Below are 55,587 nucleotides of genomic sequence, written 5' to 3' on the forward strand. Positions count from 1 at the left end.
AACCGCAGCCCGCCGACGGGGTGAGCCTCGCGCCGAAGCTGACCGTCGAGGACGCCCGGGTGCGCTGGGGCGACCCCGCCTTCGCGGTGGACCGACGGATCCGCGCGTGCACGCCCGCCCCCGGGCCGTGGACGACCTTCCGGGGCGATCGGGTGAAGCTCGGCCCGGTCACCCCGGCGCCCGACGCGCAGCCGCTGAAACCCGGTGAGCTGATGGTGTCCAAGGACCGGGTGCTGGCCGGCACGGCCACCGTGCCGGTCCGCCTCGGCGAGGTACGCGCGGCCGGCAAGCGGGCCATGGCGGCGACCGACTGGGCACGTGGTGCCCGGGTCGGTGCCGGCGAGGAGTTCGTGTGAGAGAGACCACCGCCCGTGGCGGCGCGGAGCGACGCGGATCCCGCCCCGGGCGACCGGTGGTCGACCGGGCCCGTTACGCGGCGTACGAGGCCGTCGCGGCGGTGCACCGCGACGACGCGTACGCCAACCTGGTGCTGCCGTCGATCCTGAGTGACTCGGGGCTGACCGGGCGGGACGCCGCCTTCGCCACCGAACTGACCTACGGCACCCTGCGCCACCTGGGCACGCTCGACGCCATCCTCACCGCCGCGGCCGGGCGGGACGTGCAGCGGATCGACCCACCGGTCCGCGACGCGTTGCGCATCGGCGCGTACCAACTGCTGCACACCCGGGTGCCGGCGCACGCGGCGGTCTCCTCCACCGTCGACCTGGTCCGCGCGGTGGGCCAGGGTGCCACCGGGTTCGCCAACGCGGTGCTGCGCGAGGTCGCCACCCGCGACGTCGACGGGTGGGTGTCCCGGCTCGCGCCACCGATCGAACAGGACCCGGTCGGGCACCTCGCACTGACCTACAGCCATCCGGAGTGGATCGTGCGGGCGTTCAACGAGGCGCTCGGCGGTGACCTGGGCGAGACCACCCGCCTGCTGATCGAGGACAACGAGCGTCCTCCGGTGCACCTGTGCGCCCGCCCCGGTCTGGTCGACCCGGTCGACCTCGCCGACGAGGTGGGCGGCGCGCCCGGCGCCTTCTCGCCGTACGCGGTATACCTGGCCGGCGGTGCGCCCGGTGACCTGGCGGCGGTGGCGGACGGGCGAGCCCACGTCCAGGACGAGGGTTCCCAACTGGTGGCGAACGCGCTCGCGTCGGCACCGGTGGACGGCCCCGACGGCCGGTGGCTCGACCTGTGCGCCGGGCCGGGCGGCAAGTCGGGTCTGCTCGGGGCGCTGGCCGCGCAACGGGACGCACGGCTGACCGCCGTGGAGATCGCCGAGCACCGGGCCCGGCTGGTCGCGAACGCCACCCGAGGGCTGCCGGTGACCGTGCTGAACACCGACGGCCGGCTGGTCGGCACCGAGGCGAAGCTGCCGGAGCAGCACTTCGACCGGGTGCTGGTCGACGCGCCCTGCACCGGGCTCGGTTCGCTGCGCCGTCGGCCGGAGTCGCGCTGGCGCCGACAGCCGTCGGACCTGTCGGCGCTGACCCGGTTGCAGCGTGAGCTGCTCGTCGCCGGGCTGCGGGCGGCCCGCCCGGGCGGGCTGGTGGCCTACGTGACCTGCTCGCCGCACACCGTGGAGACCCACGTGACGGTGACCGAGGCGGCCCGTCGCAGCGGAGTCCCGGTCGACTTCGTCGACGCGCGTACGGTGTTGCCGGCCGGGATGCCCGGCCTGGGCGACGGCCCGACGGTGCAGTTGTGGCCGCACCGGCACGGCACCGACGCCATGTTCCTGGCCCTGCTGCGCCGCACCTGACCCCGGCGCCGGTCGGGTCAGTTGATCGGTAGTGCCCGGGTACCGGCGCCCTTCACCGACCGGGTGAGGGTGCGGTTGCTGATCCAGAGGAAACACTGGACCGACCGGTTGCCGCTGCGCCACTCGCCTTCCGAGGGGTGGTAGAAGATCGTGCCGACCCGGTACTGGAGATTGCCGTCGTCGGGCACCTTGGCGTAGCGGGCGATGGTGCTGCGGCAGCCACGGTGGACCCGCTCCGGCTTCGCGAGGAGTTCCGACCAGCTGCTCTTCGGCGCCTGCCAGAGGCCCACGAACTCGGCCCGGTGCCGCTTGGTGCACCCGACGGCGACCATCTCGATCACCTCGTCGCCCTCGGTGCGGGCGTTGAAGCAGCCGTGCCGCAACGCCGACGAGCCGTCGAGTTCACCGGCCAGGCTGGCGGTACGGCGTACCGGCACCGGGGTGTCGAGGGCGCGCAACTCGTGCACATCGCAGCGGAACCAGCGGGCGCCGCCGGTCCACGCTCGCGGTGAGGGCAGGACGACGGTGAGGCCGATGCGGGCGGCACGCCAGTCGCCGCCCAGCGTGGTGCGGGCCTGCCGGTCGCATTCGCTGTACGCGGTGCGCATCGCCTTGCTGCCGACCGTCGGTGGTCGGGCCCCGGCGGTCTCGGTGAAGGCTCCGACGTGCAGCGTCTCGGCCCGGTGCGGTTCGGCGCAGTCGACCGGGGCGTACGCGCTGAGGTAGCCGACCTCCTGCGGCTGCCCGTGGCAGACGCCGTCGTCGGGGGTGAACACCGTGGGCACCGCCATCGACGCCCAGTCGTCGACCAGATCGCCGTCGATGCCGGCCGGCCTGGTGCAGCCGGTCGCCGCCAGCGCCGTCACGACGCCCAGCGCGACCCCGGTCACCCATCGCCGCATCACAGTCGACCTCCCGCTCCCGATTTCGAAGCGGGAGCATACGGCACCGGGCTCCGGCGCTGCCCGGGACGTTTGGCTCACCGCGCTCAGGTGACGGGCAGTCCCTTCGGGCCCACGCCACGCATCGACCCGGTCAGTTTGCGGTCGTCGCTCCACAGGATGCACCGCACGCCCCGGTCGCCCTCCTCCCACTCCCGCTGCGACGGCGGGTAGAAGATGGAACCGGCCCGGTAGGGCAGGTCGGCGTTGTTGGGTACGTCGGCGAAGGCGGCGATCAGCTCCATGCAGCGCTTGTGGGCCTGTCCGGCGGAGGCGCTGAACTGCTCCCAGCTCATGTCCCGCTCGACGTAGACGCCGACGAACTCGGCGCCGTGCGGCTCGGTGCAGAGCACCGGGGCCATGTAGTTCAGGCTGTCGCCGATGAGCTTCGGGTCGAAGCAGCGGTGCACCAGCGGTGAGTCACCGATCAGGGCGCCGCGCAGGCTGCCGGTGCGGTTGACCGGCCGGGTGTTGTCGATGCTGTCGGTCTCGCTCAGGTCGCACCGGAACCACCGGGCGCCGCTGTTCCAGGCGGGCACCGACGGCAGGGCGATGTTGAGGGTCAACCGGGCGGTGTGCCAGTCACCGCCGAGCACCAGCCGGGCCCGCTGGTCGCACTCGGCCCGGGCGGTACGCAACGCCGCCGACCCCGGTTCGGGGCGGTTGCCCTCGGCGGCGGCGTCGGTGAACGTGCCGACGTGGACCGTCTCGGCGAGGTGGCTGCGGGCGCAGTCCACCGTCTCGTACGTGCTGGCCTGGACGACCGAGGTGATCCGGGGCAGGCAGGCGTCGGTGGCCGGCACGAACATGGTCGGTGCCCGCATCGTCTGCCAGTCGTCGGTGAGATCGCCGTCTGTCCCGCCCGGCCGTACGCAACCGCTGAGCATCATCGCAGCGGTACTGGCCAGCCCCAGTGCCGCGAGCCACCGTCGCATCGTCCGCCCTTTCCGGGAGCCGCCGCCCGGCTGCCGGCTCCCGCGCCCACCGGCCTGCACGATACCGTCACCGTCCCCGATGGAGTGTTGCCGCGAATCGGTCGTCTGGCCAGCCGAAGTTGAGCTTCGTTCCGTTTCACCGGTCCGAAGGGGGTCATTCTGCACCATTGGTCACCTCCGGGTCACGGGGTGTCCCGGTTGCTGGCACGACGCCATGGCCGCTGGCCGCGTTCGTACACTGGCCCTGTGACCGTACCGCCGCCAATCGTCGCGCCCAGCATCCTCGCCGCCGATTTCTCCCGTCTCGCCGAGGAGGTCCGCGCCGTCGAGGGCGCCGCGGACTGGTTGCACGTCGACGTGATGGACAACCACTTCGTGCCGAACCTGACCATCGGGCTGCCCGTGGTGCAGAGCCTGCGGGCCGCCACCAAGCTGCCGTTCGACGTCCACCTGATGATCACCGACCCGCACCGTTGGGCGCCCGGCTACGCCGACGCGGGGGCGTACAACGTCACCTTCCACGCGGAGGCCTGCGACGACCCGGTGGCGTTGGCCAGGGACCTGCGGGCGGCCGGCGCCCGGGCGGGACTGGCGATCGACCGGGACACCCCGATCGAGCCGTACCTCGACCTGCTGCCGAGCTTCGACACGCTGCTGGTCATGACCATCAAGGCCGGGTTCGGCGGGCAGCGGTTCCTGCCGCACCTGCTGGACAAGGTCCGCACCGCGCGTCGCCACGTCGACGCCGGCCATCTGGAGCTGCGCATCGAGGTCGACGGCGGGATCGCCGCCGACACCATCGAGCAGGCGGCCGCGGCCGGCGCCGACGCCTTCGTGGCCGGTACCGCCGTCTACGGCGCCGACGACCCAGCCGAGGCGGTACGCCGACTGCGGGGGCTGGCCGCAGGCGCGGCTGCCGGGGGCTGACATGGAGACCTCCGACGATCGCAAGGACGTGATCCTCGTCGTCGACGACGACGAGGACATCGCCCGCTTCGTCGAGTTCAACCTGCGGTTGCAGGGCTTCGAGGTGATCCTCGCCGCGGACGGCCAGGAGGCGCTGGAGCTGATCGAGCGGCAGCGGCCGGACCTGGCCGTGGTCGACCTGATGATGCCGCGCGTCGACGGGCTGGAACTGACCCGACGGCTGCGCGCCGACCCGATGACCGCGGCGTTGCCGGTGATCATGTTGACGGCCAAGGGGATGACCCAGGACAAGGTCAACGGGCTCAACGCCGGCGCCGACGACTACCTGGTCAAGCCCTTCGACAACGCCGAGCTGGTCGCCCGGGTCAGCTCCACGCTGCGGCGCAACAAGGAGTTCCGGGAGGTTTCCCCGCTGACCGGGCTGCCGGGCAACAGCCGGATCCGTCGGGAGATCGCCGACCGGGTCCGCGCCGGCACCGACTACGCTGTCGGCTACATCGACATCGACCGGTTCAAGAGCGTCAACGACCGGTACGGGTTCGTCCGGGGGGACGGCTTCATCTCCGCGCTGGCCCGCAGCCTGCACCGGGCGGTGGTCGCGGTCGCCCTGCCACCGGCCTTCCTCGGCCACGTCGGCGGTGACGACTTCGTCTTCGTGTGCACACCCGAGCAGGTGCGGCCGCTCACCCTGCGCGTGTCGGTGGACTTCGAGAAGGCCGCCGACGCCCTCTACGATCCCACCGACCGGGAACGCGGTTACGTGGAGCTGAAGGACCGGCGGGGCAACATCCGCCGGGCCGCGCTGGTCACCCTCTCCATCGGTGTCGCGATCTCCGACTCCGACAAGCGCATCACCGACCCGTTGGAGGCGATGACCGTCGCCTCCGAGATGAAGACCGTGGCGAAGAGTCAACCCGGCTCGTACGTGGCGGTGGATCGCCGTCGCGGCGTGTCCGATCCCGGTCGCCGTCATGTGAAGTAGCTCGCCCGGGTGGCACGACGCCCCGCCGGACGTGTAAGACTTTGCTCAGTACCCACCACGCGCTGGCGGGACTCGGTGTAATTCCGAACCGGCGGTGATCCACGGTCCGACCGTGGTAAGCCCGCGACCCGGGAGCGGTTCGTCCGCCCGGTGGACCTGGTGAGAATCCGGGGCCGACGGTTGGGGGCGGCTCGGCCGCGCCCAGACAGTCCGGATGGGAGACAGCGCGCGGGACGGAAGGGGGCCGTGTGGCTCGCCGTGTTCGGCGCGCGCACGTCCTGGCCGGGGCGGCTGTGCCGTACCCGGATTCCGTTGCCTGCCGTGGCCACCCGGCCCGACTCCCCGCCCGCGCGTACGAGCGAGAGGGCGACGGCAGGCGATGGCGAGCGTCTCCGTGGACGAGGCGATGCGTCGTGCGATCGAACTCGCGGCGCGCGGGCTCGGCACCACCAGTCCCAACCCCGTGGTCGGCTGCGTGCTGCTCGACGTCGACGGCGAGGTCGTCGGCGAGGGCTTCCACGCGTACGCCGGGGGACCACACGCCGAGATCGTCGCGCTGGCCCAGGCCGGTCAGCGGGCCAAGGGCGGCACCGCAGTGGTCACCCTGGAACCCTGTGACCACGTCGGCCGCACCAACCCCTGTAGCACCGCGCTGGTCCAGGCGGGAGTGGCCCGGGTCGTGATCGCGGTACCGGACCCCAACCCGGTCGCCACCGGCGGCGCGGCCACGTTGCGGGCCGCCGGCGTCCGGGTCGACGTGGGTGTCCGCCGCACCGAGGCGGAGCAGGGCAACGTGGCCTGGCTGACCGCGATGCGCCGGGGCTGGCCGTACGTGATCTGGAAGTACGCGGCGACCATGGACGGCCGTTCCGCGGCAGCCGACGGCACCAGCATGTGGATCACCTCCGAGGCGGCCCGGATGGACGTGCACGCCCTGCGCGCCACCGTCGACGCGGTGCTCGTCGGCGTCGGCACGGTGCTCGCCGACGATCCCCGCCTCACCGTGCGCAACCTGCGCGACGGCAGCCTGGCCATCCGGCAGCCGCTGCGCGTGGTGGTCGACTCGACGGGGCGTACCCCGCAGGACGCCCGGGTGCGCGACGGTGCCGCCCGCACCTGGGTGGCCACCGCCGACGAGGTGGGCGCCGGCCCGGACGGCGGCGTCGACCTGCCGGCGCTGCTCGCCGCCCTGCACGCCCGTGGGATCCGGGCCGTGCTGCTGGAGGGTGGCCCCCGGCTCGCCGGGGCGTTCCTCGCCGCCGGCCTGGTCGACCGGGTGGTCGGTTACCTCGCGCCCCGACTGCTCGGAGCCGGGCCCGCCGCGCTGGTCGACGCGGGCGTGACCACCATCACCGAGGCCATCGACCTGGAACTCACCGACGTTACGCAGGTCGGTCCCGACCTGCGGATCACCGCGCTGCCCCGGAAGAGGGAGGGCTAGGCATGTTCACCGGCATCGTCGAGGAACTGGGCGAGGTCGTCGGGGTGACCCCGACGGCGGAGGACTCGACCCTGGTAGCGGTCCGTGGCCCACTGGTCACCTCCGACGCGCGACACGGCGACTCGATCGCGGTCAACGGGGTCTGCCTGACCGTCGTCGACGTCGACGGTGGGGTGTTCACCGCCGACGTGATGGGCGAGACACTGCGCCGCTCGGCGCTGGGCACGCTGCGCACCGGCGACCGGGTCAACCTGGAACGCGCCGCCGCGCTGGGCAGCCGCCTCGGTGGTCACCTGGTGCAGGGGCACGTCGACGGGGTGGGCGAGCTGCTCTCCCGGGAGCCCGCGCAGCGGTGGGAGACGGTCCGGTTCCGGTTGCCCACCGCGCTGTCCCGCTACGTGGTGGAGAAGGGCTCGATCACCGTCGACGGGGTCTCGCTGACCGTGGCCGAGGTCGCCGCCGACTGGTTCGCCGTCGGCCTGATCCCCACCACCCTGTCGGCGACCACGCTCGGCACCCGGTCCGTGGGTGATCCGGTCAACCTGGAGATCGACGTGCTGGCCAAGTACGTGGAACGGCTGTTGGGTGGCCCCGCGGTCGACGGGGCGGAGGTGCCGGCATGACCTTCGCCGACATCGAGCAGGCCCTGACCGAGATCGCGGCCGGGCGTCCGGTCGTGGTGGTGGACGACGCCGACCGGGAGAACGAGGGCGACCTGATCTTCGCGGCCGAGCTGGCCACCCCGGAACTGCTGGCCTTCACGGTGCGATACACCTCGGGCTTCATCTGCGTACCGCTCACCGAGAGCGAGTGCGATCGGCTCGACCTGCCGCCCATGCACCACACCAACCAGGATCGACGGCAGACGGCGTACACGGTGACCGTCGACGCCCGGGAGGGGGTGAGCACCGGCATCTCGGCGGCCGACCGGGCGCACACCATCCGGCTGCTCGCCGACCCGGCCACCGGCCCGACGGACCTGGCCCGCCCGGGGCACGTGGTGCCGCTGCGGGCCCGCGCCGGTGGGGTGCTGCGACGTCCCGGGCACACCGAGGCGGCCGTCGACCTGACCCGGATGGCCGGTCTGCGTCCGGCCGGGGTGCTCTGCGAGCTGGTCAACGACGACGGCACCATGATGCGGCTGCCGGACCTGGAGAAGTTCTGTGCCGAGCACTCGCTGACCCTGGTCACCATCGCGGATCTGATCGCCTACCGGCGGCGTACCGAGAAGCAGGTCGAGCTGGTCGCCGACGCCCGGATGCCCACCGAGCACGGGGTGTTCCGGGCGCTGGGCTACCGCAGCGAGTACGACTCGGCCGAGCACGTGGCGTTGGTGATGGGTGAGATCGGCGACGGCCGGGACGTGCTGGTGCGGGTGCACTCGGAGTGCCTGACCGGCGACGTCTTCTCGTCGGTGCGTTGCGACTGCGGGCCGCAGCTCAACGCCGCCCTGAGCCGGGTGGCCCGCGAGGGGCGGGGCGTGGTCCTGTACGTGCGCGGCCACGAGGGACGCGGCATCGGGCTGCTGCACAAGCTCCAGGCGTACCAGTTGCAGGACCAGGGCCGCGACACGGTGGACGCGAACCTCGACCTCGGCCTGCCGGCCGACGCGCGTGACTACGGCACCGGAGCGCAGATCCTCTACGACATCGGGGTTCGCTCGATGCGGCTGTTGACCAACAACCCGGCCAAGCGGGCGGGGCTGGAGGGCTACGGCCTGACCATCACCGGCCGGGAGGGGCTGCCGGTGCGTCCGCACCCGGAGAACGTCCGTTACCTGCGGACCAAGCGGGACCGGATGGGGCACCTGCTCGACCAGCTTGACGAGGTGTCCGAGGCGCCGATGGGACGTCCGGTGCCCGGCAGAGAGATCGGAGCGTAGGAGAGATGGCGGGTTTCGGTGAGCCGGGATCGACCCCGGTCGACGCTACCGGGATGACCGTCGGTGTGGTTGCCGCGCGGTGGCACGGTGACCTGACCGACCACATGCTCGACCGGGCGGTGGCCGCCGCGCAGGCGTGCGGCGCGCGGGCGGTGGTGGCCCGGGTGGCCGGCTCGGTGGAACTGCCCGTGGTGGCGCAGGCCCTGGCCCGACGCTGCGACGTGGTGGTCGCCCTCGGCGTGGTGGTCCGCGGTGCCACCGCCCACTTCGACTACGTCTGCCGCTCGGTCACCGACGGGCTGACCCGGATCGCCCTGGACGAGGGCAAGCCGGTCGCCCACGGGGTGCTCACGGTGGACACCATCGAGCAGGCCCGCGACCGTGCCGGGCTGCCCGACTCCGCCGAGGACAAGGGCTGGTCCTCCACCGTCGCCGCCCTCGACGCCGCGCTGGCCATCCGCCAGGTCACCGCCGCCGCCAACCACCGCGTCGGGTTCACCGGCTGACCGCGCCGAGGGCCCGGCTCGCTGGCCGCGCAACGGTGGGCCCTGACCGCGGGGAACACGAGGCGGGCTCCATACTGGATGGCCGGCGATAGCCTGCCATCCATGGGGAGCCGAAAGCGACGGCGTCGTGCACCCGCGACGGTCGTCGTGTCGCCACCGGAGCGGAGGACGCCATGGTGGCGGCACCCCCTCACCTGGATGTTGGCGGTCATCCTCGGGGCGCCCGCCGCGTACGGCACCACGATCCTCGTCGCCTATCTCAACGCGCACCGGTCGGCGGAATCCATCGGTGAGGCCCTGGCCGGACAGGACGCGATCAAGATCCTCGGAATGGAGCGGTTGCGGGACGACAACGGCCGAGCCGGCTACGTCGTCCCCGCCGGCACCGACCCACGCCCGCTGAAACAGGCGATGACGTACGACCCGGTGCACGGACGGCTGGTGGACCCGGAGGTCGAACACCGGTGGGCGACCGAGAACAACGCCGTCGACGTCGCCGCCACCGCCTGGCAGGTAACGCTCGAAGGCAATCGAAGCGAGCCTGTCGTGATCACCGACATCAAACCGGTGGAGATCCAGTGCGGGGTGCCGTTGACGGGTGGCTACGTCAACCTCGGCAGGCAGGGGGAGGGCGACAAGCCCCATCTCGAGGTCACCATCGACTCCTCCCGGCCGGTCTTCGACCGCATCGGCGAGGAGGACGGCGACATCGCGAACTACTTCTCGAAGAAGTTCATCACCCTCGACCCGAACGAGAAGTTCGTGCTGGTGTTCATCGGCCGGACCGACGAGAAGCACTGCACGTGGCGCTACCAGCTGACCTACCTGGACGGCTCCGTCGGCGGCGCGCAGCAGATCCTCTCCGCCCCGGGCGGTAAACCGTTCGAGAGCACCAGCCACGTCATCCGGGACACCGACACGCACGCCTGGGTGATTCCCGGCGGGTACGAATCCGTGTGCAGTGACGACCTGGCCCCGATCGTCAGCGGTGAGAACTACCGCGCGCTCCTGCGAGGCGAGATCGAGTGCGTGTGATCCGGCGCGTCCTCGCCGCGGGCCTGGTGTTGGCACTGGCCGCGTGCACCGACGCGGCTCCCGAGACGACGCGTACGCCGAGCGCCTCCGGTCAGACCTACGCCGTCCTCACCAGTGGGCGGCTGCTGCTGGTGACCGGTGACACCGTCACCTTCACCCTCGATGGCGACTTCGCCGGTGGCGTCGACTCGATGGCGTGGACCGGCGACGGGCGCTACCTGGTCCTGGCATCCGGCGCGGACCGCGCGGAGCGCACTCTGTCGATTTTGGACGGCCACGACGGCCGGGCCCGCACCATTCCCTGCCCGGACTGCCAGGATCCGGTGGGCCTGCCGGGCAGCCGCGTCGTGGTGGCCGACTCGCAGCGTGGGCTCAGCATCGTGGACGCGGAACGGGGCGAACTCAGCAAGATCCCCTCGCAGTTGCCCTTCCACTCTCTCGGCTTGCGGGTGCTGGACGCCGCCGACGACCGGGTCCTGGTGGCGGGCGCCGACACCGACATGGTTGCCCCCTCCGGTGGCCCGGAGGACATGTACGAGGTGCGGCTCTCCGGCGAGACCACCCCGCTCGGCTCGACCGAGGCCAACGCGCCGGTGCGCGCCAGGCTCGGCCCCGACGGGAAACTGGCGATCGTGATGGGCTTCCACGGGGGCGCGTGCGCGCAGGGGTCGGCGGTGCAGGTGCGGCCGGGAGGCACCTGGCTCGACCCGCCGACGGTGCCGATCCGCGAGGCCGACGGGCTCGGGGCCACCCTGGGCCCCTACGCGGCGTACTCCGACGTGTGGTGGGCGCCCGACGGCCGGCTGCACGCCCTCGCCAGGGCCTGGAAGTGCACGGACCGGGGTGACACGACGACCGTCCCGGAGGATCCTCCCGTGCTCGCCCTCGCCCTCGACGCCACGGGCTGGACGATCCTCCCGCAGGCGCCGGCCAGCCACGTGGTCGTCGAGAGATGGCGCGACGGCACCCTCACGGTGCTGCGAGACGGCACACCGATGAAGATCGGTGACGACACCATCGCCGTGACGCTCAGACCCGCCTGATCCGCGTCGTCAGGGTCGACCGGGCAGCCGACCCGCCTCGATGATGCGGGCCAGGAACTGGCGGGTGCGGGGGTGGGTCGGCGCGGCGAGGACCTGCTCGGGCGGGCCGGACTCGATCACCCGTCCGGCGTCCAGGAAGCAGACCTGGTCGGCCACGTCGCGGGCGAACCCCATCTCGTGGGTGGCCAGGACCATCGTCATCCCCTCCGCCTTCAGGTCGCGGATCATGGTCAACACCTCGCCGACCAGCTCCGGGTCCAACGCCGAGGTGACCTCGTCGAGCAGCAGCAGCCGGGGCGAGTTGGCCAGCGCCCGGACGATCGCCACCCGTTGCTGCTGACCACCGGAGAGCCGGTCCGGGTAGGCGTCCGCCTTCTCCGCCAGCCCCACCCGGGCCAGCAGCTCCCGGGCGCGCTGCTCGGCCTCGGCCCGCGAGTGCCCGTGCACCCGCCGGGGCGCGAGGGTGATGTTGTCCAGCACGTTCAGGTGCGGAAACAGGTTGTACGACTGGAAGACCATGCCGATGCGGCGGCGTACCCGATCCGGGTCGACGCCCGGGGCGGAGATCTCCTCACCGTCCAGCGCGATGGTGCCGTCGTGCAACTCCTCCAGCAGGTTGACGCAGCGCAGCAGGGTCGACTTGCCGGATCCCGACGCCCCGATCAACGCCACCACCTGATGTTCGGCGACGGTCAGGTCGAGCCCGTCGAGGACGACCTGGCCGCCGAACTCCTTGCGCAGCCCCCGGCAGCGCAGCACCTCCGGGGCCGACGTCGCACCCATGGTCAACCTCCGGACTGGCGTCGGGCGGCCCGCAGCGTCACCTGGTCGGTGACGGCGATCAGCGGGATCGCGAGCAGGACGAAGAGCACGCCGGCCAGGATGTACGGCGTGTAGTTGAAGGTCTGCGCGCTGGCCAGTTGCGCCGCCCGTACCGCGTCGATCGGACCGGCCAGCGAGATCAGCCCGACGTCCTTCTGCAACGACACCACGTCGTTGAGCAGCGGTGGCGCCACCCGACGCACGGCCTGTGGCAGCACCACGTGTCGCATGGCCTGCCGGTAGCTGAGCCCCAGCGACCGGGCCGCGGCGAGCTGGCTCGGATGCACCGACTCGATGCCGGCGCGGAACACCTCGGCCAGGTAGCCGCCGTAGGTGAGGATCAACGCAAGCGCGCCCAGCACCAGCACCGACGGTGTGCCCTGTAGCCGCAACCCGGGCACACCGAAGGCGAACAGGTAGAGCACGATGATCAGCGGCAGCCCACGGAACGTGTACGTGTAACCGGCCGCGAGGGCCCGGACCGGGAAGAAGACCGGTCCGCGCAGCGTCCGCAGCACCGCGATCAGCAGCCCCAGCAGCAGTGCCCCGATCGCGCAGCAGACCAGCAGCCGCACGTTGAGCCAGAGCCCGGTCAGCACCCGGGGCAACGCGTCCCAGGCGACCTGCGGGTCGAGGAAGGTCTGGCGTACCCGCTCCCAGCCGGGTGCTCCGGTGACCGTGACCGCCAGCAGCGTGCCGACCACCGCCGTGGAGGCGGCGGCGACCAGCACGCTGACCACGGTCTGCCGACGGCGGTACGCGTTCCTCGCCAGCTGGGCGGGCGAGGGCTGGTGCGCGGTGGTGCTCACGTCAGTTCGGGCGCTCGCGCCTCCTGGGCGAGCCACTGCTCCTCCAACTGCCTGAGGACGCCCTCGCTGGCGAGCTGCCCGACCGCCGCGCTGACGCAACCGGTGAGCGGGGAGTCCTTGTCCAGCAGCAGCCCGAACGCCTCCGGGCTGCCGACCTGGGGCAGCTGCCCGACGATGACCGCGTCGTCGATCTCCGCGCTGGTGATGTAGAACGCGGTGGGCAGGTCCACCACCAGGCCGTCGATCTGGCCGTTCTGGAGGGCCTTTTTGGCGTCGTCGTTGCTGTTGTAGACCCGTGGCTCGGACTTCGGCTGCACCACGTCGGTGATCGCCTGGTAGCTGGTCGTGCCGACCTGGGCGCCGAGTCGGGCGTCCCGCAGGTCGGCCAGTGCGCCGCTGCCGGCGATCTTGGAGGACTTCATTGCGATGACCGTCTGCCGCACGAGGTAGTACGGGGCGGAGAAGTCGACCGCCTGCTTGCGCTCGTCGGTGATCGAGAACTGGTTGATGTCGAAGTCGAAGTCCTTCGGCCCCGGCGCGATCGCGGCGTCGAACCGTACCCGCGTCCAGGTGACCTCGTCGCGGGTGTAGCCGAGCCGCTCGGCCACCGCGTAGGCCACGGCGGACTCGAAGCCCTTGCCGTTGTCCGGCTTGTCGTCGACGAACCACGGCTGGTAGGCCGGCTCGTCGGTGGCGATGGTGAGCTTGCCCGCAGTCTGGGTGGGCAGGCTGTCCTTGGTGCACGCCGCCGACGCGGTCGGCATGGGCGCCGGCTGGACCTGCGGTGTGCAGGCGCTGGCCGCGAGCAGAACGGTCGCCGCGGTGGCGAAAGCGAGGGTACGCGGGGTGGTGACCATGGCCGACAGCGTACGACCCTCATCGGTGGAGATCGAAGGGTCATCCCATCATGTCGGTGGGGAACGCGGTCCCGTCCACCGGTCACCACCGACCCGGTGCACGTGGCGACCGAGGGCGACTGAAAGAATCCGTCTCCGTGAAGACGTTCGAGGAGTTGTTCGCGGAGTTGCAGGCCAAGGCAGCGGCCGGCACCCCCGGCTCGGGCACGGTCGCCGCACTGGAGAAGGGCGTGCACTTCATCGGCAAGAAGGTCGTCGAGGAGGCGGCCGAGTCGTGGATGGCCGCCGAGCACGAGGGGCCGGAGCGCACCGCCGAGGAGATCTCCCAACTGCTCTACCAGGTCCAGGTGCTGATGCTGGCCAGTGGTCTCGACCTCAAGGACGTCTACCGACATCTGTGAGTGCCCCCACCGTCGACCAGAACCGATCGAAGGAGCACTCCGTCATGCTGCGTGTCGCCGTACCCAACAAGGGCGCCCTGGCCGATTCGGCCGCCCAGATGCTGCGTGAGGCGGGTTACCGCCAGCGCACCGACCCCAAGGACCTCGTCTGCCGCGACGAGGCAAACGACATCGAATTCTTCTACCTGCGGCCGAAGGACATCGCCACCTACGTCGGCTCCGGTGACCTGGACGTCGGCATCACCGGCCGGGACCTGCTGATCGACTCCGGCGCGCCGGCCGAGGAGGTCGTCGACCTGAACTTCGGCCGGGCCACCTTCCGGTTCGCGGCCCGGCCGGACGACGTCGACGACGTACAGGAGTTGGGCGGGCACCGGATCGCCACCGCGTACCCGGGGCTGGTCGAGCGCCACCTCGCCGAGCTGGGCGTCAAGGCCGAGGTGATCCGGCTCGACGGCGCGGTGGAGAACGCCATCCGGCTGGGCGTCGCCGACGTGGTCGCCGACGTGGTCGAGACCGGGGCGACCCTGCGCCAGGCGGGCCTGGTGGTCTTCGGTGAGCCCCTGCTGCGCTCCTCGGCGGTGCTGGTCCGCCGGGTCGGCGCGGCCCCGCACCCGCAGGCCGAGCAGCTGCTGCGCCGGCTGCACGGGGTGCTGGTGGCCCGGCGTTACGTGATGCTCACCTACGACGTGCCGGCCGGGCTGCTGGAGCAGGCCAGCGCGCTGACCCCGGGCATCGAGTCGCCGACGGTCTCCCCGTTGCACCGGGAGGGCTGGGTGGCCGTGCAGGCCATGGTGCTCCGCGACGAGGTGCACCGGATCATGGACGAGCTGTACGAAGTCGGTGCCCGCGCGATCCTGGTCACCAACATGCACGCCTGTCGGCTGTGAGGCCGCCGCCGGTAGCGGTCGCACTCACCCTGGTCGTCCTCGGCGGAACCGCGTCCGCGGCCCAGGGCGCGGTCAACGCGGAACTGGGCCAGCGGGTCGGCAACGCCTCCCTGGGCGCGGTCGTCAACAACCTCGGTGGCTGCCTGCTGGTGCTGCTCGGGCTGCTGGTACTGCCGTCGATGCGAACCGGGCTGGCCGCCCTGCGGCGCTCCCGCCTGCCCTGGTGGTCGTACCTGGGTGGGTTGGGTGGCGCGGCCATCGTGGTGCTGGCCGCGTACGCCGTACCGGTGCTCGGGGTCGCGGTGTTCACCATCGCCCAGGTGGCCGGTGGCAGCCTCGGCGGCCTGGCGTCGGACCGGGTCGGCCTGGCCCCGGTGGGGCGGCTGCCGCTGACCGCGCCCCGGGTGGCCGGGGCGCTGCTCGGGGTGGCCGCGGTGGGCCTGGCCCAGCTCGGCCAGCCCGTCGGTGACCTGGCCGTCGGGGTGCTCCTGCTGGCGGTGGCCGGCGGCATCGGCGTGGCTCTGCAGGCGGCGCTCAACGGCCGGATCTCGGCGGCCGGTTCGGCCGCCGCCGGGGTCGCGGTCAACTTCGTCGTCAGTACGCCGGCGGTGCTGCTGGTCGCGGCGCTGGCCGGCGCGTTCACCGGTCCGCCGATCCGCTGGCCGGACGGCTGGCACCTCTACACCGGTGGGCTGCTCGGGGTGGTGATCGTGGCCAGCCTGGTGGTGGGGGTACGCGCGGCGGGCGTGCTGCGTACCGGTCTGGCGCTGGTCGGCGGGCAACTCGCCGGCGCGGTGCTGTTGGACCTGCTGCTGCCGCAGGGGCCGGGGGTCCGGTTGCCGGTGCTGGCGGGTGCCCTGTTGACTCTGCTCGCGGTGCTGGTCGCCGGGCGTGGCCCGCGTGCCGCCACCGCCGAGGTCGACGGCGGCGCGCTCCGTGTGGCGCCGGAGGGCACGCCGGGTCCGGATGGCAGACTGGGTGGATGAGTCAGATCCGCCTGCGACCGCGCCGCATCCGGTTGGTCTGCTGGATCGCGGCACCCGTGCTGGTCGTGGTGTTCGCCCTGATCGCGACCACGCTGACCGGTCCGACCGGGAACGGCTACGGCACCTTCCAGCGTGGTGACCAACTGGCGATGATCGGGCTCGGCGTGATCTTCGCGCTCGGCGCGCTGGTGTTCACCCGTCCCCGGGTCGACGCCGACGCCCGGGGCATCCGAGTCCGCAACATCATCGGCTCGTACGAGCTGCCCTGGGAGGTCGTCCGGGGCGTCCGGTTCGACCGGGGCGCCCCCTGGGCGGCCCTGGAGCTCTACGACGACGACCTGCTGCCGGTGGTCGCCCTCCAGGCCGCCGACAAGCAACTCGCGGTCGACGGTGTCCGCGCGCTGCGCCGCCTGCACCAGGCGTACCTGGCCGACGTCGCCGAGCGCGCGGCCCGCTGAGCGGTACCGGTCGCCGGGGGCGGTTTGGGGCCTCGGTCATCGAGGGTGTAGTGTTGTCGAGTCGACCAGGCTGTCCGCTCTCGCGGGCTGCCATGAAAGCGGAGCGCCTGCTCCCACCCGAGTCGCCGACTGTGGCGTCCGGGTCCGGTCACCGGTTCCGGGCACGTCCCGGCTCCGGATGCGCGATCCTGTGATCGTGCCGACCGGTCGAGCAGGCCCTGGCATATGCCAGGGCCTTCTACTTTCCGGGCCGGCTCCCACCGGGAGCCGCAGGGTCGGCCACGCATGAAGAACCGACTCGAGGAGGCCCCATCAGCGTCGAACCACGCGTGAACGAGCAGATCCGGGCACGTGAGGTCCGACTGGTCGGCCCCGAGGGTGAGCAGGTGGGCATCGTCCCGCTGGAGCGCGCCCTTCAGCTGGCCGCGGACGTCGATCTGGACCTGGTCGAGGTTGCGCCGATGGCGCGCCCGCCGGTGTGCAAGCTCATGGACTTCGGCAAGTTCAAGTACGAGAGCGCACTGAAGGCGCGCGAAGCGCGGCGTAACCAGCAGCAGACCGTCATCAAGGAAATGAAGCTCCGGCCGAAGATCGATCCGCACGACTACGAGACCAAGAAGGGTCACGTGGTGCGGTTCCTCAAGGCCGGCGACAAGGTCAAGGTGACGATCATGTTCCGCGGTCGCGAGCAGAGCCGCCCGGAGCTGGGCTACCGGCTCCTGCGCCGGCTCGAGTCCGAGATCACGGAACTGGGATACGTCGAGTCCGCTCCTAAGCAGGACGGCCGAAACATGATCATGGTTCTCGCTCCGCACCGGGCCGTGAAGGCCTCCGCGGTCGCCGCCACGGCGTCCCGTGGTGGGCCCCGGGAGCGGACCGCGGAGGAGCCCGCGGCGGCCGCCGAACCGGCGGTGACCAGTGAGAGCGCAGCAGCCGGCGAGACCGGCAAGACCGCTGACACCAGCGGTCAGTAACAGGGGAGAAGACGTTCCACATGCCGAAGATGAAGAGCCACACGGGGACGGGTAAGCGCGTCCGCGTGACCGGCAAGGGTAAGATCATGAAGCAGCAGGCCGGTCTGCGGCACAACCTGGAGAAGAAGCCCTCCACCCGCACCCGCCGGCTGACCGGCGTGGTCGAGGCCGCCAAGTCCGACGTCAAGCGCCTCAAGAAGCTGCTCGGCCGCTGACGCGCGCCACCTGAGTCCAAGAAGGAGTTGAGATGGCACGCGTCAAGCGGGCTGTTAACGCCCAGAAGAAGCGTCGTACCCTGCTGGAGACCGCGAGTGGTTACCGCGGTCAGCGCTCCCGGCTGTACCGCAAGGCCAAGGAGCAGGTGCTGCACTCGATGCAGTACGCCTACCGGGACCGTCGTGACCGCAAGGGCGACTTCCGGCAGCTGTGGATCCAGCGGATCAACGCTGGTGCCCGCGCCAACGGGATGACCTACAACCGGCTGATCCAGGGCCTGCGCCTGGCCGGCATCGAGGTCGACCGCAAGATCCTGGCTGACCTGGCCGTCAACGACGCCGCCGCGTTCGCGGCGATCGTCGAGCTGGCCCGGGCCGCGGTGCAGGCCGAGGGCACCGGCGGCGCGTCGGCCCAGGCCGCCTGAGTCCCACGCAGCGCATCCAGGCGCCCCTCGGTGACCGGGGGGGCGCCTGGCGCGTGTGGCGGAGAACCTCATGCTCTTCACCCCGCGTACGCCCCGGGTGGTGGCCGCGCGTCGGCTCCAGCGTCGCCGCGAGCGCGACGCCACCGGCCGGTTCCTGGCCGAGGGACCTCAGGCGGTCCGGGAGGCGCTGGCCCGTCCCCGCACCGTGCTGGAGCTGTTCGGCACCCCCGCCGCCCTCGACCGGTACGCCGACCTGGCGGCGAGCGCCGCCGCCACCGACGTACCCGTCTCCGAGGTGACCGACGACGCCGTCGCCGCGCTCGCCGAGACCGTCGCCCCGCAGGGGCTGGTCGCCGTCTGCCGGCACCTCGACGTGCCCCTGGACGTCGCGCTGTCCCGCACCCCCCGACTGGTGGCGGTGCTCGTCGGGATCCGTGACCCGGGCAACGCCGGGACGGTGCTGCGTACCGCCGACGCGGCCGGTGCCACGGCGGTGGTCTTCGCCGGTGACACCGTCGACCCGTACAACGGCAAGTGCGTCAGGTCGGCGGCGGGCAGCCTGTTCCACGTCGACGTGGTCCGCGACCGTGACCCGGTCGCGGTGCTCGGCGCGGCGCGGGCCGCCGGGCTGACCGTGCTCGCGGCCACCGGTCACGGCGCGGACGACCTCGACGAGCTGGTCGACGCCGGTCGACTCGCCGCACCGACCGCCTGGCTGTTCGGATCCGAGGCGCACGGCCTGCCCGCCGAGTTGGCGGAGGCCGCCGACGCCCGGGTCCGGGTGCCGCTGCACGGGCGGGCCGAGAGCCTCAACCTTGCTGCGGCGGCGGCCGTCTGCCTGTATTCTTCGGCCAGAGCCCAGCGCTGATCCCGATCATGCGCGCACGATGGAGGAGATGCGGCCCCGATGGTGAACGCACCACGGCGTTCGTTTAGCCAGCCCGCCGGTGTCGGCGGGCGGCGGGCCTGACCTGCTCTCCACGCGACTCCCACCGGCGGGCTGCGGCACAGCCGCGCGTCCGTAGACTCTAGCGCGGTGTCCAGAACGTTCACCGGGCCGCGCCGGGCCCAGCCGACGACCGTATCCGCTTTGCCGGTCGCCGCCGGAAACCTCGCCCGCGACATCGCCGACGTTCCTGGACACCGCACTTGCCGCCCGCGAGGGCTGGCGCCGTCGTGAGGGAGTGCCCGTACGCCATGACTTACCGCAACGATCCGTACGACCCGAAGCAGGTCGCGCTGCTCGATCCGGCCGCCCTGGCCGAGGCAGTGGCCGAGGCCGAGAAGGCGTTCGCCGCCGCCGGTGACCCCGATGAGCTGGCCGCGGTGCGTCCGGCGCACCTGGGGGACCGGGCCCCGGTCGCGTTGGCCCGTCGGGAGATCGGCGCGCTGCCGCCGGCCGCCAAGGCCGATGCCGGCAAGCGGGTCAACGAGGCCCGCCGCGCCATCGAGCAGGCGTACGCCGCCCGCGCCGAGGTGCTGGAACGGGAGGAGGCCGAGCGGGTCCTGGTCGCCGAACGAGTCGACGTGACGTTGCCGTACGACCGGCACCCGCGCGGCGCCCGGCACCCGATCACCGTCCTGATGGAGCAGATCAGCGATCTGTTCGTCGGGATGGGCTACGAGGTGGCCGAGGGGCCCGAGGTCGAGTTGGAGTGGACCAACTTCGACGCGCTGAACATCCCCGTCGACCACCCGGCCCGAGGGCTGATGGACACCTTCCACATCGCACCGGAGGGCTCCGGGCTGGTGCTGCGTACGCACACCTCGCCGGTGCAGGCACGCACGATGCTCAGCCGGAAGCCACCGATCTACGTGGTGGTTCCCGGCCGGGTCTACCGCACCGACGAGTTGGACGCCACCCACTCCCCGGTCTTCCACCAGGTGGAGGGTCTGGTGGTGGACAAGGGCATCACGATGGCGCACCTGCGCGGCACCCTCGACCACTTCGCCCGCGCCATGTTCGGCGCCGGTGCGAAGACCCGGTTCCGGCCGCACTACTTCCCGTTCACCGAGCCGTCGGCCGAGTTCGACGTGTGGTTCCCGGAGCACCGTAAGGGCCCGCAGTGGGTCGAGTGGGGTGGCTGCGGCATGGTCAATCCTCGGGTACTGCGGGCGTGTGGCATCGACCCGGAGGTCTACTCCGGCTTCGCGTTCGGCATGGGCATCGACCGCACCGTGATGTTCCGGCACGGGGTGGGCGACATGCGGGATCTGGTCGAGGGCGACGTCCGGTTCACCCGGGCGTTCGGCCACGGGGCTTAGTGCGGGCGCGAGTTACGGAGACGGTGGTTACCAGTAATGCGAGTTTCTCTCAGTTGGCTGCGGGAGTACGTCGACCTTCCCGACCTGACCGTTGACGAGCTGGAGCGGGCCCTGGTGGATCTCGGCATCGAAGTCGAGTCCATCGTGGACCTGTCCGGCACGGTGACCGGGCAACTGGTGGTCGGCGAGGTCCTGGAGATCGAGGAGCTGACCGGCTTCAAGAAGCCGATCCGGTTCTGCCGGGTGAACGTGGGCACCGCCAACGGCACCGGCGAGCCGCAGGAGATCGTCTGTGGCGCCCGCAACTTCGCCCCCGGGGACCGGGTCGTGGTGATCCTGCCCGGTGGGGTGCTGCCCGGTGGCTTCGCCATCGGAGCCCGCAAGACGTACGGGCGCAACTCCAACGGCATGATCTGCTCGGCCAAGGAACTGGGGCTGGGCGACGACCACTCCGGCATCCTGGTGCTGCCCGAGGACGTCGCGGCCGAACCCGGCGACGACGCCCGTCCGGTGGTCGGCCTCTGCGACATCGTCGTCGAGGTCGAGATCACCCCGGACCGGGGCTACCAGATGTCGCTGCGTGGGCTCGCCCGTGAACTGGCGCACGCCTTCGGTGTCGACTACACCGACCGGGGTCGAGTACCCGCCACCCCCGCCACCCCCGAGCCGGCGTACCCGGTGGAGGTGCGCGATCCGGTCGGCTGCGACCGGTTCGCGGCCCGGATGGTGCGCGGCGTCGACCCGTCGGCGCAGACCCCGGAGTGGATGCGGCAACGGCTCACCATCGCCGGCATCCGCAACATCTCGCTGCCGGTCGACATCACCAACTACGTGATGCTCGAACTCGGCCAGCCGATGCACGCCTTCGACGCCGACCGGATCGAAGGCCCGCTGGTGGTGCGCCGGGCGGTGCCGGGGGAGAAGCTGACCACGCTCGACGGGGTGACCCGGGCGCTCGCCCAGGAGGACATGGTCATCTGCGACGCCGGGCTGCCGAACCCGGTCGCCGGTGAGGGCTCCGGCATGCCGATCTCGCTCGCCGCCGTGATGGGCGGGGAGACCAGTGAGGTCCTGCCGGGCACCGTCAACGTGCTGTTCGAGGCCGCGCACTGGGATCCGGCGATGGTCGGCCGCACCGCACGTCGGCACAAGCTGTTCAGCGAGGCGGCGAAGCGCTGGGAGCGGGGAGTGGATCCGGCGCTGCCGTTGGTCGCGTTGGACCGGGCCGTCGAACTGCTCACCTCGTACGCCGGCGGCACCGCCAGTGACGAGGTGCTGGACATCGACCACGTCCGGCCGCCCGCCCCGATCACCCTGCCGGTCGACCTGCCCGGTCGGCGGGTCGGGGTGGACTACCCGCCGGAGCGGGTGGTCGCCCTGCTGGAGCAGGTCGGCTGCACCGTGGTCCGTGGTCCCGACCGGCTGGCCGAGGACCCGGGCGAGACGGCGGTGGCCGCCGGGGACCACGACACGCTCAGCGTCACCCCGCCGACCTGGCGACCCGACCTGACCGACCCGGCGGACCTGATCGAGGAGGTGGTCCGCCTCGACGGGTACGACAAGGTGCCGTCGGTGCTGCCGACCGCGCCGCCCGGCCGGGGGCTGACCTGGCAGCAGCGGCGCAACCGGGCGGTGTCCCGCGCCCTGGCCGAGCGGGGCCACGTGGAGGTCCTGGCGCACCCGTTCGTCGCCACCGGCCTGGCCGACCAACTCGGCCTGCCCGCCGACGACCCGCGCCGCCGGGCGGTGCGGGTGGCCAACCCGCTGTCCGAGGAGGAGCCGCTGCTGCGCACCACGCTGCTCGGCCCGCTGCTCGGCATCGTCCGGCGCAACCTCGGCCGTGGCCTACGGGACCTGTCCCTCTACGAGATCGGCACGGTCTTCCACCCCCGGCCGGACGCCGGAAGCCCGCCCGCGATGGGCGTGGACCGCCGTCCCACCGACGCGGAGTTCGCCGCCGCCGACGCCGTGGTGCCGCACCAACCCCGGCACGTCGCCGTCGTGCTGACCGGCGACATCGAGCCGGCCGGCTGGTGGGGTGACGGCCGGGCGGCGGGCTGGGCGGACGCCATCGAGGCGGGCCGGACGGTACTCGCCGCCGCCGGCATCCCCGACCGGTGGATCGAGGTACGGGCCGCCGAGTACGCCCCCTGGCATCCGGGTCGCTGCGCGGAGCTCCTGGTCAACGGGACGGTCGTCGGTCACGCCGGTGAGCTGCACCCACAGGTCGTGGCGACGCTGGAGCTGCCGAGGCGGACCTGCGCCATGGAGCTGGACCTGGACGCCGTGCCGTCGCCCCCGCCGGCCAGCGCGCCGATGGTGTCGCCCTTCCCACCGGCGCTGATCGACGTGGCGCTGGTGGTGGACGATTCGGTGCCGGCGGAGCAGGTGCGCCAGGCGCTCGTCGAGGGCGCCGGTGAGCTGCTGGAGTCGATCCGGCTGTTCGACCTGTACGCCTCGGAGCAGCTCGGCGCCGGTCGCAAGTCGCTGGCGTACAAGCTCACCTTCCGTGCCCCGGACCGGACGTTGACGGTCGAGGAGGCGGTGGCCGCCCGCGACGCGGCGGTGGCCCGCGCCGCCGACCGCTTCGGCGCCACCCTCCGCGGCGCCTGACATGTAAGGAAGGGCACCTTCTTAACGCCTGCTGTATAGGAAGGGCCCCTTTTTATCGCCTGCCACCCCCCAGGCGATAAAAAGGGGCCCTTCCTTCATGCCGTACGGGGGTGGGCGGCAAACGGGCGGTGTGCTGACGGTGGCGGTGTCGATGCGGTAGGTGGTGGGTCGACCGAAAGGTCAAGACCGATGGCTGTTTGGTTACCCGCGAGTTACCTCCGAGCGGTTAGCCTGCTTGGATTCCGAGTGCCGCCACCGTCACCACCCCGCCACCCCCACGGGAGTCCCCCTCATGTCCGATGATCCACCCGCCTCGGTCGACGTCTGCATAGTCGGTGGTTGTGGCCGGGTGGGCCTGCCACTGGGCATCGCCTTCGCCACCCGAGGGCTGTCCGTCGTGCTGTACGACATCAACGCCGAGGCCGTCGCCGGTGTCAACGCGGCCACCCTGCCCTTCGCCGAGCCCGGCGCGGCCGCTCCACTGGCCGAGGCGGTGGCCGCCGGACGGCTGCGGGCCACCACCGACCCGGCTGCCGTCGGCGTCTCCGAGCACCTGGTCGTCGTGGTCGGCACACCGGTCGACGAGCACCTCAACCCGGATCTCGGTGCCGTGCCCCGCGCCCTGGAACGCTGCGCCGAGCACCTGCGCGACGGCCAGCTGATCGTGCTGCGCAGCACCGTCTACCCGGGCGTGACCGCGTTGACCGAGAAGCTGCTGGCCGGCAAGGGACTGCGCGCGGACGTCGCGTTCTGCCCGGAGCGGATCGCCGAGGGCCGGGCGATGACCGAGTTGTTCACCCTGCCGCAGATCGTCGCCGCGCGGACCCTGGAGGCGCTGACCCGGGCGGAGAAGCTGTTCCGGCACCTGACCGACCAGATCGTCCCGCTCGAGCCCGAGGAGGCCGAGCTGGCGAAGCTGTTCACCAACACCTGGCGGTACATCAAGTTCGCCACCGCCAACCAGTTCTGGATGATGGCCAACGACTTCGGGCTGGACTTCGCCCGGATCCGGCACGCGGTGGCGTACGACTATCCGCGTGCGGCGGACCTGCCGATGCCGGGGTTCGCGGCCGGGCCGTGTCTGTTCAAGGACACCATGCAGCTGGCCGCGTTCAACCGGAACAACTTCGTCCTCGGCCACTCGGCGATGCTGATCAACGAAGGGTTGCCGCTGTACCTGGTGTCCCGTCTGGAGGACCGGTTCGACCTGGCCACCTCGACGGTGGGGATTCTCGGCATGGCCTTCAAGGGCGGCAGCGACGACCCCCGGGAGAGCCTGGCGTACAAGCTGCGCAAGATCCTGGCGTTGAAGACGCGCGAGACGCTGTGCACCGACCCGTACGTGCCCGACGAGCGCCTCGTCGACCTCGACGAGGTGCTGCGCCGGGCCGACCTGCTGGTCATCGCCGCGCCCCACGAGCAGTACGCCCACCTCGACACCGAGAAACCGGTGGTCGACATGTGGGGGCTGACCGGGCAGGGGGTGCGGGTGTGAACCCCCGGGTCTCGGTGATCGTGCCGGTCTACAACGAGGGCGAGGCGATCGTCCGCTGCCTGGAGCGGATGCTGCGCGAGATGCTGCTGCCCGCCGAGGTGCTCATCGTGCACGACATGCCGGAGGACACCACCGTCCCGTACGTCGAGCGGATCGCGCGTACCGACCCGAGGGTCCGGGCGGTGCTCAACACCTACGGTCGGGGCCCGGCGAACGCGATCCGGTTCGGCATCGACGCGGCGCGGGCACCGGTCGCGGTGGTGACCATGGCCGACGGATGCGACGATCCCCGCCAGATCGACGAGCTGGCCCGGTTGGTGGACCGGGGCGTGGTGGTCGCCGCGGCCTCCCGCTACATGCCGGGTGGCCAGCAGGTCGGTGGGCCGAGGCTGAAGCGGATGCTGTCCCGCTGGGCGGGCCGCAGCCTGTACACCTTCGCCCGGGTGGGCACCCGCGACGCCACCAACAGCTTCAAGGCGTACGACACGGACTTCGTCCGGCAGGTCGGCATCGAGTCACGGACCGGCTTCGAGATCGGGCTGGAACTGACCGCGAAGGCCACCCGGCTGCGCCTGCCGGTGGCCGAGATCCCCACCATCTGGCTGGATCGGCCGCTCGGCGAGTCCCACTTCGACCTGGGGCGCTTCCTCCCCGGCTACCTGCGCTGGTACCTGTTCGCCTACGGTCGACGACTGAGCCGGGAGAAGTTGACCGCCCGGGTGCGGAAGCCGGCGGTGCCGGCACCGCGCGGCACCGAGTTCGAGAAGACGGCATAGGAGCGTACGTGGCGAAGGTCCTGGTAACTGGTTCGGCCGGCTTCATCGGCGGCTACCTCGTCGCGGAGCTGCTGGAGCGCGGCCACGAGGTGGTGGGCGTCGACGACTTCTCGAAGTACGGCCCGGTCTCGCAGAGCCACGAGGGGCACCCCCGGTTCCGGTTCGTCGAGGGGGACGCCCGAGACACCGACCTGCTGACCGACCTGCTCGACGGCTGCGACCACCTGGTCGCCGGTGCGGCGATGATCGGAGGGATCTCCTACTTCCACGCGTACGCCTACGACCTGCTCGCCACCAACGAGCGGATCATGGCGGCGACCTGCGACGCGGCGATCCGGGCGCATCGCGACGGTGGCCTGTCCAAGGTCACCTATCTCTCCTCGTCGATGGTGTTCGAGTCCACCGAGCACTGGCCCAGCAGGGAGGGCGACGAGCGGCGCATTCCGCCTCCGCTGTCCTCGTACGGTTTCCAGAAGCTGGCCGTGGAGTACTACGCCCGGGCCGCCTGGGACCAGTACCGGCTGCCGTACACCATCGTGCGGCCGTTCAACTGTGTCGGCGTGGGGGAGGGGCGGGCGCTGGGGCAGGCCGAGGTGCTCTCCGGCAACGTGAAGCTGGCCATGTCGCACGTGGTGCCCGACCTGGTGCAGAAGATCGTCAAGGGGCAGGATCCGCTGCACATCCTCGGCGAGGGTGACCAGGTGCGGCACTACACCTACGGCGGTGACCTGGCTCGCGGCATCGCGCTCGCCATCGAACACCCGGCGGCCCGCAACGAGGACTTCAATCTCTCCACCGCCGAGTCGACCACGGTGCTGGAGCTGGCCGAGCTGATCTGGCGCAAGATCAAGGGACCGGACGTGCCGTTCCGGTACGTCAGCGACGAACCCTTCCAGTACGACGTACGCAAGCGGGTGCCGGACACCACCAAGGCCGCCGAGGTGCTCGGCTTCACCGCCACCACGTCGCTGGACGAGATGCTCGACGAGGTCATCCCCTGGGTGACCCGGGCCGTCGCCGAGGGTCGCCTCTGACCCGCGCCGGTCGGGGCCGCGTGCCCGCCGTCGGACGCTACCTCTCGTCGGCGTCGAGTTGCCCCAGCGCCCGCAGTCGCGGCAGGTCGAGGACGGTCATCCGACGGTAGTCGGTGTCGACGAGGCCCTCAGCCCGCAGGTCACGCAGGCTCTTCTGGACGGAGGTCTCGGAGGCGCCGCAGATGGTGGCGAGTTCCGGCTGGGTGAGCCGTACGTCGATGACGACACCGCCGGGCGCCTGCCGACCGTGGGTGCGGGACAGTTCCGCCACCACCCGCGCCACTCTGATCTTGACGGGGTACGAGGTGAAGTCGATCCGTCGCCGGTTCGACCAGCGCAGCCGGTCCGAGACCATGGCCGCGAGTTCGAGCGCCGCGTCCGGGTGGCTGCGGAGAAAGGCCCGGAACCGCTCTCGCGGGATGACGCTGTAGCGGGCCGGCCCGCACGCGGTGACCGTGGCGGAGCGTGGCTCGTCGTTCAACGCCGACATCTCGCCGATGAGATCGCCGCCGACCCGAAGCGACAACAACGCGGTACGGCCGTCCGGGAGTGCCGCGGTGACCTTGGTCAGCCCGTCCTCGATCAGCACCAGGTGGGACTCCCGCCGTCCCTCGTGGATCAGGATCTGCCCGGCCGGCACCCGACGGCGGACACCGAGTTCCAGCAGCGCCGACCGCACGGGCGGGCCGAGCCGCTGGAGGAAGGTGCCGTGCGGCCACTGCGTGCTCGGCTGCTGGTCTCGCCGCATCAACGCTCCCACCCTTATCGACCAACGACAGAGATCGAAGCGTAGCGGGCCGCGTACGGTGCGCGACGCCCGCCGGAGCAGTGCCACCGTGACCAGGTAGCCGGCGACCAGGCCGAGGGTCAGCCAGGTTTGCAGATCCAGCGCGAGGAGCAGCTCGATCGGCACGGTCCACATGCCTTCCAGTTCACCCGCGTCGCGCCGACGAGATCACCGACCAGGACGGGATGACGGTTGGCCGACAGCCCGTCGCGATGCCGTCTTTCTACGGGATCTTCGCCGCCGGTCGCGTCTTGGATGTCACCTGGTGCCCGGCTCCGACGGGCCGTGGTGAGGAGGGTCGACCGTATGCGACATCCGGAGCGGCGCCTGCTGGTCTGCGTGGACATGGAGCGCTACAGCCGGCGTACCAATCATCAACAGTACGAGGCGCAGCACGACTTCCACCGGCTGCTGCGGGAGGCGGCCGACGCGGTGGGCATGGACCGGGTCGGTTGGACGACGCAGCAGTCCGGTGACGGCGAGTTGGCGATCCTGCCCCGCGACGTTTCCGAGGCCCGGGTCATCGGCCGGTTCGTGCCGGAGTTGGACCGGCTGCTGCGGCGGTACAACGTCAGCCGCCTGCCGGCGGCCCGCATCCGGCTCCGGGTCGCGGTGCACCAGGGCATGGTCCATCTCGACGGGGCCAACGGCTTCCCCGGGCAGGCGGTCGTCGCGGTCAGCAGGTTGTGCGACGCGCAACCGGTACGTCGAGCCCTGGCGGCCTTCCCGGACGCCGGTGTCGCGCTGGTGGTCTCCGCCGACATCTACCGCGATGTGGTCACCGAGTATCCCGAGGAACTCCGTCCGGATCGGTTCCGGCGCGTCGACGTCGTGCACCCGGCCAAGGAGTTCCGCGAGCCGGCGTGGCTCTGTGTCGTCGACGAGGACCTCACGTCGTGGGTGGACCTGCCGACGACCCCAGGCGAGGAGCCGACGCGTCCATGCCCCGCGTCCGGCGAACCGCCGGAGGGTCCGGCGGGTGGGATCCGCACCGGTGACATCGTCGTCGAGGGTCAGAACGCCGTCGGACCGGGTGCGATGGCGATCGGTTCGATCGGCCGTGACGCGACGTTCGGTGGGGGCACGGACCGGTGAGCGACCGCCATCCGGAATCGATGTCGTTCGATCCTGAGGTGCCGCCCGCCCCCGGTGACGTCGACGCCGACGAGTCACCGGCCGGCGACCGGCCGGGGGAGGAGCCACGGGCGCCGGTGACGGCCGACAGCTCACCGGCGCCGGATCCGACCGAGGAGCCTCCGGGGGTCGAGGAGATCGACGACGTCGACGACGCCGAGGAGCCGTTGGACTCCGCTGACGTGTTGCGCCGGCTCGCCGGCCTGCTCGGCGGCGGTGCCCGCATCGACGTCGGCGACATGCAGGTGCGGGGGCAGAACGCGACGGGTCACGGCGCGATGGCCATCGGCACGGTCAACGTGACGGCCGCGGCGGCGACCGGAGGTCGGGTCTGGTCGGAGACGCTCAGCGAGGCGACCGTCCGGGACGTCGCCTACGCGTACGCCCCGGCCCTGAGTGATCAGCAGTTGGATCGCCAGCTGAAACAACGTCATCTGCTGTGTCTGTCCGGTCCGCCCGGCACCGGCCGCTTCACCTCGGCGATGGTCGCCTCGGCCCGTCGGCACGGCCTCGACCGGGTGGGCGTACTGGGGGTAGAACACCTCGCCGACCTGCTCGGCAGGGACTCCGGTCCCCGGTCCGGCTGCGGTTACGTGCTGCGGGTCAGCGACGAGACGGTGCGCTCGGTGGACGGCTACATGCTCGTCGCCCTGGCGGCCCACGCCGAGACCTACGGGGTGACGCTGCTGCTGGTCGGCGACTTCTCGCGACGGATCCAGGAGCTCAGCGGCCGTGTGGTCGAACATCGGCCGGCCGGCGCTGAGGAGGTGTTCCGCGCCCGACTGCGACGCGAGTTGGCCGGGCGGTGTGTGGGCTTCTGCGCGGGCGGTTGCGACGGTGCGTGCGTGGAGCGGTATGTCGAGGAGGAGTGCGGCCGGCACCCGATGCTCACGGCGTACCTGAGCGGGGAGCCCCGGCCCCGCGAGGTGGTCGCGGTGGTGGAGGCGATCGCCCGGACGGCGCCACGCGCCGGTGCGCTCACCGACCGCCTGGCCGAGCTGCTACCTCGGCAGCTGCGCGAACGTGCCGCGCGCATCCTCGACGCGGAGGACGACGCTGGGACCGCCGTCGGCTGGTCCGTCACCCAGGTACGGGCGTTCCGGCTCTGCTGCGCGATCCTCGCCGGCCTGACGACCTCGGAGATCCGGATCGCCGCCGACCGGCTCGTCGCCGCCGACCGGCTTCCCACCGTCGACGGGGCGGCCGGCGGCGAGCCCGCGCCGTCGAGGGCGGCTCCGGTGCGGCTGCGCGGCACCACGCTCGACGACCTGCTGGGCCCGACGCTGCGGGCGGCGGTGACGGTGTCGGACGACGACTGGAACGCCGGTGGTGTCCGTCTCCAGTTCGCGCCGGGCAGCGAGGAGTTGCGTAGCGCGGTGCTCGACGCGGCGTGGGCGGACTGGTGGGAGCCGAGAGTGCTGCTCGGCTGGCTCGCGGATCTGGTGCGCGCCGACCAGCCGGTGGTGCGGCAGGCCGCGGCCGGCGCGGTCGGCTGGACGGCGGGCCGCAACGTGCAGGCGGCCCTGGACACGGTGCGTGAGCTGGCCCGGGAGCGGCGGGCCGGCGTGCGGCAGGCGGCGGCGATCGTGCTCGTCGCGATGGCCATGCAACCCCGGCTGAGACAGCGGGTACGCGTCGAGCTGGACAGCTGGGCCGCCGGCTCGGCCGCCCACCTGCGGGACACCGTGGCCCGTGCCCACGAGCTCGGGCTGGCCCGGCTCTGGCCCGACGTGGCCCTGGTCCAGTTGCGCCTGGTGGCGTCCGCGCGGATGCAACGGTGGAACAACTCGGTGGTTCGGGGCCTGGTCGAGGTCTACCAGAGTGGTCACGCCGCGACGCTGCTGCCCGACCTGGCGGAGTGGACCCGCTCGCCCGACCGGGAGGTGCGCCTGCACGCCGCCCGGACGCTGCGGGTGCTGGCCGAACGGTGGGCACGGCCGCCCCGGGAGCAGTGGCCGGAACTGCTGGATCTCGCCCGCGTCGGGGTCGTCGCCCCGGACGACCTGGCGACGCTCTGGGCCACCTCGCTGAGTCTGCCGGAGACGGCGTACCGGGCCTGGCGGACTCTGGGGTTCTGGCTCAACCGCGCGGACGGGCAGCCGGAGGTCGCGAGCTACGTCCTGGCGCTGCTGCGACTCGTGGTGTCCGGCCGGCCACCGCTGTGCCGGCGACTCGACCACCAGCTACGGCACGTGTGGCGTTCCGTGATGCCCCGCAACGTTCTGCTCGACGAGGTCGAACGACTGATCGGTGAGGACTACCCATGAGCAATCAGCCCCCGGTGAATCCGGACCTACGCCCGCCCGTGCCGAGGCAGCCGCAGCGCCGTTGGTGGCACTCGATCTTCGCCTCGCCGGCCGTGCCACGGCCGGCGGTTCGCTCCCGCGTGACCTTCCGGCAGGACGTACCGCAGCCGCTGCTGGTGCCGGCCAAGGGCGACGCCTTCGATTTCCGGCTGCACGCCGTCTACGCCTGGACCGCCTCGAACATGAGCTTCGAGGAGTTGCGCGCCCGCGCCGAGGGGCTGCTGCCCTGGGCGGGTGGGATCGTCCGGGAGAGGTCGATCGACCTTGCCCGGGAGCACGAGCCGCACCGCGCCCACGACCTGGAGCGGGCACTGAACAACCTGCTGATGCACCAGCGCTGGCCACAGGACTCGAACCTGCCGCAGTTCGGCGTCCACCTGCGGGTCAGCCCGGACGAGCGGGTACGGGAGCGGCTGCGGCCGTACTGGGAGAGGCGGATCGAGCTGGAGTGCCAGCACGAACTGCAGAAGATCCGTGCCTGGCAGGCCGACGACCTGACCCGCCGCTGGGCCGCGGTGCTGCAGAGTCTCGAGGACGATCCGGTCACCGGACACGCCGCGCATCTGGCCGGGGCGGAGTTCGCGGAGGTCTTCCACCGGTACGTGGAGGAGCGCCGGGGCGTCATCCCGGATCTCGTGACTCTGCTGCGGGAGGCGGTGAAGGGGCACGGTGACCTTGGGCTCGGGCCGTCCGAGTACACCCAGGCCTGGGATGTCGCGCTCCGGACGTACGAGCGCCAACACGGGCTGTCGGGGCGCGCCAACTGATCGTGCGGTGGCCCTCCCTGGCACCGGGAGGGCCACCGCACCCCTTCATCACCATGCGGCAGGCTGTATGACCTTGCAGCGGTAGCTGGGTGCGGCTATTCTTCACTGCATAGTCATGCGGAGGTGGGTATGGGAATTCGGGCTGCGGTTGCCGGGGCGAGTGGCTACGCCGGTGGTGAACTGCTCCGACTGCTCGCCGGACATCCCGAGTTCGACCTGGTCACCGCCACCGCGCACAGCCAGGCCGGGCAACGGCTCGACGCCGTCCACCCGCAGCTGACCGGCCTGGAGGTGACGCTCGGCGAGACCACGCCGGAGGTGCTCGCCGAGGCCGACCTGGTCTTCCTCGCCCTGCCGCACGGCGAGTCGGCGGCGATCGCCGCGCAGCTGCCCGCCGGGCTGCGGATCGTGGACCTGGGGGCGGACCACCGACTCATCGACGGTGACGCCTGGACCCGCTACTACGGCGGTCGGCACGCGGGCACGTGGACCTACGGCCTGCCCGAGTTGCCCGGTCAGCGGGAGCGGATCGCCGCCGCCGACCGGGTGGCCAACACCGGCTGCTACGCGGCCACGATCACCCTCGCGCTGGCCCCGTTGATCGCCGCCGGCATCGCCCGACCCGACGACGTGGTGGTCGTCGCCGCGTCCGGCACCTCGGGCGCGGGCCGGAGCGCCAAGACCCACCTGCTGGGCAGCGAGGTGATGGGCGACATGTCGCCCTACAAGGTGGGCGCGCACCAGCACGTACCCGAGATCAAGCAGGCCACCGGGGCTACCGGGCTGTCGTTCACTCCGGTGCTGGCGCCGATGCCGCGCGGCATCCTAGCCACGGTCACCGCGCTGCCGACCGGCGACGCCGACCCGCGTGCGGTGCTGGCGCAGGCGTACGCGGACGCACCGTTCGTGCATCTGCTGCCCGAGGGGCGGTGGCCGCACACCGCCGCCACGTTGGGCGGCAACTCCTGCCACCTTCAGGCGACCGTCGACGTCGACTCCGGCCGCCTGATCGTGGTCGCCGCTCTGGACAATCTCGGCAAGGGTGCCGCAGGCCAGGCGGTGCAGAACGCCAATCTGATGTTCGGTCTGCCCGAGACCACGGGCCTGTCCGTGTGGGGGACCGCGCCATGACCGTGACCGCACCCGAGGGATTCCGGGCAGCCGGGGTGGCCGCCGGGCTGAAGAGCAGCGGCGCACCGGATGTGGCGTTGGTGGTCAACGACGGCCCCGACGCCGCTGTCGCCGGGGTCTTCACCACCAACCGGGTCAAGGCGGCACCGGTGCTCTGGACCGAGCAGGTCGTCCGGGGCGGCCTCGTGCGGGCCGTGGTGCTCAACTCCGGTGGTGCGAACGCCTGCACCGGCCCGGCCGGCTTCCAGGACACCCACGCCACCGCCGAGCACACCGCCGCCGCGTTGAGTTCGGCGCATCCGCACCAGATCGGCGCGGGTGAGGTGGCCGTCTGCTCCACCGGCCTGATCGGCGTGCGGCTGCCGATGCCGACCCTGCTCGACGGTGTGGACGCCGCCACGCGAGGACTCTCCCGCGAGGGTGGACCAGCCGCCGCAGAGGCGATCATGACGACGGACACCCGGCCGAAGACCACCGTCGTCTCCGGCGCCGGCTGGACCGTCGGCGGCATGGCCAAGGGCGCCGGCATGCTGGCTCCGGGGATGGCGACGATGCTCTGTGTCCTCACCACCGACGCGGTGGCCGGGCCGGAGACCCTCGACGCGGTGCTGCGCGCGGCCACCCGGGTCACCTTCGACCGGGTCGACTCCGACGGCTGCATGTCGACGAACGACACGGTGCTGTTGCTGGCCAGCGGTGCCTCGGGTGTCACCCCGAGCGAGGCGGACCTGGCCTCGGCGGTCACCGCCGCCTGCCACGACCTGGCCCAGCAGTTGATCGCCGACGCCGAGGGGGCCACCAAGCAGGTCGCCATCGAGGTGGTCGGTGCGGCCAGCGAGGACGACGCGGTCGAGGTGGGCCGGTCGGTGGCCCGCAACAACCTGGTGAAGACCGCGCTGTTCGGCAACGACCCGAACTGGGGTCGGATCCTCGCCGCCGTCGGCACCACCTCTGCCGCGTTCGAGCCGGACGCCGTCGACGTGGCGGTCAACGGCATCTGGGTCTGCCGGGCCGGTGCCGCCGCTGAGGACCGCTCCAAGGTCGACCTCTCCGGCCGGGACGTCACCATCCGGATCGACCTGCACACCGGCTCCGCCGAGGCGACCGTGTGGACCAACGACCTGTCGCACGCCTACGTGCACGAGAACTCGGCCTATTCAACGTGAGCGCGAGGAACGCAGCGCAGCGGAGTCCCGCAGTGCGAGCGAAGTGTGGTGCGGTGGGCGCGAGGAACGCAGCGCAGCGGAGTCCTGCGGTCGGGAGCGAAAGGTCGGTGTGGTGAGCGCGAACTCGGATGTCAGCAACGCCCAGGCGAAAGCCGCCACGCTGATCGAGGCGCTGCCGTGGCTGGCCCGTTTCTCCGGCTCCACCGTCGTCATCAAGTACGGCGGCAACGCCATGGTCGACCCGGAGTTGCAGCACGCCTTCGCCGCCGACATGGTGTTCCTGCGCTACGTCGGGCTCAAGCCGGTGGTGGTGCACGGCGGCGGACCGCAGATCTCGGCCATGCTCGGCCGGCTCGGCATCGACAGCGAGTTCCGGGGCGGTCTCCGGGTGACCACGCCGGAGGCGATGGACGTGGTCCGGATGGTGCTGGTCGGCCAGGTCGGCCGGGAACTGGTCGGGCTGGTCAACGCGTACGGTCCGTTCGCGGTCGGTCTCTCCGGGGAGGACGCCGGGCTGTTCACCGCGGTGCGGCGGCCCGCGTACGTCGACGGGCAGCCGGTCGACGTCGGTCAGGTCGGTGACGTCGAGTCGGTGGACGTCTCGGCGGTGGACGACCTGATCGCGGCCGGTCGAATCCCGGTGATCTCCACGGTGGCGCCGGACGCGGACGGGGTGCTGCACAACCTGAACGCCGACACCGCCGCCGCCGCGCTCGCGATCGCTCTGCGGGCCCGCAAGCTGGTCGTGCTCACCGACGTGCCCGGCCTGTACGCGAACTGGCCCGACCGGTCCAGCCTGATCAGCGAGATCAACACCGACGAGTTGGCGAAGCTGCTGCCGTCACTGGAGTCCGGCATGGTGCCGAAGATGGAGGCGTGCCTGCGGGCCGTCAACGGTGGGGTGCCGGCCGCGCACGTCGTCGACGGTCGGGTCGCCCATTCCACCCTGCTGGAAGTGTTCACCTCGGAAGGCTTCGGAACGATGGTGGTCCCCTCATGAGTGCTCTGGTCAGCCGGTGGCGGCAGGCGATGATGGACAACTACGGCACCCCGGGGCTGGCGCTGGTGTCCGGTTCCGGTGCCGTCGTGGTCGACGAGGCCGGCCGGGAGTACGTCGACCTGCTCGGTGGCATCGCGGTCAACTCGCTCGGCCACGCCCACCCGGCGGTGGTCGCGGCCGTGTCGAAGCAGGTGGCGACGCTGGGCCACGTCTCCAATCTGTACATCTCCGAACCGCCGGTGGCGCTGGCCGAGTTGCTGCTGGCGCTGGCCGGTCGACCGGGGCGGGTCTTCTTCGCGAACTCCGGCGCCGAGGCCAACGAGGCGGCGTTCAAGCTGTCCCGCTGCACCGGCCGTACCCAGGTGGTGGCCACTGTCGGCGGCTTCCACGGCCGCACCATGGGTGCCCTGGCCCTGACCGGCCAGCCGACCAAGGCCGACCCGTTCCGGCCGCTGCCCGGCGAGGTCACCCACGTCCCGTACGGTGACGTCGCCGCCCTGGCCTCGGCGGTGAGCGACGCCACGGCCATGGTGATCCTGGAACCGATCCAGGGCGAGAACGGGGTGGTGGTCCCGCCCGCCGGGTATCTCGCCGAGGCCCGGCGGATCACCGCCCGGCACGGTGCCCTGCTCGTGCTCGACGAGGTGCAGACGGGGGTCGGCCGGACCGGGCATTGGTTCGCCCACCAGGCCGACGGCGTCGAACCGGACGTGGTGACCCTGGCCAAGGGGCTCGGCGGTGGGCTGCCGATCGGTGCCACCCTGGCCTTCGGACCGGCCGCCGACCTGCTCGGCCCCGGTTCGCACGGCAGCACCTTCGGTGGCAACCCGGTGAGCTGTGCCGCCGCCCTGGCGGTGATCTCCACCATCGCCAGCGAAGGGCTGCTCGACCACGTCAAGCGGGTGGGTGAGCGGCTGCGTCGGGGGATCGAGAACCTCGGCCATCCGCTCGTCGGCGGCGTACGTGGTGCGGGTCTGCTGCTCGGCATCACCCTGACCGCACCGGTCTCCGCCGCCCTCGCCGGGGCGCTGCGCGACGCCGGTTTCCTGGTCAACCCGATCCAGCCCGACGTGATCCGCCTGGCACCGCCGCTGATCCTCACCGCCGGCCAGGTCGACGCCTTCCTCGCGGCGCTGCCCGCCGCCCTGACCGCGTCGGCGAGCGTCCCGGAGCGCGTGGTCGAGGAGGCGCCGCCGCGCAGTACGATCCCGACTCCCGCTCCGACGGAGGCTTCCGCATGACCCGGCACTTCCTGCGCGACGACGACCTGTCCCCGGCCGAGCAGTCCACGGTGCTCGACCTGGCCGACCGGATGAAAGCCGACCGGTTCGGGTTCGCGCCGCTGGCCGGGCCGCGTTCGGTGGCGGTGCTGTTCGACAAGCAGAGTCTGCGTACCCGGATCTCCTTCGACGTCGGCATCGCCGAACTCGGTGGTCATCCGCTGGTGGTGGACACCCAGGTGACCCACTTCGGCCGGGGCGAGTCGCTCGGCGACGCCGGGCGGGTGCTGTCCCGGTACGTGGCCGCGATCGTGCTGCGTACCCACGGCGACGACCGGATCGCGGAGGTGGCCGCGGGTGCCACCGTGCCGGTGGTCAACGCGTTGACCGACGGGTTCCACCCGTGCCAGTTGCTCGCCGACCTGCTCACCGTCCGCCAGCGGTGCGGCGGCACCGTGGGGCGGACGTTGGCCTACGTCGGGGACGCGGCGAACAACATGTCCCACTCGTACCTGTTGGCCGGTGCGACCGCCGGGATGCACGTGCGCGTCGCCGGTCCGGTCGGCTTCCACCCCGACGCGGACGTGGTGGCGCGGGCCGAGGCGATCGCCGCCGACACCGGTGGTTCGGTCCGGGTGCTCACCGACCCGGTCGCCGCCGTCCGCGACGCCGACGTGGTCGCCACCGACACCTGGACCTCGATGGGACAGGAGGACGACGGGTTGGACCGCACCACCCCGTTCCTGCCCTACCAGGTCAACAAGGCGCTGCTCGGGCACGCCGCGCCAACGGCTATCGTGTTGCACTGCCTGCCGGCACATCGCGGTGAGGAGATCACCGACGAGGTGCTCGACGGCCCGCAGAGTGCCGTCTTCGACCAGGCGGAGAATCGGTTGCACGCCCAGAAGGCGCTGCTCACGTTCCTGTTGGGGGAGCACGGGTGAGCGAGCGACGCCGCGCGGCGGCCTCCCGCAACCGGGAACGGAAGGTTGGCTGAGTGACCGCACCACTGACCCGTAGCGCCCGACACGCCCGCATCGTCGAGCTGATCCGCGAGCGGGCGGTCCGCTCGCAGACCGAGTTGGCCGAGTTGCTCGCCGACGAGGGCGTCCAGGTCACCCAGGCCACCCTCTCCCGGGACCTCAAGGAACTCGGCGCGGTCACCGCTCGTGGCGGTGACGGCCGAGCCGTGTACGTCATCCCCGAGGACGGCCATCGCCCGCTGCGCGACGCCGAGGCGGCACCGGCCCGGCTGGTGCGGTTGCTGCGCGAGCTACTCAACGAGGTCGACTCCAGCGGCAACATCGCGGTCCTGCGTACTCCGCCGGGTGCCGCCCACTATCTGGCCAGCGCGGTGGACCGGGCGGGCCTGTCGGAGGTCGTCGGCACCATCGCCGGCGACGACACCATCTTCGTCGTGGCGCGCACCGCCGACGGTGGCGCCGCACTCGGTGAACGGCTCGCCGGCTGGGCCCGCCGGGACGACAGCGCCGAAGGGAGCGGTACGCCATGAGTGAGGTCGCGTCAGACCTGGGTGCCCGGTTGGGGGACGGCTGATCGTGGGGACCACAATTGACCGGGTGGACGACAAGAGCTTGACCGAGAACAGCGCAGCGGCCAACCGGACGAGCCTGTGGGGAGGCCGGTTCGCCGGTGGCCCGTCGGAGGCGCTCGCCCGACTGTCGGTGAGCGTGCAGTTCGACTGGCGGCTGGCCCCGTACGACATCGCCGGATCCCGGGCGCACGCCCGGGTGCTGGCCGGTGCGGGCCTGCTCGACCCGGACGAGCTGGGCCGCATCCTCGCCGCCCTCGACGATCTGGAGGCCGCGTGCGCGTCAGGCACGTTCCGCCCCACGGTCGACGACGAGGACGTACACACCGCCCTGGAGCGTGGGCTGCTGGAGCGGCTCGGCAGCCTCGGCGGCAAGCTGCGCGCCGGGCGCTCCCGCAACGACCAGGTCGCCACCGACCTGCGGCTCTACCTGCGTGACCACGCGCGGGGGGTGGCCGCCCGGCTGGTCGAGCTGGCCGAGGCGCTGGTGGAGCAGGCGGGGCGGCACGTGGACACCGCCGCGCCCGGTATGACGCACCTGCAACACGCCCAGCCGGTTACCTTCGGTCACTGGCTGCTGGCCCATGTGCAGCCCCTGCTGCGGGACCTGGAGCGGCTGCGCGACTGGGACCACCGTACGGCGGTCAGCCCGCTCGGCGCGGGCGCGTTGGCCGGTTCGGGGCTGCCGTTGGACCCGGTGGCGGTCTCCAAGGAACTCGGCTTCCGCACGTCCTTCGCCAACTCGATGGACGCGGTCGCCGACCGGGACTTCGTCGCCGAGTTCCTCTTCATCACCGCGATGATCGGGGTGCACCTGTCCCGCCTCGGTGAGGAGGTGGTGCTCTGGACGTCGCAGGAGTTCGGCTGGGTGGAACTGGACGACGCCTTCGCCACCGGCTCGTCGATCATGCCGCAGAAGAAGAACGCGGACATCGCCGAACTCGCCCGGGGCAAGTCCGGCCGGCTGGTCGGTGGGTTGGTCGCGGTGCTGACCATGCTCAAGGGCCTGCCGATGACGTACGACCGGGACATGCAGGAGGACAAGGAGCCGGCCTTCGACGCGGTCGACACCCTGGAACTGCTGCTGCCGGCGCTGGCCGGGATGATCTCCACGATGACGGTACGCGTCGACCGCCTGGTCGCCGCCGCGCCGGTGGGCTTCTCCCTGGCCACCGAGATCGCCGACTGGCTGGTCCGCAACGGCGTGCCGTTCCGGGACGCCCACGAGATCACCGGCAAGCTGGTGGCGCTCTGTGCGGCCCGGGACTGTGCCCTTGACGAGGTTTCCGACGAGGACCTGTCCGCCGTCAGCGAGCACCTCAACCCCGGCGTACGCGATGTGCTGTCGGTCCGCTCGGCGCTGGCCGCCCGGACCACGCCCGGCTCCACGGGCCCCGGCCCGGTCGGCGACCAGCTCGCCACCGCCGCCGACCAACTGGTCACCTGGCGCGAGTGGGCCAACCAACCCGTCGTCCCCCGCTGACCCACCCCGCCGCGCCTGGCTGTCGCGTGCGCCTGGCTGTCGTGCGCCTGGCTGTCGTGCGCAACTTCAGGGATGTTGCTGTCTCCCGGCCTCGCTGAGGCAGCGACATCCCCGAAGTTGCTGCCTCAGCAGCGTGGCGCGGCGGGGGTGGGGGAGGTGCGGGTGGTGAGGCGGTCGGAGCGTTGCTTGGCGGCCTGGGCGCTGCCCAGGCCGAGCCCCTGGCCGATCGCCTGCCAGGTCAGCCCCCGAGCGCGGGCCAGGTTGAACAGGCCCGCCTCCATGGCGTCGATTTCGGCTCGCAGGTGCGGGAAGAGCGCCAGCGCAGCGAGCAGATCCGCCTCGTCCACCGGGTCCTCACCCGGCACCGGCTCGGCTGACCCGGCGGCCAGTGCCAGAAGCACGGCGATCGCCTCGTACGGGTCGGCGGCGTACGGATTGGTGTGCCGGTGACGCTGCTGCTCGGTGGCCGCATGCCGCTCGGTGAGCCGTTGCAGGGCGGCATGGGTGTGGTGTGCCCGCTCTCGGGCGATGCTGGATTCGGTGGTCATGCCCCCAGTGCAACACTTCAACGAAGTGTTGTCAACGATCTGTTGATGCTCGCGGGCGAGGTGGCGCGGGCGGGTGTGACGCGCCCACCGGCACGGCATAGCCGAGGGTGGTCAGCGCCCGCCGGAAGTCCTCATCCCGGTTGACGGGCACCGCCAGATGCTGGTCACCGATCAGCCGGCACAGGGACCGTAGCGCCCGGTCGTGGCTGATCAGTGTGGCCAGGGCCGGGTCCGCACAGGCGATGAGGCGCACCTGCCCGAGGTCGGTGAGCCGCCCGGCCCGCTCGGCGACCTCATCCAACAGCGTCAGCAGCGCACCGGGTAGGTTGGGCTGCGCGGCCCGAGCCTGCAAGAATGCGGTGAACTCGTCCGGTTGCCGCCCGGCATCGACGGCGGCGAGCAGACTCTCCCGGCTCACGGTCCAGACGTGATCACCGGTGCGGCGGGCGTAGCTCTCCAACACCAGCAACTCGGCCGGGGAAGGGCAGCCGACAGCCACGACATCGAGGTTGGGTAGGACCTTCAACGTACGCTCGGGTGCCTCCGGCTGCGGCGGAGTGTACGACTTGCGTACGCCGAGTACGTACGCGCCGAGGTCGTTGAGGCGGATCGCCCGCAGCCCGTCGTACCGGCTGAGCGCGTCGAAGGAGTCGGCACCCCAGTTCTCGTGGTAGTCATCGCGGGCGCCGACCGGCTCGTCGTAAGCGACGTCGATCAGGCCCAGCGTCGCGGCGTACTCGAAGAGCACCGCGAGGGTGTAGCGGCCCTCCAGCAGCTCCCATTCGCCGAACCCGGCGTAGCCGAGGCTGCCGTAATGCGGGTCCTCCAGGTACAGCTTCCACAGCGCCCGCTCGCTGCGCGCCACCCGCGGCGACCAGGCGGTTTGCTTCATCTGCGCGAAGAGAGCGTCCACGTCGACCCACTCGCCGACAGGCTGGGCGGTGAGCGCCTCGGACACCTTCTGCCGCCGTGCCTTCGGCGCGGTGAGCACATTGGCGGCCCGTTGCCCCTTGATGCTCTCGATCCGGCTGAACTCATCGATCAGCCCCTTGCTCAACCAGGATCGCCACATCGCCTGAATAATCGTGGCGGGTGGTTTGGCGAGAGCGGCCCTACCCTTCGCGGTCACCTGCAACCTGCCGCTGGTGATCTCAGCGAAGCCGCCAGCCTGCACCAGCAGCGGCCAGGCGAACGCAGCGATCGGCTCGTCCGGATAGAAGTCACCCGAGACCAGCGTCTTGGCCACCTCGACCACGCTGGCCGCCGCCGGCCGCCGCGTCTTCTCGCTGCATCGCAGCCGCCCGGAATCGCACAGCCGCAGCACGGCGTGCACATCTTCGGCCGCGTACCGTTCGGTGTGACGCACGAACTCGGCCACGCTGCCTTCCTCTCCACGTCGTCCACGTCGGTCGCGGCCACACCGCTGCGGAAACTCGATCGCCCCGGGCAGAACCCGCAGCCTCACCGCGAGTGGTCGGTCCGCGATGCCACGGTCACTACACCTCCGACACCACCGTGAGGTGGTAGTTGCCGGCGCCGACCGACTTGTCGAGGGTACGGATGATCCGCTGAGGGTTGTCGTGCGGTCCCTGCTGAAAGTACGGCTTGCCGTCGAGGCCGAACGTGATCCGACTCGGCGGCTCCCAGGTGCCGAGGTGCGGGGCGGCGCTGTAGAAGTCGCGGTGCGGGTCGAAGCCGAGACCACGGGCGTAGTCGACGGCACCGAAGACCAGCTCACGGGCGAGGTCGGCAGGGGCCGCGAGCGGCTCGCTGTCGTACGCCGCGAAGAAGTCGGCGACGAAGTACGGCAACTCGCCGGGGCCAGAGGTTGTCGGCGGCAGAGCGTTCTTCACGCCCAGGCAGTAGGTGTCGACCAGGAACCCGCAGGTGACCAGCGCGTCGCCGGCACGGCGGGCGACCGCGACGCTGACCAGCCCCGCGCCCACCGCCATCGGCAGCAGTTCCTCGTCGTCAACCCAGTCGTCAGGCCGGTCGGTGAAGCCCAGGCCGTTGCTCCACTGCCGGCTGACCCAGCAGCCGACCAGCGGCAGCTCCGAGGGATGGACGCGGTTCGGCCGGTCGACAGCGGTACCCCGTACGAGATTGGTGGCCACGGCCCGGGTGACCCCGAGTTCCCGGGCGATCTGCTTGGGTGTCCTGCCAGCCGCCCGGAGCGCCTGAGCCTTCGCCTTCAGCTCGCGTGATGTCACCGCGACATCCTGATTCCGACCCCGGGACACGTCAAACCGCCACGCGCACCGTTCACCAATGATCAATGCCCGGCTGCTTCGGTCGGGCGGGTCGCGGGGAGGGCCGCCAGGCAACCGAGCGAGAGAGTTCGCCGACATCAGGAGCGAGTAGCAGGGAGCAGCGACACCGCCGACCCTGTCGTCCGATGTTGGGCCGTGCAGTGCCGCCCACCCCGGCGACCAGTCTTCGAGTGAGGACGTGCAGCGCCGGACTGTGGCTCACTCATCCAATCGCCCACCGCAGTCGTCTGTCCCCTCGACCCTTGCGGCGGTGCGAGGTTAGATCCGGCTGGCCAGAGCCGCCGCCTCGGTGAGGAGAGCGTCCAACTCCTCGTCGGAGACGGTGTCCGCGCCGAGTGTGTGCAGGATGGTCAGACCTTGGACACGGCCGGCAACGTGCGGGTCGATGTCGGTGTCGATGCTGGGATCGAGAGCAGCCATGATCAGCTTTTCGGCACTGGTCGCATCGGTTTCGGGGCCACCGGTTGTCATGCGCCGCATCTCGCTGACGAACCGGATCACCTCGTCCGGACTAGCACCGTCGGGAAACCGTCGGTTGACGGCAAAGTAGAAGACCGCACCCAGCAGAGTGCCGAAGCCTTCCCAACCCTGGTCGTCGAGGCGCGCCTCGATGCGGTCGTTCTCCGCGTGCTCGCCCTTAACCATCGTTCGGATATAGGCGATCATCTCAGGATTGATCGTCACGAGGCTTCCTCTCCCGATTCTTCTTGGTCATGTTCCACAGACCTTTGAGACCGACGGCCACTGCGCCGGCTGCCATGATGACCGAGGTGACCGGGTGCTCCAACTGTGGTCGATCCGACGGCACGGCGGGTTTGGGCTGCGTAGTGGACGTCGACGTGCCACCTGCGCCGCCCTTCGCCTCCCGAACGAATTCGCGGAACGCAGTCGTCGCGGCCTGCTCTGCGTTCTGGAGGTTGCCTTCCGTCTCGTCGGCCTTCTTGACGTGCCGCCGGAGGAATGCCTCCGCCTTGTTGCCGCGCGCCTCCGACTCGGTGACCAGACGTTCGCCCGACGGAGACCCATCACCTGCGCTGTTGCGTGTAGGGGTGGAGCCGGGAGCAATCGCGTTGGCGTAGGAGGCGAGATGCGTGGCGGCGTTGCTGGTCAGTCGACCGAGTCGACCTGCCTTGTCGGCGGCCGTGCGGCTCTGCGTCACTGCCAAGCGGCAGTCTCGATCATCGGTGCCCTGGCGTACCTCCGCATATCGGCTATGCCCTTGGCGAATTTCCTCCTGAGCGTGTACGGCCATCACCGCAAGTTCGTCGAGTTGTTCGATCGCCGCGTTGAGCTGGGCGACTACGCGCGTGAGGAGGCTGCTCATCCGAGCTTGTTCGTGAACGCGATGGCATGTCCCCTGGCGACGCCAATCGTCCGCAGGGCCAACTCCACTTCGCGTACCGCATCGGCGAGTGCCTTCCGAGCCTTCTGCGCCTCGGGGTGTTGGCTGTCGTGGAGCGTGGCCGAGGCGATCCTTCGCACCTCGGCCAGCCTGTCACCGACGCGCTCGATGGTCGCCTTCGCCTGGTCGAGTGACAGAGTGCCGTCGCGGAGAGTCGCCTTCACGTCGCCGACGCTCATGGTCAGCCCAGAACGCTGATGTACTGCTGGGCGGCCTGGGTGCTGCCCTGGAGTGTCGTGGCAGCTTCGATCAGCCGTTGCTTGCTCTGCTCCGCGCGGGCGATGGACTCGGCGAGGGCAGGGTGACCGGTGCCGGCGGCGACCATCCGCAGCAGGGTGAGCACCTGCTCGATGCCGTCGACAGTCGCCCGGATCTGGTTCGTGGTGGTGTTGCTCTGCTCGGCTGCCTGGGCGAGCGCGGCTTTTACCTGCTCGATGCTGGCCATGCCGTCCTTCCCGGAACTGACGAACGCACCGCACAGCCCGGCGGGCGCCACTGTTCAGTAGTCGGGCGAACACTATCCGACGTTGATGGCTGTTCGCAGCCCCGCGTTCGACGAGTAGGGAGAACGCCATCTTGCGTGGATGACGTTCCCTCCGTCTACTGCGCTCAGTTGTGCAGCGTCTCCCGTTTCAGGCCAGAGACGAAGGTTGCCCACGCCGCTGGACTGAATGCGAGGACCGGGCCGTTGGGGTCCTTACTGTCCCGTAGACCCACCGAACCCGCGAAGTCATTCGCGACCTCGATGCAGTTGCCGGATCCGTTGCTGCGCGTACTCTTCCGCCAGGTCACGCGGGCCGTGCTGACCTCTTCCACCCGCGCCGTCCTCTCATGACTCGTCGATCGCCCGTCGGATCAGGTCGCGCGACTCCCGAGCGCTGGCCGCCGTGGCGACCAGGTGCTCGAAGACTCGGCTGTACTCCCTGACCTGTTGGCCTTCGAGATAGAGGCTACCCGCGCGGGTTTCGACGTAGACGATGCCGGGATCGGCCGGTTCAGGAAACGTGAGGACGCTGAAGGCGCTACCCATCGAGCCATACTCGCCAGCGGCGAAGGTGAGGATCTGAATCGTGCGCCCAGGCTGGTCCGCCTCATCCGCGAGTCGCCGCAACTGCGCCCTGAAGGCGGCGGTGCCACCGACCGGGCGACGCAGCACGGCCTCGTCCAACACCACCCACAGCTTGGGCGGGTTGTCGGCCCGTTGGCGGCGTAGCCGCAGCTCGACGCGTCGATCGACCTCCTCAGTCGACGCATCGGGATGTTCGGCGCGCACCACGGCTCTGGCGTAGTCGGCGGTCTGAAGCAGGCCGGGGATCAACTGAGGCTCGAAGGCGCGAATCTCCGATGCCTCCGCCTCCAGACCCACGTAGACCTCGAACCACTCCGGCAACACGTCGTCGTACGCCTGCCACCAGCCGCGCTTGCGGGCATCCCTGGCCACCTGGACCAGTGCGTCGACCTCGTCTCCTTCGACGCCGTACAACTCCAGCAGGCCCCGGGCGACCGGTGGCATCACGGAGACCTGGGCATTCTCGATCCGGCTCAACGCCGACTTGGAGATGCCGATCTCCTTGGCCGCCTGGTCAGCGGTCATGCCGGTCTGCTCGCGGAGTCGACGCAAGGCAGCGGCCAGGCGTCGACGTCGGACCGTTGGGCTTCCAGTCACGACAGTCAGTGTTCCGGATCGGTGCGCGATCCGCAACGACCCCATCCCAAATCGGGAGTTGCGTATCGGGCCCAACCCGGTACACGATGAGTAGTGTCACGGATCGGCTGAGTTATCACCTCCGACTTGGTCCCCGCGGCAACCTGCTGCCCCGCTGCCGTACTGCCATCAGGGCTGCGGTGGTGGGTGCGTGGCGGGTCCGTCGGTGCGCGGCGGGCCGATGGACCCGCCTTCCACATCGCTGACGCTGACGAGAGCGAGGTCTGTCATGCGCAACCCATTCCGGCGGCGAACCGCCGGGCCCACGGACACCAGGTACGCCGCGCGGCACGCCGAACAAGCCGTCAGTCCTTCAATTTCGGGGACCTGTTACCGCACCGGCAGCTACCGGCCGCTGCGGCCGTGGCAGGTGCGTCAGCAGCGGTTCCCGCTGGGGCGGCGCGGCTACGACCCGATCGAGGTTGCCAGGTTCCTCGACCAGGTCGCCGGTGACCTGGAGGCGGCGTACCGGCAGGTGGCCGAGTCCCGCCGGGAGGCCGACCAGGTCAAGGCCGCGCTGCGGCGTTGGCGCTCCGAGCAGGTACGGGAGAACCAGGGGCGTTACCGGTGAGCGGCCGGTACGTCGTGCACCTGCCGGTGGTGGCGTCCGATCTCACCGGCGCGCAGCGGCTGGCCCGGGTGGTGGCCCGCTGGGCGTCGATGCTGCCGCAGGCCGATCCGGGGGAGACCACCGTGTCGGGCGAGGACGAGCAGGGCGTACGCCATCGGGTCTTCTGTGATCTGCGGCTGCCCGGCGGCGGGCGGTGCCTGCTGGGGGTCGACCACGACGGGGCGTGCGCCCGCCGGCTTGGGCGGTGGTCGGCTGTGAGCGCGAGGAGTGAGCCGGGTTTGCGAGCCCCACAGTCGCGAACGGAGACAGACCTGTGAGCGCGAGGAGTGAGCCGGGTTTGCGAGCCCCACAGTCGCGAACGGATACAGACCAGTGACCGCGGTGGTCGACTGTGACGAGTGTTCGGGGATGGGTTTCCTGGTGCGGCGGTGCTGCTGCACCGACGGCGGGGACCGGCTGGTGGTGGACGTGGGTGCGTACCGCGACGAGGCGTACGCCGGTTGTCGGGTCTGCGGCGGCGACGGCAGCGTGGCCGAGGTGTGTTACCGGTGCGGGCAGAGCGGGCGGCGGCGGGCGCAGCTCGTGGTGACGGTGGTCAACCTGGACAGCGGGGCGGCGGCTTCCCGGCGGCTGGTGCCCGGTCGGGTCGTGCCGCAGGTCGACGCGGAACGGGTGTGGCGAGCGCGGGAGCTGGTCGGCGAGCTGGCCGAGACGGTCGGGGTGCGGGGGTTGCGCCCGCGCTGGGGTCGGCGGCGCCTGGACGACATTCTGGTCTGGTACCCGACGTCGTGGCAGCCCGATCTGCCGCAACGGCGGCGGTTGGCGCTGGAGGCAGCGGCCCTGGCCCGGCAGGATTTCGACCCGTGGCGCGTCTACGTGGGACGCAGCACCGAAACACCGTCGCCTGCGGTTCCCGGCCACGAGCTGGCCCGGCTCTGCGGGCTGGCCGATCTGCTTCACCTCGACCTGGTGGTGGAGGCCCGCCACCGGCACGGCTGGCTGCTCTGGCAGGTGCGCTACGACCTGCCCGGCTCGCCGGTGCCCCGGGAGCGGCACGTTGCCGGTGCCGTCGATCTCGCCTCGGCGGTCGCCGGCACCACCGTGGCCAGCGCCCTGCGTGGGCTGGACGAGCGGGGACGGCACGCCCCCGCGTACACGGTGCGGCCGGTGCCGACTGCCGACGTACCCCGGGTGGTGGATCTTGACCGGCTCGCCCGGAAGGTCCTCGCGGACCTGGCCGGCGACGCGCCCGGGGCGCAGGCCATCTGGCGCGACGGGCGTTGGTGGCACACGCCGCTGCACCCTGCCGGCCGGGTGGAGGAGCTGTACGAGCGGGAGACCGGCCAGATCGTCCAGCGGGTCGAGCAGAAGCTGCGGCGGGCCACCGAGCCGCCCGATCCGGTCTGGTGGGGTGAGCCGATCGCGCAGCGGCCGTGCCCGGACTGCCGGCCCGGCACCCGGCTGCGCCGCTGCGACTGTCGGCGTACCGCCGCCAGCCGGTCTGACCCGCACTGCCCGGACTGTGCCGGTGCCGGCTTCGCCCCGTCGGCGCTGCGCTGCTCGACCTGCCGGGACAGCGGGCGCATCCCGGCGGCGTTGACGGTGACCGTGACCGACCTGCGCCGGGTGAGCCACGAGACCTGGCGACCGATGCCGGGCGAGGCCGCGCCGGTGGTCGGCCACCAACCCAACGGCACCACCGTGCATCAGCTTCCCACCCGCTGGCGGCTGGCCCGCCACGCCACCACCTTCGGGGTACGCCCGGCTGACCTGAGCCGTCTCGACGAGGACTGGCCGCTCGACCAGGACCTGCTCGACGGTACGGTGACCGCCTTCGACCCCGACGTCGAGCCGGCCCGGCAGCACCTCGAACGCCTCGCCGCCGGGCTACCCGGAGCGCGCCTGTTCGTGCTGGCCGCCGTCCCTGACGCACCGTCGCTGACCGACCTGCTGCGGCTCGCGCACGCTGTGGACCTGACCGCCGTGCTGACCTACTGCGACCACCGGCTCGACGTCGGTGACCCGACGAAGATCCAGGGGGAGCGGTGGCACGTGGGGCTCGCGGCGCGCGACGCCGAGATCGGCCCTGAGCTGCCGCTGTACGCCAGCGTCGAACTGGCCGTCGCCCGCTGCGTCGAGCACCTGGACAACCATCTGCTCGCCACCGTGCCCCGAGACCCGGAGCAGCCGGTACCCGTCCCGCAGGCCGCACCGTCGCCACCGCCGCCGGACCCGACCGTGCTGATCCGCCGGCTCGGCAACCACTACGCCGGCCAACCCGTCACGGCATCATTCAACCGCGGTACCTGCCACCTCTGGTTGGCCGAGGAGGGCGTCCTCCGGCCGCTTGCGCGAGCGGCCACGCTCCGCGACGCCGTTGAGGCCCTGCGCCTGTGAGCCACGGGCCGCCGATCCTCGTGCGCCCCGGTGGCGCGCACGCGGTGGCGACCCGCACGAGGCGTCAGCCGCCGATGCCTCGGATTGCTTCGATGACGGTTTCGGCGACCTCGCCCGGTCGGGCCACGGCCATCGCGTGCGAGCCGCCGATCAGCTCACGCTGGCCCTGCGGCTTGGCCCGTTCGGCCATGAACCGGTGTGCGGCGACCGGGATGTTCATGTCGGCATCGCCGAACACGAACCAGCTGGGCAGTGTCCGCCAGGCGGGGTCGCCGGTGAGAGCGTCGTTCAGGGCCTGCTCGGTGACCGGCCGCTGGGTGCGGGCCATGAGGGCGGCGACTTCGCTGGAGACGTCCCCGGCGAACTGCTTGTGGTAGGCGTCCTGACCGATCGCCACCTCGTTACCGCCGGTGGACACCGGATACTGCACCAGGGTGTCGGCGAGGGTGCTGCCGGGGAACTGCCCGGACAGCGACAGTGCGCTCTCGCCGGTCTCCGGGGCGAAGGCGTTGACGTAGACCAGGGCGCGCACCGTCGGGTTGTCGGCCGCCGCCTGCGTGATCACCATGCCGCCGTACGAGTGCCCGACGAGGATGACCGGGCCGCCGACCCCTCGGATCACGTCCAACAGATAGGCGGCGTCGCCGGGGAGGCTGCGCAGCGGATTGGCGGCGGCCAGCACGTGGTAGGCCCCGAGGCGCTCGATCACACCGTTCCAGCTCGCCGACTCGGCGAACGCGCCGTGCACGAAGATGATGGTGGGCTGCTGATCGGGCATCGCGTACTCCCTCACTCGGAGATGCTGTGCACCTACGACGGCGCCGATATGCCGGAGTACCCGCCAGGTGTGGATGAAACGTGCCGACCGATCCCCTGCGGCAGGGGATCGGTCGGCGGCCGGGACGGGTTCGCTCAGGCGTCCCGGCGTCGGAAGGCAGCCGCCGCTCCGCCCCCGGTGACGGCGATCCAGCCGAGCAGGACGAGCAGGCCGCTGACGGGCGTCAGGGGCGGTGCCGGGTCGGGAAGGTAGAGCAGGGCCCCCGCCCGGTCCGGCAGGTATCGGGCGTGCGGGGTGACGGTGCCCAGCACCGGCGAAACGACCAGGATGAGGCTGAGCGTGACGACGAGAGCGGGGACGACGGCCCGCGTGAGCGTGGCCAGCGCCAGACCGAGCGATCCGATGAGCACGAGATAGGCCGCCGCGCCGACGACCCTCCACACAGGAGAATCGGTGACCACGGGAACGTCGTGTGTGGACAGTGCGACGCGGGCCGTGAGCAGCCCGGTGACGAGCGCCGCGACAGCGGTTCCGGTGGCCCAGGCCAGGTAGGCGATGCCCTTGCCGACCAGCACCGCCAGGCGGTCCGGTACGCACAGCAGGGTGGTGCGGATCTGCCCATCGGTGTACTCGGTACCGACCACGAGGACGCCGAGCGCGACGGTGCCGGCCTGGAGGTACGGCACCGCCTGGAGGACGACCGCGACCGGGTCGTCCGCACCCAGCGGAGCGGCGGCCAGTGCCCCGGTGATGACCATCGCCGCGCCGATCGTGCCGACGGCCGTGGCCGGCACCGCAGGAAGGCCGGACAGCTTGGTCAGCTCCGTGGCGGCGGCCCGGGCATGGGAGCGGCTCACGCGTCCCGCCACCGGAAGACCGCACCGGCCAGCACGAGCAGCCCCGCCGTCCACGTCGCCATGACCAGGCCGCCGGGGAGCGGGGCGAGCGCCTCGTCGAACGCCAACAGGTCACCGGCGAACATGCTCATGCCCGCGAGGTCGGGCAGGAACCTGGCGAGCGGGGTGAGGTGGGACAGCAGCACGGAGACCGAGACGAGGGAGCTGTTCACCACGAGCACGATGATCGGAGCGATGCCGTTGCGGGTGAAGACCGTGACCGCGAGGGCGGTCAGCGCCGTGAGCATCCAGTAGATCCCGGCACCGACCGAGCGGGACAGCACTCCGTCCGGAGTCGGTGGGGCGTACCCGCCGATTATCTTGTCGGCCAGCGCCAACGAGGCGGGAATCGCCACCAGGGCCGCGACCGCGACCAGCAGACTGACGGCGATCGCCTTGCCGGCCAGCACGCCGAGCCGGCCGGGGGTGGCGGTGAGGGTCGTGGTGATCTGCCGTCCGCCGCCGATGTTCGCTCGGTTCGCGGTGTACTCGGCGCTGACGGCGACGACGCCGAGGACCACCGCGCCGACCGTGCCGATCGGTACCGCGGAGAAGACCGCCTCGACCGGCGAGGTGTAGGCCGTCAGCTCGGGTCGTCCGCTGCGCAGCGCGGCGCGGACACCGACGGCGTTGATCAGGGTGATCGCGACCGGACCGAGCACGGCGACAGCCAGGGCGACCATGGTCGCCGGCAGCGTCGCCGTCTTGCGTATCTCGGCGGCGACCGTGTTGGGGAAGCTCATCGCCCACCTGCCGTCGGTCCGGTGAGGGCGAAGAAGGCATCCTCCAGGGTCGGGTACCCGGCCGTGACCTCGCCGGTCGGGCCGGCGGCGACGACCCGCCCGTGGGCGATGACGACCAGGTCGTCGGCGATCTGGTCGACCTCGCTGATCAGATGGCTGGAGAGCAGCACGGTGCCGCCGGCGTCCGCGTGACCGCGCAGCAGTCCTCGGATCCAGCGAATGCCCTCCGGGTCGAGCCCGTTCACCGGCTCGTCGAGCACCAGCGCACGGGGTTCGCCGAGCAGCGCGGCGGCCAACCCGAGTCGCTGGCACATGCCGTACGAGAACCGACCGACCCGGGTGCCTCCGACGGCACCGAGCCCGACCTGGTCGAGCACCTCGGCGACCCGTCGGGTCGGGATGTGGTTGCTGCGCGCCATCCAGGTGAGGTGGTTGCGGGCGGTACGGGAGCGGTGCGCGCCGGAACCGTCCAGCATCGATCCGACCGTGCGCAGCGGCTGACGCAGCCGCCGGTACGGTCGGCCGTCGACCAGGGCTGTGCCGGCATCCGCCCGGTCCAGGCCGAGCAGGATGCGCAGGGTGGACGACTTGCCCGCACCGTTGGGCCCCAGTAGACCGGTCACCCGGCCCGGTGCGGCCCGGAAGGTGACGTCGGTGAGGATCTCGCGGGAGCCGCGCCGCTTGACCAGACGCTCGACTGACAGCATGCCCACCATGTCAGCCCGACGTGGTGGTCCGCGTCATCGGACCAGAGCCGGGACTTCCACTGGCTGCCCCCACCCCAGGTCGCTCCGACCCAGGTCCGATGTGCTGGCACGGTCCGGGTTCCTAGACTCGCGAGGTGGCACCTGACGGGCGACCGGCACGGCGATCCTGGCTGACCGCCGTCGCCGTCGTGGTGCCGGTGATCCTGCTCCTCTGCCTCACCACGGCGGGTGCCGAGGGGCCGGCCGGGACACTCCTGCTGACGCTGATCACCGCGGTCGCTGTCGTGGCGTCGCTCTGGGCGGTGCTGCGCGTCCGACACGAACGCCGGGTGTACGAGGACCGGCTGACCGCGTGGGCCGCCGAGCGGGCTGCGGCGGCCGAACGCCTGCGTATCGCCCGTGAGCTGCACGATCTGGTCTCGCACGGCATGGGCCTGGTCACCGTCCGTGCCGCCACGGCCGCGCGGATGACCGGGCCGACCGGTGCCACCGAACAGGCGAACGCGCTGTCCGACATCGAGAGGATCGGTCGGCAGACCACCGCCGAACTGCGGCGGATGCTCGACGTGCTCCGCGCACCGGGCGGCGAATCCGCTCCGTTGCGGCCACCCGACACACTCGACGCCCTACCGGAGATCGTGCGGTCCGCCACCGCCACCGGGATCACCGCCACCGTCGACGTGCGGAATGTCGGTCAGGTGCCACCCGGCGTGCAACTCGCGGTGTGCGCGATCGTCCGCGAGGGGCTGAGCAACACCGCCCGGCACGCCGGTCCGACCCGCGCGCACGTCACCGTGGACCGCGACGGCGACGCGATCGTGGTGAGCGTACGCGACGACGGGCCCCGGCCCGGCTGGCGACCGCGCCCCGGTGCCGGGCACGGCCTGGACGGGCTACGCGAGCGGGTGAGCATGCTCGACGGTGCCCTGCACGTCGGTCCGGTCGGGCCGGGCTTCCACCTGACGGCACGGCTGCCGGCCCGGTGCTCCCCATGACCACTGAACCACCGGGTCGTGCCACCGCCATCCGGGTGCTCGTCGCGGACGACCAGCCGCTGCTGCGGCACAGCCTCGCCCTGCTCATCGACGGCACCCCGGGACTGACCGTCGTCGGTCAGGCCGCCACCGGAAACGAGGCGGTGTCGCTCACCCGGGAACGCCGTCCCGACGTCGTCCTGATGGACATCCGGATGCCCGACGGCGACGGCATCGAAGCGGCCGAACGCATCACCGCCGCCGCCGACCTGGGCGGCACCAGGGTCGTCGTGCTCAGCATGTTCGCGCTCGACGAGTACGTGGCCGCCGCGCTGCGCGCCGGAGCGCACGGTTTCCTGCTCAAGGACGCCCACCCGGACCAACTCGTCGACGCCATTCGGCGCACCCACGCGGGCGAGTCCCTCTTCGCCCCCAGCATCCTCACCCGTTTCGTCGCGCACTACCTCGACCGGCCCGGCCCGCCGGAGGTCCGGAGGATCGACGGGCTCACCGGGCGCGAGACGGAGGTGCTGTCTCTCGTGGCGCGCGGCCTGTCCAACGACGAGATCGCGCGGTCACTCACCATCTCGATCAAGACCGTCAAGACCCACATCGGCAACCTGCTCACCAAGCTCGACGCCCGGGATCGGGCGCAGCTCGTCATCGCCGCGTACGAGAACGACCTCGTCGCACGTCGACGCCCACAGTGACGGCCGGGTCGGATCAGCGCGAGGTTGCCGGTCGGGCGTCGGGCCGGGTTACCTGGACGGGTGGACCATCCCTGGCTGCGCGCTCCTGCCGCACACGTCGCCGAGACCGCACGCACGTTGCTCGGCTGGGAGGTGGCGGCGAACGGGGTCCGGATCAGGCTGACCGAGGTCGAGGCGTACGCGGGAACCGGGGTGGACCCCGCCTCGCACGCCCACCGAGGTCCCACGCCCCGGACGAGGGTCATGTTCGGCCCGGCCGGGTACGCCTACACCTATTTCGTCTTCGGCATGCACTGGTGTCTCAATGTCGTCTGTGGGGGTGAGGGGGAGGCGGCGGCGGTCCTGCTGCGCGCCGGTGAGGTGGTCGACGGCCTGGACCTGGCCCGCAAGCGACGCGGGGAGGTGCCCGACCGCGACCTCGCCCGTGGGCCGGCCCGGCTGGTGGTGGCGCTGGGTGTCGACGCGACGGCGAACGGCACCTGCGTGTTCGACGGGACCGGACCGTTGCTGTTGACGCCGTCGACCCGCCCGGTCGCACCGGCAGCCGTCTCCGCCGGGCCGCGCGTCGGCGTGGCCGCCGCCCACGAGGTGCCCTGGCGTTTCTGGATCACCGGCGACCCGACCGTCAGCCCGTACCGCCGGCACGTGCCACGACGACGAACCTGACGGTGCCGGGGATGGGAACGGCGGGGCGGGGGACACTGGCACAAGCCGGTGAGCGGAATAGTTGACGCGTCAACTATGTTGTCGGGAGCGTCGGGGCCACCCGCCCCGGTCGGACGACACGAGGAGCGGTCATGCAGTTCGGAGTCTTCACCGTCGGCGACGTCACGGTCGACCCGACCAACGGGCGGGAGCCGACCGAGGCCGAGCGGATCAAGGCGATGGTCACCATCGCGCTCAAGGCCGAGGAGGTCGGCCTCGACGTCTTCGCCACCGGCGAGCACCACAACCCGCCGTTCGTGCCCTCCTCACCCACCACCATGCTGGGCTACATCGCCGCCCGCACCGAGCGGCTGCTGCTCTCCACGGCGACCACGCTGATCACCACCAACGACCCGGTGAAGATCGCCGAGGACTACGCGATGCTGCAACACCTCGCCGACGGCCGGGTCGACCTGATGATGGGCCGGGGCAACACCGGGCCGGTCTACCCCTGGTTCGGCCAGGACATCCGCAACGGCATCCCGCTCGCGATCGAGAACTACGACCTGCTGCGCCGGCTCTGGCGCGAGGACGTGGTCGACTGGAAGGGCAAGTTCCGTACCCCCTTGCAGTCGTTCACCTCGACGCCACGCCCGCTCGACGGGGTGCCCCCGTTCGTGTGGCACGGCTCCATCCGCAGCCCGGAGATCGCCGAACAGGCCGCCTACTACGGCGACGGCTTCTTCGCCAACCACATCTTCTGGCCCGCCGAGCACACCCGGCGGATGGTCGGCCTGTACCGCCAGCGTTTCGCGCACTACGGTCACGGCAGCGCCGACCAGGCCATCGTGGGTCTCGGCGGTCAGGTCTTCATGCGCCGCAACTCCCAGGACGCGGTGCGCGAGTTCCGCCCGTACTTCGACAACGCGCCGGTCTACGGCCACGGACCCTCGCTGGAGGAGTTCACCGCGCAGACCCCGCTGACCGTGGGCAGCCCGCAGCAGGTCATCGACCGCACCCTCGGCTTCCGTGACTACGTCGGCGACTACCAGCGGCAACTGTTCCTCATCGACCATGCGGGGCTGCCCCTGAAGACCGTCCTGGAGCAGCTCGACCTGCTCGGTGAGGAGGTCGTGCCGGTGCTGCGCAAGGAGTTCGAGTCGCTGCGCCCGGCCCACGTGCCGCTGGCGCCGACCCACGCCTCGCTGCGGGCCGCCGCCGGTGGTGGCGGCGACAACACCGTGCACGCCGTCGACGACGTCACCGGCCGGGCACCGGAGCAGGCCCGATGACCCTGTCGGACGCCGGAGGCGGCCGGATGACCGCGCGTACCCTCGCCGTGGTCTCGGCCGGGCTCAGCCAGCCCTCCTCGACCCGGCTGCTCGCCGACCAGCTCGCCGCGGCCACCCGCGACGAGCTGGTCCGGCACGGCGAGCAGGTCACCCTGCGCCCGGTCGAGCTGCGCGAGCACGCCCACGACATCGTCAACCACCTGCTCACCGGCTTCCCGTCGGAATCGCTGCGGCAGGTCCTGGACGACGTCACCGGCGCCGACGGTCTGATCGCCGTCAGTCCGATCTTCAACGCCTCGTACAACGGGCTGTTCAAGTCGTTCTTCGACCTGGTCGACGCCGACGCCCTGAGTGGCCGTGCGGTGCTGATCGGCGCGACCGGCGGCACGGCACGGCACTCCCTGGCGCTGGAGCACGCGCTCCGCCCGATGTTCGCCTACCTGCGGGCGGTGGTGGCGCCGACCGCGGTCTTCGCCGCACCGGAGGACTGGGCCGGCGGTGCTGTCGACGGCGCGTTGCGCGCCCGGATCGACCGCGCCGGCCGGGAACTGGCCGACCTGGTACGGCGCAGCGCGCCGTCCGACGGGCCCGCCGACCCGTTCGCCCTCACCACCAGCTTCGACCAACTGCTCGGCGGCCAGGACACCTGACCACCCTCGACCGGGCCGCCGGCAGGCGGCCCGGTCGAGCTCTCACTGCTGCGGCTGGTGCGGGTGGGCGATGAGCACCGGGCACCGGGCATGGTGCACCAGCGCCTGGCTGACCGAGCCGAGCAACAGCCCGGCGAAGCCACCCCGACCGCGCGATCCGACCACCACCAGCGCCGCGTCCCCGCTCGCCTCGATCAGCGCGTGGTCGGCCTTCGGCGCGACGATCACCCGTTCGTCCACGGTCAGCCCCGGGTGGCTGCCCCGCGCCGCCGC

At 71.6% G+C, this 55,587-nt stretch carries 60 protein-coding genes and 1 pseudogene (2 of these 61 only partly in view); 41 read left to right on the plus strand and 20 right to left on the minus strand.

Going from position 1 to position 55,587, the window contains the following annotated elements; genetic code table 11:
• On the plus strand, positions 1-356 hold the 3' portion of the coding sequence (gene fmt / locus FF096_RS13735) for a methionyl-tRNA formyltransferase (RefSeq protein WP_155218007.1). The gene continues 571 nt to the left of window position 1, outside the view; 356 of the gene's 927 nt are visible here — the last part of the coding sequence; the start codon falls outside the window, past its left edge; its stop codon occupies positions 354-356.
• Positions 311-1,768, plus strand: a complete 1,458-nt coding sequence (locus tag FF096_RS13740; RefSeq protein WP_155218009.1) for a transcription antitermination factor NusB — start codon at positions 311-313, stop codon at positions 1,766-1,768. Before fmt ends, FF096_RS13740 begins: the two co-directional genes overlap by 46 nt.
• A 17-nt stretch (positions 1,769-1,785) precedes the next feature.
• Here the strand turns inward: FF096_RS13740 and FF096_RS13745 are convergent, their stop codons facing one another.
• Positions 1,786-2,670 carry a septum formation family protein gene (locus tag FF096_RS13745; RefSeq protein WP_155218011.1) on the minus strand — a complete coding sequence of 295 codons (885 nt, stop codon included), beginning with the start codon at positions 2,668-2,670 and terminating at the stop codon, positions 1,786-1,788.
• A gap of 86 nt (positions 2,671-2,756) precedes the next feature.
• Positions 2,757-3,644, minus strand: coding sequence for a septum formation family protein (locus FF096_RS13750; RefSeq protein WP_155218013.1), 888 nt, complete (start codon positions 3,642-3,644; stop codon positions 2,757-2,759).
• 246 nt (positions 3,645-3,890) lie between these two features.
• Between FF096_RS13750 and rpe the strand changes: the two genes are divergently transcribed.
• The 8 genes from rpe to FF096_RS13790 all read left to right on the plus strand — a co-directional run bounded on the left by rpe (position 3,891) and on the right by FF096_RS13790 (position 11,460).
• A complete protein-coding gene (gene rpe, locus FF096_RS13755; protein ID WP_309223253.1) occupies positions 3,891-4,571 on the plus strand; it encodes a ribulose-phosphate 3-epimerase in 681 nt (226 codons plus the stop codon).
• Between the two features lies 1 nt (position 4,572).
• The gene (locus FF096_RS13760; RefSeq protein ID WP_155218015.1) at positions 4,573-5,553 is read left to right on the plus strand and encodes a response regulator; all 981 of its coding nucleotides are present in this window, start codon (positions 4,573-4,575) and stop codon (positions 5,551-5,553) included.
• A gap of 379 nt (positions 5,554-5,932) precedes the next feature.
• Positions 5,933-6,994, plus strand: coding sequence for a bifunctional diaminohydroxyphosphoribosylaminopyrimidine deaminase/5-amino-6-(5-phosphoribosylamino)uracil reductase RibD (ribD, locus tag FF096_RS13765; RefSeq protein ID WP_155218017.1), 1,062 nt, complete (start codon positions 5,933-5,935; stop codon positions 6,992-6,994).
• Positions 6,995-6,996: 2 nt separating this feature from the next.
• On the plus strand, positions 6,997-7,617 hold the full coding sequence (locus FF096_RS13770) for a riboflavin synthase (protein ID WP_155218019.1): 621 nt from the start codon (positions 6,997-6,999) through the stop codon (positions 7,615-7,617).
• Positions 7,614-8,876: a bifunctional 3,4-dihydroxy-2-butanone-4-phosphate synthase/GTP cyclohydrolase II gene (locus FF096_RS13775; protein ID WP_155218021.1), complete on the plus strand. Its 1,263-nt coding sequence runs from the start codon at positions 7,614-7,616 to the stop codon at positions 8,874-8,876. The genes FF096_RS13770 and FF096_RS13775 overlap by 4 nt, the downstream gene beginning before the upstream one ends.
• A gap of 5 nt (positions 8,877-8,881) precedes the next feature.
• A complete protein-coding gene (gene ribH, locus FF096_RS13780; RefSeq protein WP_155218023.1) occupies positions 8,882-9,382 on the plus strand; it encodes a 6,7-dimethyl-8-ribityllumazine synthase in 501 nt (166 codons plus the stop codon).
• 198 nt (positions 9,383-9,580) lie between these two features.
• Positions 9,581-10,417: a hypothetical protein gene (locus FF096_RS13785; protein WP_155218025.1), complete on the plus strand. Its 837-nt coding sequence runs from the start codon at positions 9,581-9,583 to the stop codon at positions 10,415-10,417.
• Entirely contained in the window at positions 10,408-11,460 is a 1,053-nt protein-coding gene (locus FF096_RS13790) for a hypothetical protein (RefSeq protein ID WP_155218027.1), read from the plus strand. The genes FF096_RS13785 and FF096_RS13790 overlap by 10 nt, the downstream gene beginning before the upstream one ends.
• A gap of 9 nt (positions 11,461-11,469) precedes the next feature.
• Here FF096_RS13790 and FF096_RS13795 read toward each other — a convergent pair whose 3' ends face one another.
• Genes FF096_RS13795 through FF096_RS13805 form a run of 3 tightly spaced genes read right to left on the minus strand, consistent with a single transcriptional unit; the run spans position 11,470 to position 13,948 of the window.
• The gene (locus FF096_RS13795; protein WP_155218029.1) at positions 11,470-12,243 is read right to left on the minus strand and encodes an amino acid ABC transporter ATP-binding protein; all 774 of its coding nucleotides are present in this window, start codon (positions 12,241-12,243) and stop codon (positions 11,470-11,472) included.
• Between the two features lie 2 nt (positions 12,244-12,245).
• Entirely contained in the window at positions 12,246-13,091 is an 846-nt protein-coding gene (locus FF096_RS13800) for an amino acid ABC transporter permease (protein ID WP_309223254.1), read from the minus strand.
• Positions 13,088-13,948, minus strand: a complete 861-nt coding sequence (locus FF096_RS13805; RefSeq protein WP_155218031.1) for an ABC transporter substrate-binding protein — start codon at positions 13,946-13,948, stop codon at positions 13,088-13,090. Before FF096_RS13805 ends, FF096_RS13800 begins: the two co-directional genes overlap by 4 nt.
• Before the next feature lie 119 nt (positions 13,949-14,067).
• Between FF096_RS13805 and FF096_RS13810 the strand changes: the two genes are divergently transcribed.
• The 13 genes from FF096_RS13810 (at position 14,068) to FF096_RS13870 (ending at position 26,480) form a co-directional block, all read left to right on the plus strand.
• Positions 14,068-14,349 carry a phosphoribosyl-ATP diphosphatase gene (locus FF096_RS13810; protein ID WP_155218200.1) on the plus strand — a complete coding sequence of 94 codons (282 nt, stop codon included), beginning with the start codon at positions 14,068-14,070 and terminating at the stop codon, positions 14,347-14,349.
• 44 nt (positions 14,350-14,393) lie between these two features.
• Positions 14,394-15,239, plus strand: coding sequence for an ATP phosphoribosyltransferase (gene hisG / locus FF096_RS13815; RefSeq protein WP_155218033.1), 846 nt, complete (start codon positions 14,394-14,396; stop codon positions 15,237-15,239).
• Positions 15,236-16,225: a DMT family transporter gene (locus FF096_RS13820; RefSeq protein WP_309223255.1), complete on the plus strand. Its 990-nt coding sequence runs from the start codon at positions 15,236-15,238 to the stop codon at positions 16,223-16,225. The genes hisG and FF096_RS13820 overlap by 4 nt, the downstream gene beginning before the upstream one ends.
• A complete protein-coding gene (locus tag FF096_RS13825; RefSeq protein ID WP_155218037.1) occupies positions 16,222-16,683 on the plus strand; it encodes a PH domain-containing protein in 462 nt (153 codons plus the stop codon). Before FF096_RS13820 ends, FF096_RS13825 begins: the two co-directional genes overlap by 4 nt.
• 329 nt (positions 16,684-17,012) lie before the next feature.
• Entirely contained in the window at positions 17,013-17,657 is a 645-nt protein-coding gene (gene infC / locus FF096_RS13830; protein ID WP_309223256.1) for a translation initiation factor IF-3, read from the plus strand.
• 20 nt (positions 17,658-17,677) lie between these two features.
• A complete protein-coding gene (gene rpmI / locus FF096_RS13835; protein ID WP_013732809.1) occupies positions 17,678-17,872 on the plus strand; it encodes a 50S ribosomal protein L35 in 195 nt (64 codons plus the stop codon).
• A gap of 32 nt (positions 17,873-17,904) precedes the next feature.
• Positions 17,905-18,297, plus strand: coding sequence for a 50S ribosomal protein L20 (gene rplT, locus FF096_RS13840; protein ID WP_155218039.1), 393 nt, complete (start codon positions 17,905-17,907; stop codon positions 18,295-18,297).
• A gap of 70 nt (positions 18,298-18,367) precedes the next feature.
• Positions 18,368-19,165 carry an RNA methyltransferase gene (locus FF096_RS13845; protein WP_155218204.1) on the plus strand — a complete coding sequence of 266 codons (798 nt, stop codon included), beginning with the start codon at positions 18,368-18,370 and terminating at the stop codon, positions 19,163-19,165.
• Between the two features lie 329 nt (positions 19,166-19,494).
• Positions 19,495-20,562 carry a phenylalanine--tRNA ligase subunit alpha gene (pheS, locus tag FF096_RS13850; protein WP_155218041.1) on the plus strand — a complete coding sequence of 356 codons (1,068 nt, stop codon included), beginning with the start codon at positions 19,495-19,497 and terminating at the stop codon, positions 20,560-20,562.
• 36 nt (positions 20,563-20,598) lie between these two features.
• A complete protein-coding gene (gene pheT, locus FF096_RS13855) occupies positions 20,599-23,175 on the plus strand; it encodes a phenylalanine--tRNA ligase subunit beta (RefSeq protein WP_155218043.1) in 2,577 nt (858 codons plus the stop codon).
• Positions 23,176-23,467: 292 nt separating this feature from the next.
• Positions 23,468-24,670, plus strand: a complete 1,203-nt coding sequence (locus tag FF096_RS13860) for a nucleotide sugar dehydrogenase (protein ID WP_155218045.1) — start codon at positions 23,468-23,470, stop codon at positions 24,668-24,670.
• Complete coding sequence (locus FF096_RS13865) at positions 24,667-25,446, plus strand: glycosyltransferase family 2 protein (protein ID WP_309223257.1); 780 nt, start codon at positions 24,667-24,669, stop codon at positions 25,444-25,446. Before FF096_RS13860 ends, FF096_RS13865 begins: the two co-directional genes overlap by 4 nt.
• A gap of 8 nt (positions 25,447-25,454) precedes the next feature.
• Positions 25,455-26,480, plus strand: a complete 1,026-nt coding sequence (locus tag FF096_RS13870) for an NAD-dependent epimerase/dehydratase family protein (RefSeq protein WP_309223258.1) — start codon at positions 25,455-25,457, stop codon at positions 26,478-26,480.
• A 37-nt stretch (positions 26,481-26,517) separates the two neighbouring features.
• Here the strand turns inward: FF096_RS13870 and FF096_RS13875 are convergent, their stop codons facing one another.
• Positions 26,518-27,402: a Crp/Fnr family transcriptional regulator gene (locus FF096_RS13875; protein ID WP_230462575.1), complete on the minus strand. Its 885-nt coding sequence runs from the start codon at positions 27,400-27,402 to the stop codon at positions 26,518-26,520.
• 171 nt (positions 27,403-27,573) lie between these two features.
• On the opposite strand from FF096_RS13875, the gene FF096_RS13880 reads away from it, so the two are divergent.
• The 10 genes from FF096_RS13880 to argH all read left to right on the plus strand — a co-directional run bounded on the left by FF096_RS13880 (position 27,574) and on the right by argH (position 39,026).
• Complete coding sequence (locus FF096_RS13880) at positions 27,574-28,362, plus strand: hypothetical protein (protein ID WP_155218046.1); 789 nt, start codon at positions 27,574-27,576, stop codon at positions 28,360-28,362.
• A gap of 20 nt (positions 28,363-28,382) precedes the next feature.
• The gene (locus FF096_RS13885) at positions 28,383-30,668 is read left to right on the plus strand and encodes a hypothetical protein (RefSeq protein WP_155218048.1); all 2,286 of its coding nucleotides are present in this window, start codon (positions 28,383-28,385) and stop codon (positions 30,666-30,668) included.
• Positions 30,665-31,474: a hypothetical protein gene (locus FF096_RS13890; RefSeq protein ID WP_230462576.1), complete on the plus strand. Its 810-nt coding sequence runs from the start codon at positions 30,665-30,667 to the stop codon at positions 31,472-31,474. The genes FF096_RS13885 and FF096_RS13890 overlap by 4 nt, the downstream gene beginning before the upstream one ends.
• 129 nt (positions 31,475-31,603) lie before the next feature.
• Entirely contained in the window at positions 31,604-32,605 is a 1,002-nt protein-coding gene (gene argC, locus FF096_RS13895; RefSeq protein ID WP_155218050.1) for an N-acetyl-gamma-glutamyl-phosphate reductase, read from the plus strand.
• Positions 32,602-33,771, plus strand: a complete 1,170-nt coding sequence (argJ, locus tag FF096_RS13900; protein WP_155218052.1) for a bifunctional glutamate N-acetyltransferase/amino-acid acetyltransferase ArgJ — start codon at positions 32,602-32,604, stop codon at positions 33,769-33,771. Before argC ends, argJ begins: the two co-directional genes overlap by 4 nt.
• A gap of 112 nt (positions 33,772-33,883) precedes the next feature.
• On the plus strand, positions 33,884-34,771 hold the full coding sequence (argB, locus tag FF096_RS13905; RefSeq protein WP_309223259.1) for an acetylglutamate kinase: 888 nt from the start codon (positions 33,884-33,886) through the stop codon (positions 34,769-34,771).
• A complete protein-coding gene (locus tag FF096_RS13910) occupies positions 34,768-36,012 on the plus strand; it encodes an acetylornithine transaminase (protein WP_230462577.1) in 1,245 nt (414 codons plus the stop codon). Before argB ends, FF096_RS13910 begins: the two co-directional genes overlap by 4 nt.
• On the plus strand, positions 36,009-36,935 hold the full coding sequence (argF, locus tag FF096_RS13915) for an ornithine carbamoyltransferase (RefSeq protein WP_155218054.1): 927 nt from the start codon (positions 36,009-36,011) through the stop codon (positions 36,933-36,935). The genes FF096_RS13910 and argF overlap by 4 nt, the downstream gene beginning before the upstream one ends.
• Before the next feature lie 53 nt (positions 36,936-36,988).
• On the plus strand, positions 36,989-37,504 hold the full coding sequence (locus FF096_RS13920) for an arginine repressor (RefSeq protein WP_309223260.1): 516 nt from the start codon (positions 36,989-36,991) through the stop codon (positions 37,502-37,504).
• Between the two features lie 58 nt (positions 37,505-37,562).
• Entirely contained in the window at positions 37,563-39,026 is a 1,464-nt protein-coding gene (argH, locus tag FF096_RS13925; protein ID WP_309223283.1) for an argininosuccinate lyase, read from the plus strand.
• Between the two features lie 125 nt (positions 39,027-39,151).
• Here the strand turns inward: argH and FF096_RS13930 are convergent, their stop codons facing one another.
• The 9 genes from FF096_RS13930 to FF096_RS13970 form a co-directional block, all read right to left on the minus strand.
• Complete coding sequence (locus FF096_RS13930) at positions 39,152-39,574, minus strand: DNA-binding protein (RefSeq protein WP_155218058.1); 423 nt, start codon at positions 39,572-39,574, stop codon at positions 39,152-39,154.
• A gap of 31 nt (positions 39,575-39,605) precedes the next feature.
• Complete coding sequence (locus tag FF096_RS27290; RefSeq protein ID WP_309223261.1) at positions 39,606-40,952, minus strand: helicase-associated domain-containing protein; 1,347 nt, start codon at positions 40,950-40,952, stop codon at positions 39,606-39,608.
• A gap of 118 nt (positions 40,953-41,070) precedes the next feature.
• On the minus strand, positions 41,071-41,784 hold the full coding sequence (locus FF096_RS13940; protein ID WP_309223262.1) for a hypothetical protein: 714 nt from the start codon (positions 41,782-41,784) through the stop codon (positions 41,071-41,073).
• A 318-nt stretch (positions 41,785-42,102) separates the two neighbouring features.
• Positions 42,103-42,510, minus strand: coding sequence for a hypothetical protein (locus FF096_RS13945; protein WP_155218219.1), 408 nt, complete (start codon positions 42,508-42,510; stop codon positions 42,103-42,105).
• 1 nt (position 42,511) lies between these two features.
• The gene (locus FF096_RS13950) at positions 42,512-43,168 is read right to left on the minus strand and encodes a hypothetical protein (RefSeq protein WP_155218060.1); all 657 of its coding nucleotides are present in this window, start codon (positions 43,166-43,168) and stop codon (positions 42,512-42,514) included.
• Positions 43,165-43,425: a hypothetical protein gene (locus tag FF096_RS13955; RefSeq protein ID WP_155218062.1), complete on the minus strand. Its 261-nt coding sequence runs from the start codon at positions 43,423-43,425 to the stop codon at positions 43,165-43,167. The genes FF096_RS13950 and FF096_RS13955 overlap by 4 nt, the downstream gene beginning before the upstream one ends.
• A gap of 2 nt (positions 43,426-43,427) precedes the next feature.
• Entirely contained in the window at positions 43,428-43,691 is a 264-nt protein-coding gene (locus tag FF096_RS13960; protein WP_155218064.1) for a hypothetical protein, read from the minus strand.
• Between the two features lie 164 nt (positions 43,692-43,855).
• Complete coding sequence (locus FF096_RS13965; RefSeq protein WP_309223263.1) at positions 43,856-44,062, minus strand: DUF397 domain-containing protein; 207 nt, start codon at positions 44,060-44,062, stop codon at positions 43,856-43,858.
• Positions 44,063-44,075: 13 nt separating this feature from the next.
• Complete coding sequence (locus FF096_RS13970; RefSeq protein ID WP_309223264.1) at positions 44,076-44,912, minus strand: helix-turn-helix transcriptional regulator; 837 nt, start codon at positions 44,910-44,912, stop codon at positions 44,076-44,078.
• A 268-nt stretch (positions 44,913-45,180) separates the two neighbouring features.
• On the opposite strand from FF096_RS13970, the gene FF096_RS13975 reads away from it, so the two are divergent.
• From FF096_RS13975 to FF096_RS13985, 3 genes and pseudogenes are all read left to right on the plus strand, one after another.
• Positions 45,181-45,522: a DivIVA domain-containing protein gene (locus FF096_RS13975; RefSeq protein ID WP_155218068.1), complete on the plus strand. Its 342-nt coding sequence runs from the start codon at positions 45,181-45,183 to the stop codon at positions 45,520-45,522.
• Positions 45,519-45,764, plus strand: a pseudogene (locus tag FF096_RS13980) (hypothetical protein); the annotation flags it as partial. The gene FF096_RS13975 and the pseudogene FF096_RS13980, both read left to right, overlap by 4 nt.
• A gap of 130 nt (positions 45,765-45,894) precedes the next feature.
• Positions 45,895-47,919 (plus strand): hypothetical protein, encoded by a 2,025-nt coding sequence (locus FF096_RS13985; RefSeq protein WP_309223265.1) that lies wholly within the window; start codon positions 45,895-45,897, stop codon positions 47,917-47,919.
• A gap of 64 nt (positions 47,920-47,983) precedes the next feature.
• Here FF096_RS13985 and FF096_RS13990 read toward each other — a convergent pair whose 3' ends face one another.
• The 4 genes from FF096_RS13990 to FF096_RS14005 all read right to left on the minus strand — a co-directional run bounded on the left by FF096_RS13990 (position 47,984) and on the right by FF096_RS14005 (position 51,043).
• Complete coding sequence (locus tag FF096_RS13990; RefSeq protein ID WP_155218070.1) at positions 47,984-48,697, minus strand: alpha/beta fold hydrolase; 714 nt, start codon at positions 48,695-48,697, stop codon at positions 47,984-47,986.
• Between the two features lie 134 nt (positions 48,698-48,831).
• Positions 48,832-49,554 carry an ABC transporter permease gene (locus FF096_RS13995; protein WP_155218072.1) on the minus strand — a complete coding sequence of 241 codons (723 nt, stop codon included), beginning with the start codon at positions 49,552-49,554 and terminating at the stop codon, positions 48,832-48,834.
• Positions 49,551-50,336 carry an ABC transporter permease gene (locus FF096_RS14000; protein WP_155218074.1) on the minus strand — a complete coding sequence of 262 codons (786 nt, stop codon included), beginning with the start codon at positions 50,334-50,336 and terminating at the stop codon, positions 49,551-49,553. The genes FF096_RS13995 and FF096_RS14000 overlap by 4 nt, the downstream gene beginning before the upstream one ends.
• A complete protein-coding gene (locus tag FF096_RS14005; protein ID WP_155218076.1) occupies positions 50,333-51,043 on the minus strand; it encodes an ABC transporter ATP-binding protein in 711 nt (236 codons plus the stop codon). Before FF096_RS14005 ends, FF096_RS14000 begins: the two co-directional genes overlap by 4 nt.
• Positions 51,044-51,177: 134 nt before the next feature.
• Here FF096_RS14005 and FF096_RS14010 point away from each other — a divergent pair, with 134 nt between their 5' ends.
• From FF096_RS14010 to FF096_RS14030, 5 genes are all read left to right on the plus strand, one after another.
• Positions 51,178-52,038: a histidine kinase gene (locus FF096_RS14010; RefSeq protein WP_309223266.1), complete on the plus strand. Its 861-nt coding sequence runs from the start codon at positions 51,178-51,180 to the stop codon at positions 52,036-52,038.
• Positions 52,035-52,727, plus strand: coding sequence for a response regulator transcription factor (locus FF096_RS14015; protein ID WP_155218078.1), 693 nt, complete (start codon positions 52,035-52,037; stop codon positions 52,725-52,727). The genes FF096_RS14010 and FF096_RS14015 overlap by 4 nt, the downstream gene beginning before the upstream one ends.
• Before the next feature lie 60 nt (positions 52,728-52,787).
• Positions 52,788-53,393, plus strand: a complete 606-nt coding sequence (locus FF096_RS14020) for a DNA-3-methyladenine glycosylase (protein WP_309223267.1) — start codon at positions 52,788-52,790, stop codon at positions 53,391-53,393.
• Between the two features lie 131 nt (positions 53,394-53,524).
• On the plus strand, positions 53,525-54,664 hold the full coding sequence (locus FF096_RS14025; RefSeq protein WP_155218082.1) for an LLM class flavin-dependent oxidoreductase: 1,140 nt from the start codon (positions 53,525-53,527) through the stop codon (positions 54,662-54,664).
• A 26-nt stretch (positions 54,665-54,690) separates the two neighbouring features.
• Positions 54,691-55,314: an FMN reductase gene (locus FF096_RS14030; protein WP_155218224.1), complete on the plus strand. Its 624-nt coding sequence runs from the start codon at positions 54,691-54,693 to the stop codon at positions 55,312-55,314.
• 42 nt (positions 55,315-55,356) lie between these two features.
• On the opposite strand, the gene FF096_RS14035 is transcribed toward FF096_RS14030, so the two are convergent.
• A protein-coding gene (locus FF096_RS14035) for a universal stress protein (RefSeq protein WP_155218084.1) crosses the window boundary here: on the minus strand, positions 55,357-55,587 show its final stretch. The gene runs 603 nt beyond the window's last position; only the last 231 of its 834 coding nucleotides appear in the window; the start codon falls outside the window, past its right edge; the stop codon is at positions 55,357-55,359.

Source organism: Micromonospora sp. CP22, assembly GCF_009712475.1.
In the GTDB taxonomy this organism is placed as follows: Bacteria; Actinomycetota; Actinomycetes; order Mycobacteriales; family Micromonosporaceae; genus Micromonospora.

Excerpts from the sequence above, each read along its gene's own strand:
- FF096_RS13745 (WP_155218011.1), bottom strand. The coding sequence starts at position 2,670 with ATGCGGCGATGGGTGACCGGGGTCGCGCTGGGCGTCGTGACGGCGCTG.
- FF096_RS13750 (WP_155218013.1), bottom strand. The coding sequence starts at position 3,644 with ATGCGACGGTGGCTCGCGGCACTGGGGCTGGCCAGTACCGCTGCGATG.
- FF096_RS13760 (WP_155218015.1), top strand. The coding sequence starts at position 4,573 with ATGGAGACCTCCGACGATCGCAAGGACGTGATCCTCGTCGTCGACGAC.
- ribD (WP_155218017.1), top strand. The coding sequence starts at position 5,933 with ATGGCGAGCGTCTCCGTGGACGAGGCGATGCGTCGTGCGATCGAACTC.
- FF096_RS13770 (WP_155218019.1), top strand. The coding sequence starts at position 6,997 with ATGTTCACCGGCATCGTCGAGGAACTGGGCGAGGTCGTCGGGGTGACC.
- FF096_RS13775 (WP_155218021.1), top strand. The coding sequence starts at position 7,614 with ATGACCTTCGCCGACATCGAGCAGGCCCTGACCGAGATCGCGGCCGGG.
- ribH (WP_155218023.1), top strand. The coding sequence starts at position 8,882 with ATGGCGGGTTTCGGTGAGCCGGGATCGACCCCGGTCGACGCTACCGGG.
- FF096_RS13785 (WP_155218025.1), top strand. The coding sequence starts at position 9,581 with ATGTTGGCGGTCATCCTCGGGGCGCCCGCCGCGTACGGCACCACGATC.
- FF096_RS13795 (WP_155218029.1), bottom strand. The coding sequence starts at position 12,243 with ATGGGTGCGACGTCGGCCCCGGAGGTGCTGCGCTGCCGGGGGCTGCGC.
- FF096_RS13805 (WP_155218031.1), bottom strand. The coding sequence starts at position 13,948 with ATGGTCACCACCCCGCGTACCCTCGCTTTCGCCACCGCGGCGACCGTT.
- hisG (WP_155218033.1), top strand. The coding sequence starts at position 14,394 with ATGCTGCGTGTCGCCGTACCCAACAAGGGCGCCCTGGCCGATTCGGCC.
- FF096_RS13825 (WP_155218037.1), top strand. The coding sequence starts at position 16,222 with ATGAGTCAGATCCGCCTGCGACCGCGCCGCATCCGGTTGGTCTGCTGG.
- rpmI (WP_013732809.1), top strand. The coding sequence starts at position 17,678 with ATGCCGAAGATGAAGAGCCACACGGGGACGGGTAAGCGCGTCCGCGTG.
- rplT (WP_155218039.1), top strand. The coding sequence starts at position 17,905 with ATGGCACGCGTCAAGCGGGCTGTTAACGCCCAGAAGAAGCGTCGTACC.
- FF096_RS13845 (WP_155218204.1), top strand. The coding sequence starts at position 18,368 with ATGCTCTTCACCCCGCGTACGCCCCGGGTGGTGGCCGCGCGTCGGCTC.
- pheS (WP_155218041.1), top strand. The coding sequence starts at position 19,495 with ATGACTTACCGCAACGATCCGTACGACCCGAAGCAGGTCGCGCTGCTC.
- pheT (WP_155218043.1), top strand. The coding sequence starts at position 20,599 with ATGCGAGTTTCTCTCAGTTGGCTGCGGGAGTACGTCGACCTTCCCGAC.
- FF096_RS13860 (WP_155218045.1), top strand. The coding sequence starts at position 23,468 with ATGTCCGATGATCCACCCGCCTCGGTCGACGTCTGCATAGTCGGTGGT.
- FF096_RS13875 (WP_230462575.1), bottom strand. The coding sequence starts at position 27,402 with ATGTGGACCGTGCCGATCGAGCTGCTCCTCGCGCTGGATCTGCAAACC.
- FF096_RS13880 (WP_155218046.1), top strand. The coding sequence starts at position 27,574 with ATGCGACATCCGGAGCGGCGCCTGCTGGTCTGCGTGGACATGGAGCGC.
- FF096_RS13885 (WP_155218048.1), top strand. The coding sequence starts at position 28,383 with ATGTCGTTCGATCCTGAGGTGCCGCCCGCCCCCGGTGACGTCGACGCC.
- FF096_RS13890 (WP_230462576.1), top strand. The coding sequence starts at position 30,665 with ATGAGCAATCAGCCCCCGGTGAATCCGGACCTACGCCCGCCCGTGCCG.
- argC (WP_155218050.1), top strand. The coding sequence starts at position 31,604 with ATGGGAATTCGGGCTGCGGTTGCCGGGGCGAGTGGCTACGCCGGTGGT.
- argJ (WP_155218052.1), top strand. The coding sequence starts at position 32,602 with ATGACCGTGACCGCACCCGAGGGATTCCGGGCAGCCGGGGTGGCCGCC.
- FF096_RS13910 (WP_230462577.1), top strand. The coding sequence starts at position 34,768 with ATGAGTGCTCTGGTCAGCCGGTGGCGGCAGGCGATGATGGACAACTAC.
- argF (WP_155218054.1), top strand. The coding sequence starts at position 36,009 with ATGACCCGGCACTTCCTGCGCGACGACGACCTGTCCCCGGCCGAGCAG.
- FF096_RS13930 (WP_155218058.1), bottom strand. The coding sequence starts at position 39,574 with ATGACCACCGAATCCAGCATCGCCCGAGAGCGGGCACACCACACCCAT.
- FF096_RS13945 (WP_155218219.1), bottom strand. The coding sequence starts at position 42,510 with ATGATCGCCTATATCCGAACGATGGTTAAGGGCGAGCACGCGGAGAAC.
- FF096_RS13950 (WP_155218060.1), bottom strand. The coding sequence starts at position 43,168 with ATGAGCAGCCTCCTCACGCGCGTAGTCGCCCAGCTCAACGCGGCGATC.
- FF096_RS13955 (WP_155218062.1), bottom strand. The coding sequence starts at position 43,425 with ATGAGCGTCGGCGACGTGAAGGCGACTCTCCGCGACGGCACTCTGTCA.
- FF096_RS13960 (WP_155218064.1), bottom strand. The coding sequence starts at position 43,691 with ATGGCCAGCATCGAGCAGGTAAAAGCCGCGCTCGCCCAGGCAGCCGAG.
- FF096_RS13975 (WP_155218068.1), top strand. The coding sequence starts at position 45,181 with ATGCGCAACCCATTCCGGCGGCGAACCGCCGGGCCCACGGACACCAGG.
- FF096_RS13990 (WP_155218070.1), bottom strand. The coding sequence starts at position 48,697 with ATGCCCGATCAGCAGCCCACCATCATCTTCGTGCACGGCGCGTTCGCC.
- FF096_RS14000 (WP_155218074.1), bottom strand. The coding sequence starts at position 50,336 with ATGAGCTTCCCCAACACGGTCGCCGCCGAGATACGCAAGACGGCGACG.
- FF096_RS14005 (WP_155218076.1), bottom strand. The coding sequence starts at position 51,043 with ATGCTGTCAGTCGAGCGTCTGGTCAAGCGGCGCGGCTCCCGCGAGATC.
- FF096_RS14015 (WP_155218078.1), top strand. The coding sequence starts at position 52,035 with ATGACCACTGAACCACCGGGTCGTGCCACCGCCATCCGGGTGCTCGTC.
- FF096_RS14025 (WP_155218082.1), top strand. The coding sequence starts at position 53,525 with ATGCAGTTCGGAGTCTTCACCGTCGGCGACGTCACGGTCGACCCGACC.
- FF096_RS14030 (WP_155218224.1), top strand. The coding sequence starts at position 54,691 with ATGACCGCGCGTACCCTCGCCGTGGTCTCGGCCGGGCTCAGCCAGCCC.